General features: G+C 64.3%; 62 protein-coding genes, 3 tRNA genes and 2 pseudogenes (2 of these 67 only partly in view). 34 read left to right on the plus strand and 33 right to left on the minus strand.

From position 1 onward, the window contains the following. Positions 1–308 carry the 3' end of a Vms1/Ankzf1 family peptidyl-tRNA hydrolase gene (locus LIW51_RS13135; protein WP_227374566.1) on the plus strand. It extends 580 nt beyond the left edge of the window, so the window shows 308 of its 888 coding nt (coding positions 581–888); the start codon falls outside the window, past its left edge; its stop codon occupies positions 306–308. Between the two features lie 26 nt (positions 309–334). On the opposite strand, the gene LIW51_RS13140 is transcribed toward LIW51_RS13135, so the two are convergent. Then, positions 335–544: a hypothetical protein gene (locus LIW51_RS13140; protein ID WP_227374567.1), complete on the minus strand. Its 210-nt coding sequence runs from the start codon at positions 542–544 to the stop codon at positions 335–337. 45 nt (positions 545–589) lie between these two features. After that, on the minus strand, positions 590–1468 hold the full coding sequence (locus LIW51_RS13145) for a homoserine kinase (protein ID WP_227374568.1): 879 nt from the start codon (positions 1466–1468) through the stop codon (positions 590–592). Between the two features lie 178 nt (positions 1469–1646). Between LIW51_RS13145 and LIW51_RS13150 the strand changes: the two genes are divergently transcribed. The 3 genes from LIW51_RS13150 to LIW51_RS13160 all read left to right on the plus strand — a co-directional run bounded on the left by LIW51_RS13150 (position 1647) and on the right by LIW51_RS13160 (position 4125). Further along, positions 1647–2147, plus strand: coding sequence for a CBS domain-containing protein (locus tag LIW51_RS13150; RefSeq protein ID WP_227374569.1), 501 nt, complete (start codon positions 1647–1649; stop codon positions 2145–2147). A gap of 241 nt (positions 2148–2388) precedes the next feature. Beyond that, positions 2389–3135 (plus strand): M23 family metallopeptidase, encoded by a 747-nt coding sequence (locus tag LIW51_RS13155; RefSeq protein WP_303659911.1) that lies wholly within the window; start codon positions 2389–2391, stop codon positions 3133–3135. A 60-nt stretch (positions 3136–3195) separates the two neighbouring features. Then, a complete protein-coding gene (locus tag LIW51_RS13160) occupies positions 3196–4125 on the plus strand; it encodes a DMT family transporter (RefSeq protein ID WP_227374570.1) in 930 nt (309 codons plus the stop codon). Positions 4126–4134: 9 nt separating this feature from the next. Here LIW51_RS13160 and purQ read toward each other — a convergent pair whose 3' ends face one another. Both purQ and purS read right to left on the minus strand, forming a co-directional pair. Then, complete coding sequence (gene purQ / locus LIW51_RS13165; protein WP_227374571.1) at positions 4135–4809, minus strand: phosphoribosylformylglycinamidine synthase I; 675 nt, start codon at positions 4807–4809, stop codon at positions 4135–4137. After that, complete coding sequence (gene purS, locus LIW51_RS13170) at positions 4806–5057, minus strand: phosphoribosylformylglycinamidine synthase subunit PurS (RefSeq protein WP_227376808.1); 252 nt, start codon at positions 5055–5057, stop codon at positions 4806–4808. Before purS ends, purQ begins: the two co-directional genes overlap by 4 nt. Before the next feature lie 306 nt (positions 5058–5363). On the opposite strand from purS, the gene LIW51_RS13175 reads away from it, so the two are divergent. Beyond that, complete coding sequence (locus LIW51_RS13175) at positions 5364–6311, plus strand: formyltetrahydrofolate deformylase (protein WP_227374572.1); 948 nt, start codon at positions 5364–5366, stop codon at positions 6309–6311. A gap of 41 nt (positions 6312–6352) precedes the next feature. Here the strand turns inward: LIW51_RS13175 and LIW51_RS13180 are convergent, their stop codons facing one another. After that, positions 6353–7309, minus strand: a complete 957-nt coding sequence (locus LIW51_RS13180) for a diacylglycerol/lipid kinase family protein (protein ID WP_227374573.1) — start codon at positions 7307–7309, stop codon at positions 6353–6355. A gap of 54 nt (positions 7310–7363) precedes the next feature. On the opposite strand from LIW51_RS13180, the gene LIW51_RS13185 reads away from it, so the two are divergent. After that, positions 7364–8068 (plus strand): PHP-associated domain-containing protein, encoded by a 705-nt coding sequence (locus LIW51_RS13185; protein WP_227374574.1) that lies wholly within the window; start codon positions 7364–7366, stop codon positions 8066–8068. On the opposite strand, the gene LIW51_RS13190 is transcribed toward LIW51_RS13185, so the two are convergent. Next, positions 8065–8478 (minus strand): Lrp/AsnC family transcriptional regulator, encoded by a 414-nt coding sequence (locus tag LIW51_RS13190; protein WP_227374575.1) that lies wholly within the window; start codon positions 8476–8478, stop codon positions 8065–8067. The two genes, LIW51_RS13185 and LIW51_RS13190, sit on opposite strands and share 4 nt — an antisense overlap. Positions 8479–8580: 102 nt before the next feature. On the opposite strand from LIW51_RS13190, the gene carA reads away from it, so the two are divergent. Next, entirely contained in the window at positions 8581–9645 is a 1065-nt protein-coding gene (gene carA / locus LIW51_RS13195; RefSeq protein ID WP_227374576.1) for a glutamine-hydrolyzing carbamoyl-phosphate synthase small subunit, read from the plus strand. Between the two features lie 33 nt (positions 9646–9678). Here carA and LIW51_RS13200 read toward each other — a convergent pair whose 3' ends face one another. Next, entirely contained in the window at positions 9679–10407 is a 729-nt protein-coding gene (locus tag LIW51_RS13200; protein WP_227374577.1) for an SDR family oxidoreductase, read from the minus strand. Positions 10408–10632: 225 nt separating this feature from the next. Here LIW51_RS13200 and LIW51_RS13205 point away from each other — a divergent pair, with 225 nt between their 5' ends. Beyond that, positions 10633–10905: a hypothetical protein gene (locus tag LIW51_RS13205; RefSeq protein WP_227374578.1), complete on the plus strand. Its 273-nt coding sequence runs from the start codon at positions 10633–10635 to the stop codon at positions 10903–10905. A 389-nt stretch (positions 10906–11294) separates the two neighbouring features. On the opposite strand, the gene carB is transcribed toward LIW51_RS13205, so the two are convergent. Next, positions 11295–14477 carry a carbamoyl-phosphate synthase large subunit gene (carB, locus tag LIW51_RS13210; protein WP_227374579.1) on the minus strand — a complete coding sequence of 1061 codons (3183 nt, stop codon included), beginning with the start codon at positions 14475–14477 and terminating at the stop codon, positions 11295–11297. A 221-nt stretch (positions 14478–14698) separates the two neighbouring features. Here carB and LIW51_RS13215 point away from each other — a divergent pair, with 221 nt between their 5' ends. Then, positions 14699–15250 carry an FxsA family protein gene (locus tag LIW51_RS13215; RefSeq protein ID WP_227374580.1) on the plus strand — a complete coding sequence of 184 codons (552 nt, stop codon included), beginning with the start codon at positions 14699–14701 and terminating at the stop codon, positions 15248–15250. A 35-nt stretch (positions 15251–15285) separates the two neighbouring features. Next, a tRNA-Ile gene (locus LIW51_RS13220) sits at positions 15286–15359 on the plus strand. A gap of 193 nt (positions 15360–15552) precedes the next feature. On the opposite strand, the gene LIW51_RS13225 is transcribed toward LIW51_RS13220, so the two are convergent. Continuing rightward, positions 15553–15816 (minus strand): hypothetical protein, encoded by a 264-nt coding sequence (locus LIW51_RS13225; protein ID WP_227374581.1) that lies wholly within the window; start codon positions 15814–15816, stop codon positions 15553–15555. A gap of 289 nt (positions 15817–16105) precedes the next feature. Between LIW51_RS13225 and LIW51_RS13230 the strand changes: the two genes are divergently transcribed. After that, positions 16106–17425, plus strand: coding sequence for a cytochrome P450 (locus tag LIW51_RS13230; RefSeq protein ID WP_227374582.1), 1320 nt, complete (start codon positions 16106–16108; stop codon positions 17423–17425). Here the strand turns inward: LIW51_RS13230 and LIW51_RS40425 are convergent. Continuing rightward, positions 17422–17592, minus strand: a complete 171-nt coding sequence (locus LIW51_RS40425; protein WP_497007393.1) for a DUF8060 family membrane protein — start codon at positions 17590–17592, stop codon at positions 17422–17424. The genes LIW51_RS13230 and LIW51_RS40425 overlap by 4 nt on opposite strands. 3 nt (positions 17593–17595) lie before the next feature. Then, a pseudogene (locus LIW51_RS13235) lies at positions 17596–18008 on the minus strand (DUF7490 domain-containing protein). Positions 18009–18284: 276 nt separating this feature from the next. Here LIW51_RS13235 and LIW51_RS13240 point away from each other — a divergent pair. The 5 genes from LIW51_RS13240 to LIW51_RS13260 all read left to right on the plus strand — a co-directional run bounded on the left by LIW51_RS13240 (position 18285) and on the right by LIW51_RS13260 (position 22000). Then, on the plus strand, positions 18285–18497 hold the full coding sequence (locus LIW51_RS13240) for a DUF7996 family protein (RefSeq protein WP_227374584.1): 213 nt from the start codon (positions 18285–18287) through the stop codon (positions 18495–18497). 41 nt (positions 18498–18538) lie between these two features. Beyond that, positions 18539–18799: a DUF8006 family protein gene (locus LIW51_RS13245; protein WP_227374585.1), complete on the plus strand. Its 261-nt coding sequence runs from the start codon at positions 18539–18541 to the stop codon at positions 18797–18799. A 40-nt stretch (positions 18800–18839) separates the two neighbouring features. Continuing rightward, positions 18840–19358, plus strand: a complete 519-nt coding sequence (locus LIW51_RS13250; RefSeq protein WP_227374586.1) for a peptidylprolyl isomerase — start codon at positions 18840–18842, stop codon at positions 19356–19358. Between the two features lie 110 nt (positions 19359–19468). Continuing rightward, a complete protein-coding gene (locus tag LIW51_RS13255) occupies positions 19469–21103 on the plus strand; it encodes a DUF255 domain-containing protein (protein WP_227374587.1) in 1635 nt (544 codons plus the stop codon). A 90-nt stretch (positions 21104–21193) separates the two neighbouring features. Continuing rightward, entirely contained in the window at positions 21194–22000 is an 807-nt protein-coding gene (locus LIW51_RS13260; RefSeq protein ID WP_227374588.1) for a TrmB family transcriptional regulator, read from the plus strand. 16 nt (positions 22001–22016) lie between these two features. Here the strand turns inward: LIW51_RS13260 and LIW51_RS13265 are convergent, their stop codons facing one another. Beyond that, on the minus strand, positions 22017–22628 hold the full coding sequence (locus tag LIW51_RS13265; RefSeq protein WP_227374589.1) for a MogA/MoaB family molybdenum cofactor biosynthesis protein: 612 nt from the start codon (positions 22626–22628) through the stop codon (positions 22017–22019). An 85-nt stretch (positions 22629–22713) separates the two neighbouring features. On the opposite strand from LIW51_RS13265, the gene LIW51_RS13270 reads away from it, so the two are divergent. From LIW51_RS13270 to LIW51_RS13290, 5 genes and pseudogenes are all read left to right on the plus strand, one after another. Then, positions 22714–23754, plus strand: a complete 1041-nt coding sequence (locus LIW51_RS13270; protein ID WP_227374590.1) for a zinc-binding dehydrogenase — start codon at positions 22714–22716, stop codon at positions 23752–23754. Beyond that, the gene (locus LIW51_RS13275) at positions 23754–23951 is read left to right on the plus strand and encodes a DUF7977 family protein (protein WP_227374591.1); all 198 of its coding nucleotides are present in this window, start codon (positions 23754–23756) and stop codon (positions 23949–23951) included. The genes LIW51_RS13270 and LIW51_RS13275 overlap by 1 nt, the downstream gene beginning before the upstream one ends. A gap of 46 nt (positions 23952–23997) precedes the next feature. Further along, positions 23998–24723 (plus strand): helix-turn-helix domain-containing protein, encoded by a 726-nt coding sequence (locus tag LIW51_RS13280; RefSeq protein WP_227374592.1) that lies wholly within the window; start codon positions 23998–24000, stop codon positions 24721–24723. Positions 24724–24814: 91 nt separating this feature from the next. Beyond that, a complete protein-coding gene (locus LIW51_RS13285) occupies positions 24815–26827 on the plus strand; it encodes a S9 family peptidase (protein ID WP_227374593.1) in 2013 nt (670 codons plus the stop codon). 20 nt (positions 26828–26847) lie between these two features. Next, positions 26848–27665 (plus strand): annotated as a pseudogene (locus LIW51_RS13290) (M55 family metallopeptidase). A gap of 200 nt (positions 27666–27865) precedes the next feature. Here the strand turns inward: LIW51_RS13290 and dacB are convergent. The 8 genes from dacB to lysA all read right to left on the minus strand — a co-directional run bounded on the left by dacB (position 27866) and on the right by lysA (position 37007). Beyond that, the gene (dacB, locus tag LIW51_RS13295; RefSeq protein WP_227374594.1) at positions 27866–29104 is read right to left on the minus strand and encodes a D-alanyl-D-alanine carboxypeptidase/D-alanyl-D-alanine endopeptidase; all 1239 of its coding nucleotides are present in this window, start codon (positions 29102–29104) and stop codon (positions 27866–27868) included. Continuing rightward, positions 29098–30381 carry an ABC transporter ATP-binding protein gene (locus LIW51_RS13300; RefSeq protein WP_227374595.1) on the minus strand — a complete coding sequence of 428 codons (1284 nt, stop codon included), beginning with the start codon at positions 30379–30381 and terminating at the stop codon, positions 29098–29100. The genes dacB and LIW51_RS13300 overlap by 7 nt, the downstream gene beginning before the upstream one ends. Further along, entirely contained in the window at positions 30378–31388 is a 1011-nt protein-coding gene (locus LIW51_RS13305; protein ID WP_227374596.1) for an ABC transporter ATP-binding protein, read from the minus strand. The genes LIW51_RS13300 and LIW51_RS13305 overlap by 4 nt, the downstream gene beginning before the upstream one ends. Then, the gene (locus tag LIW51_RS13310; protein ID WP_227374597.1) at positions 31385–32449 is read right to left on the minus strand and encodes an ABC transporter permease; all 1065 of its coding nucleotides are present in this window, start codon (positions 32447–32449) and stop codon (positions 31385–31387) included. Before LIW51_RS13310 ends, LIW51_RS13305 begins: the two co-directional genes overlap by 4 nt. A 1-nt stretch (position 32450) precedes the next feature. After that, the gene (locus LIW51_RS13315) at positions 32451–33401 is read right to left on the minus strand and encodes an ABC transporter permease (RefSeq protein WP_227374598.1); all 951 of its coding nucleotides are present in this window, start codon (positions 33399–33401) and stop codon (positions 32451–32453) included. 39 nt (positions 33402–33440) lie between these two features. Continuing rightward, positions 33441–35138: an ABC transporter substrate-binding protein gene (locus LIW51_RS13320; RefSeq protein ID WP_227374599.1), complete on the minus strand. Its 1698-nt coding sequence runs from the start codon at positions 35136–35138 to the stop codon at positions 33441–33443. Between the two features lie 81 nt (positions 35139–35219). Continuing rightward, positions 35220–35708, minus strand: coding sequence for a DUF7974 family protein (locus LIW51_RS13325; protein ID WP_227374600.1), 489 nt, complete (start codon positions 35706–35708; stop codon positions 35220–35222). A gap of 36 nt (positions 35709–35744) precedes the next feature. Further along, entirely contained in the window at positions 35745–37007 is a 1263-nt protein-coding gene (gene lysA / locus LIW51_RS13330; protein ID WP_227374601.1) for a diaminopimelate decarboxylase, read from the minus strand. Between the two features lie 42 nt (positions 37008–37049). Between lysA and LIW51_RS13335 the strand changes: the two genes are divergently transcribed. The 3 genes from LIW51_RS13335 (at position 37050) to LIW51_RS13345 (ending at position 38467) form a co-directional block, all read left to right on the plus strand. Further along, on the plus strand, positions 37050–37982 hold the full coding sequence (locus LIW51_RS13335) for a DMT family transporter (RefSeq protein WP_227374602.1): 933 nt from the start codon (positions 37050–37052) through the stop codon (positions 37980–37982). A gap of 89 nt (positions 37983–38071) precedes the next feature. Continuing rightward, positions 38072–38197, plus strand: a complete 126-nt coding sequence (locus LIW51_RS13340; protein WP_227374603.1) for a VOC family protein — start codon at positions 38072–38074, stop codon at positions 38195–38197. A gap of 111 nt (positions 38198–38308) precedes the next feature. Continuing rightward, positions 38309–38467, plus strand: coding sequence for a VOC family protein (locus LIW51_RS13345; RefSeq protein ID WP_227374604.1), 159 nt, complete (start codon positions 38309–38311; stop codon positions 38465–38467). Positions 38468–38488: 21 nt separating this feature from the next. Here LIW51_RS13345 and LIW51_RS13350 read toward each other — a convergent pair whose 3' ends face one another. The 5 genes from LIW51_RS13350 to LIW51_RS13370 all read right to left on the minus strand — a co-directional run bounded on the left by LIW51_RS13350 (position 38489) and on the right by LIW51_RS13370 (position 42406). Continuing rightward, entirely contained in the window at positions 38489–38971 is a 483-nt protein-coding gene (locus LIW51_RS13350; protein ID WP_227374605.1) for a hypothetical protein, read from the minus strand. Next, positions 38961–40640: a sodium/proline symporter gene (locus LIW51_RS13355; RefSeq protein WP_227374606.1), complete on the minus strand. Its 1680-nt coding sequence runs from the start codon at positions 40638–40640 to the stop codon at positions 38961–38963. The genes LIW51_RS13350 and LIW51_RS13355 overlap by 11 nt, the downstream gene beginning before the upstream one ends. Then, entirely contained in the window at positions 40633–40776 is a 144-nt protein-coding gene (locus LIW51_RS13360; RefSeq protein WP_227353525.1) for a hypothetical protein, read from the minus strand. The genes LIW51_RS13355 and LIW51_RS13360 overlap by 8 nt, the downstream gene beginning before the upstream one ends. A 154-nt stretch (positions 40777–40930) precedes the next feature. Beyond that, the gene (locus LIW51_RS13365) at positions 40931–41917 is read right to left on the minus strand and encodes a C40 family peptidase (protein ID WP_227374607.1); all 987 of its coding nucleotides are present in this window, start codon (positions 41915–41917) and stop codon (positions 40931–40933) included. Between the two features lie 60 nt (positions 41918–41977). Next, positions 41978–42406: a desampylase gene (locus tag LIW51_RS13370; protein WP_368411794.1), complete on the minus strand. Its 429-nt coding sequence runs from the start codon at positions 42404–42406 to the stop codon at positions 41978–41980. 82 nt (positions 42407–42488) lie between these two features. On the opposite strand from LIW51_RS13370, the gene LIW51_RS13375 reads away from it, so the two are divergent. The 5 genes from LIW51_RS13375 to LIW51_RS13395 all read left to right on the plus strand — a co-directional run bounded on the left by LIW51_RS13375 (position 42489) and on the right by LIW51_RS13395 (position 46476). Further along, positions 42489–42573 (plus strand) — tRNA-Leu (locus LIW51_RS13375). A 355-nt stretch (positions 42574–42928) separates the two neighbouring features. Continuing rightward, positions 42929–43852 carry a DUF7504 family protein gene (locus tag LIW51_RS13380; protein ID WP_227374609.1) on the plus strand — a complete coding sequence of 308 codons (924 nt, stop codon included), beginning with the start codon at positions 42929–42931 and terminating at the stop codon, positions 43850–43852. A 71-nt stretch (positions 43853–43923) separates the two neighbouring features. Beyond that, positions 43924–45849 (plus strand): hypothetical protein, encoded by a 1926-nt coding sequence (locus LIW51_RS13385; RefSeq protein ID WP_227374610.1) that lies wholly within the window; start codon positions 43924–43926, stop codon positions 45847–45849. Beyond that, the gene (locus tag LIW51_RS13390) at positions 45803–45976 is read left to right on the plus strand and encodes a hypothetical protein (RefSeq protein ID WP_227374611.1); all 174 of its coding nucleotides are present in this window, start codon (positions 45803–45805) and stop codon (positions 45974–45976) included. Before LIW51_RS13385 ends, LIW51_RS13390 begins: the two co-directional genes overlap by 47 nt. 32 nt (positions 45977–46008) lie before the next feature. Beyond that, a complete protein-coding gene (locus tag LIW51_RS13395) occupies positions 46009–46476 on the plus strand; it encodes a DUF5813 family protein (RefSeq protein ID WP_227374612.1) in 468 nt (155 codons plus the stop codon). A 38-nt stretch (positions 46477–46514) separates the two neighbouring features. Here the strand turns inward: LIW51_RS13395 and LIW51_RS13400 are convergent, their stop codons facing one another. Both LIW51_RS13400 and LIW51_RS13405 read right to left on the minus strand, forming a co-directional pair. Then, a complete protein-coding gene (locus LIW51_RS13400) occupies positions 46515–46745 on the minus strand; it encodes an Lrp/AsnC family transcriptional regulator (RefSeq protein ID WP_227374613.1) in 231 nt (76 codons plus the stop codon). 1 nt (position 46746) lies between these two features. Next, positions 46747–47436, minus strand: a complete 690-nt coding sequence (locus LIW51_RS13405) for a potassium channel family protein (RefSeq protein ID WP_227374614.1) — start codon at positions 47434–47436, stop codon at positions 46747–46749. A 552-nt stretch (positions 47437–47988) separates the two neighbouring features. Here LIW51_RS13405 and LIW51_RS13410 point away from each other — a divergent pair. The 3 genes from LIW51_RS13410 to LIW51_RS13420 are packed head-to-tail and all read left to right on the plus strand — an operon-like array spanning position 47989 to position 49083. After that, positions 47989–48708, plus strand: coding sequence for a hypothetical protein (locus tag LIW51_RS13410; RefSeq protein ID WP_227374615.1), 720 nt, complete (start codon positions 47989–47991; stop codon positions 48706–48708). After that, a complete protein-coding gene (locus LIW51_RS13415; protein ID WP_227374616.1) occupies positions 48705–48899 on the plus strand; it encodes a hypothetical protein in 195 nt (64 codons plus the stop codon). Before LIW51_RS13410 ends, LIW51_RS13415 begins: the two co-directional genes overlap by 4 nt. Positions 48900–48933: 34 nt before the next feature. Continuing rightward, positions 48934–49083: a hypothetical protein gene (locus LIW51_RS13420; RefSeq protein ID WP_227374617.1), complete on the plus strand. Its 150-nt coding sequence runs from the start codon at positions 48934–48936 to the stop codon at positions 49081–49083. 127 nt (positions 49084–49210) lie between these two features. On the opposite strand, the gene LIW51_RS38560 is transcribed toward LIW51_RS13420, so the two are convergent. Next, positions 49211–49339 (minus strand): hypothetical protein, encoded by a 129-nt coding sequence (locus LIW51_RS38560; RefSeq protein ID WP_255766680.1) that lies wholly within the window; start codon positions 49337–49339, stop codon positions 49211–49213. A gap of 20 nt (positions 49340–49359) precedes the next feature. On the opposite strand from LIW51_RS38560, the gene LIW51_RS13425 reads away from it, so the two are divergent. Beyond that, on the plus strand, positions 49360–49593 hold the full coding sequence (locus tag LIW51_RS13425; RefSeq protein ID WP_227374618.1) for a hypothetical protein: 234 nt from the start codon (positions 49360–49362) through the stop codon (positions 49591–49593). Positions 49594–49743: 150 nt separating this feature from the next. Beyond that, positions 49744–49974, plus strand: coding sequence for an Lrp/AsnC ligand binding domain-containing protein (locus LIW51_RS13430; RefSeq protein ID WP_227374619.1), 231 nt, complete (start codon positions 49744–49746; stop codon positions 49972–49974). 27 nt (positions 49975–50001) lie between these two features. Here LIW51_RS13430 and LIW51_RS13435 read toward each other — a convergent pair whose 3' ends face one another. The 5 genes from LIW51_RS13435 to LIW51_RS13455 all read right to left on the minus strand — a co-directional run. Then, entirely contained in the window at positions 50002–51048 is a 1047-nt protein-coding gene (locus LIW51_RS13435) for a thiamine pyrophosphate-dependent dehydrogenase E1 component subunit alpha (RefSeq protein WP_227374620.1), read from the minus strand. Positions 51049–51532: 484 nt separating this feature from the next. Continuing rightward, positions 51533–52192 carry a potassium channel family protein gene (locus LIW51_RS13440; RefSeq protein WP_227374621.1) on the minus strand — a complete coding sequence of 220 codons (660 nt, stop codon included), beginning with the start codon at positions 52190–52192 and terminating at the stop codon, positions 51533–51535. Between the two features lie 172 nt (positions 52193–52364). Continuing rightward, positions 52365–52745, minus strand: coding sequence for a hypothetical protein (locus LIW51_RS13445; RefSeq protein ID WP_227374622.1), 381 nt, complete (start codon positions 52743–52745; stop codon positions 52365–52367). A gap of 41 nt (positions 52746–52786) precedes the next feature. Next, positions 52787–52858 (minus strand) — tRNA-Thr (locus LIW51_RS13450). 50 nt (positions 52859–52908) lie between these two features. After that, positions 52909–53357 carry the 3' portion of a DUF7114 family protein gene (locus tag LIW51_RS13455; protein ID WP_227374623.1) on the minus strand. Its footprint extends 193 nt past the window's final position, so the window shows 449 of its 642 coding nt (coding positions 194–642); its start codon lies beyond the right edge, outside the window — the gene reads right to left on this strand; the stop codon is at positions 52909–52911.

Here is a 53357-nt window from a genome sequence, read left to right on the forward strand (position 1 = left end):
GGAGCGAACGGCGATCATTCTCGGGATTCGAGAGCGACGTGAAAGGCGACCACTCGAAAGGCGGCTTCTCGCAGGGTCGATTCGAGCGCAGGCGGGACGCCCAGATAGACGAACACGTAGAACGCTGTCGGGACGAGATAGAAGGACGCGACGCGGAACGACTGTACGTCGTCGGCCAGCGGACGCTCCTCTCCGACTTTCGGGGGGTCGCCGACCGGACGAAACCGGTGGACGCCACGGGCAACCCTGAGGCAGCGCTGGACGACGCGTTCTACGAGTTCTGGGCGACGCGCCTGTACCGGATCTAAAATCCGCGAGATCGAGCGTCGAGACACTACTCGTCCAGTTCCGCGTAGAACGATAAGCGTCCGCACTCGGGACACATGCGGGCCTGAACTTCCCTCTTTTCGCTCATCCCGAGCGACCCGAGGAGTCCCTCTCGGCGCTCGCTCGTCTTCACGTGCGGACTCCACGCGTCGTTCATGCCGAATTTGACCGTTTCGAGCGTGACGCCACAGTCCGAACAGCGTTTCGGGTCAGCCATGCGTCCTGATTCGGAACGTAGAAGCGTGATAGTTGTGCATCTCTCTCACCGTACCACCGTCGCCCCGCCGCCAATAGCGGTCTGGTAGGCTCGCGCGTCCACGCCTTCGTCGAGAAAAGCGTCGAGCATCGCGCTCGCGACCGACCCTCGCGTCGCGTCGTGGCAGATGGCGAGGATGCTCGGCCCGGCCCCGCTCACGGCGACGCCGGTCGCACCCGCGTCGAGGGCGGCCCGACGGACGGAGTCGAAGCCGTCGATGAGCGCCGCCCGCGAACTCGTGGCCGAACTATCCCGAAGACCCCGACCGACGAGTTCGGGGTCGTTGCGGAACATCCCCGCCGTGAGCGTCGCGGCGTCGCCGACGGTTTCGACGAGTTCCCCGATATCGACGGAGTGTGGGACGACCTGCCGCGCGTCGCGGGTCGAGATGACGAGTTCTGGCAGGCAGGCGACGACCGGAATCGCGGCGTCCACCTGCGTGATGTCGTCTTCCGTGACGACGGTGAACCCCCCGAGGATGGCCGGCGCGACGTTGTCCGCGTGGGCCTCGCCCGAGACGGCGGCCTCGCCCTCGGCGGCGACCCGGACGAGTTCGCGGGGCGTGAGTCCGCAGTCGTGGAGTTCGTTCAGCGCGACCGCGGCGGCGGCGGCGCTGGCGGCGGACGACCCGAGTCCGGAGGACGGGCGGACGCCTTTGTCGATGCGGATGTGAGCGGGCGCGTCGAGCGCCTCGGCGACGACGCCCGCGGTGTTCTTCGCCGGGTCTTCCGGAACGTACTGGCGTCCGACCCCCGTGACCTCTATCGTCGTCTCGGACGCGCGTTCGACCCGCACGACGTCTTCGGGATGCTCCAGCGCCAATCCGAACACGTCGAACCCGCTCCCGAGGTTGGCGCTCGTGGCGGGCGCCCGCACTGTGACCATGGGAAAGGTATCGAAAGCACGGGCAAAAACCTTCGCTTCGACCGGGAAACGCGTCGAGGGAAAGAGCGGTCGTACGATGGTTCGTGTCTCTGAACCGCGACGAGCCGGGGGTTGCGAGGGTTGCGAGTTCGCAACTCTCGCAACAAGGCTTACACTGTACCCCTCCCTCCTCTCACGTATGACAATTACGGCCCGCGATCTGATGACGACCGACGTGGAGACCGTCTCGCCGGACGACGAAATCGGCGAAGTGCTGACCCGCCTCGCGCGCGAAAAGTTCAACGGATACCCCGTCGTCGAGAACGGACGACTCGTCGGTATCGTCACCCAACACGACCTCGTCCACATATTCCAGCCGAGCGACAGGACGCTGTGGATTCCGGTCGGGTTCCCGCCGTTCCTCGAAAGCCTCGAATACGCCATCGACCTCTCGTGGGACGAACTCGACGCCGGTATCGACCTCGCTAAGAGCGCGAGAAAACCGGTGAGCGAGATCATGACCGAGGACGTGGTGACGGTCGGGCCGAACGACGACCTCGACCGAATCCTCGACCTGCTGGCCGACGCCGAAAACGACATCAACCGTCTCCCGGTGCTCGAAGGCGGCGCGCTCGTCGGTATCATCGCGCGACAGGACGTTCTTCGAGCGGTTCGTGACGAGCGACGCTCGCGGAGATAACGTCGAAGCAACGTCGAGCGATCGTTCTCGAAAGCAGTGATTGCGGGATGCCAGCCCGATTTCACCCATGAACCACCGTTTTTCGACGGAGGTTCGTCCCTCCCAACCCTCTCGATAAATATAATTTATCCGATAATTATAACATCCGTAAATCTATCTCTCTAATCGTATTTTCTCCCACACATGTAAAAAAATAGCGTCGATAATTAATCCTAGTATGATAGGGTACGATATCGATTCGGTGCGTTCACACGAAACGCTCGGACGACGAACGTTCATGACCGTCGCAGCGAGCGCCGCAGCCGGTGTCAGTGCCTTCTCCGGAACCGCGAGCACGGCCAGAGTCAACACCTACAGCTCCGTCTACACGACGAGCGACCTCAGCGTCCGAACCGGCCCGGGAACCGGCTACTCGCGAAAAGCAGTCGCGGATCAATACACGGGCGGCTACGTCGTGGGCGGGCCGCAGAACGCCGACGGCTACACGTGGTGGAAAGTTCGGTACAACGAGGACGACACCAGCGGCGCGGTCGTCGGCTGGTCTGCGGACGACTGGCTCGTTCACGCCGACTTCTCGTACCCCGCGACGGGCACCGTCACCGCGACCTTCTACGACAGTCGGAGCTTCGGCTATCACAGTGCGGTCGATATCGCCAACGACAGGGGAACCAATATCCTCGCAACCCGTGGCGGCACCGTGAACACCGTCGGCTGGGACGGTGACGGGTACAGAAACTATATCATCATCGACCACGGAAGCGGCCTTCAGACGCTGTACGGTCACCTGTACGACGTGTTCCTCTCGGAAGGCGAGAGCGTCTACTGGGATCAACACATCGGCGACATGGGTAGTACGGGCAACTCGACCGGGTCGCATGTTCACTACGAAATTCGGAGTGGTGGCTCCCGGCAGTACGTCCCACCGAACGAGAACTCGGGAGGGAATTACTACTACGCTCGCTCTGGCGTTCCGAAGGAGTATCTCTGAATCCGGCATTCGAGGGGGGATTTCGAAAGGTACTCCCTTGCCCGACGTGGATTTCACACAGTGACGGGCTCTCGAAACGCACTTCTGTTCGTTCTACTCGCCGCGGCGTGGGGTTCCGCGTTCATGGCCATCAAGGCCGGTCTCCAGTACTTCCCACCCGTGTTGTTCGCGGCCATCCGGTACGACGTGGCGGGCGTGCTGATGCTTGTCTACGCGGTCTACGTCACCGACCGCTGGCGACCGCGAACCGGCGGCGAGTGGCAACTCGTCCTCGTCGGAAGCGCATTGATGATCGCCGGCTACCACGCCTTTCTCTTCGTCGGCGAGAAGGAAACGACGAGCGCCGTCGCTGCCATCATCGTGAGTTTCAGCCCGGTTCTCACCACCGGATTCGCGCGCGTTCTACTCCCCAGCGAACGCCTCGAACCCGCCGGAATCGCGGGGCTACTTCTCGGACTCGTGGGCGTCGCGGTGTTGAGCCAACCCGACCCGAACAACCTGTTTGCCGCGGACTTCGTCGGGAAACTGCTCGTGCTTGCCGCCGCGCTCTCGTTCGCCCTTGGGAGCGTGCTCACCCGACGAATCGACGCCGAACTCCCCATCGAGACGATGGAGGCGTGGTCGATGCTGCTCGGCGCGCTCATGATGCACATCATCAGTATCGCCCGCCCTAGCGAATCGTTCGCCGCCATCCAATGGACGCCCGAAGCACTCGCGGCGCTCGCCTACCTCTCACTCGTCGCCAGCGCGCTCGGTTTCCTCGTCTACTTCGACCTGTTGGAGCGACTGGGTCCGATAGAGATCAACCTCGTCTCCTACGTCGCCCCCATCTTCGCCGCGATCTCCGGCTGGTACTTCCTCGAAGAACCCGTGACGCCGCTCACCGTCGGCGGTTTCCTCGTCATCTTCGTGGGGTTCTGTCTGCTGAAGCGACGCGCCATCTCGCACGAACTCCCTCGACTCCGCGCCGTCTTCTCGTCCGGTCGGTGAAAAAAGGATTCAGGCGAACCCGCACAGAACGCCGTCGCCATCGGTGCCGCCGACGTCCGGTAGGGTCGCGCGCTCGGGGTGGGGCATCATGACCGCGACGGTGTCCGACTCGCCGAGGATGCCGGCGACGTTTCCTTTCGACCCATTCGGGTTCGCGTCCTCGGTGACGTTCCCCGCCGCGTCGCAGTAGCGGAACAGGACGCGCTCCGCGGAGTCGAGTTCGTCGTAGTCCCCGTCCGATATCTCGAATCGACCTTCGCCGTGGGCGATGGGAACCTCGATGACCTCGCCCTTGTCGTAGGCGGCGGTCCACGGCGTGTCGGCATTCTCGACGCGCAGATGGACGCCTTCGCATTGGAACCGCGCGCTCCGGTTGGTCGTGAACGCGCCGGGAATCAGGCCCGATTCGCAGCCGATCTGCGCGCCGTTGCAGACGCCGAGGACTGGAATGCCGGACTCGGCGGCCTCGCGCACCTCGTCCACGACCGGGGAGTTGGCGGCGATGGCCCCCGCTCGGAGGTAGTCGCCGTAAGAGAATCCGCCGGGGAGCATCACACCCGTGGCGTCCGCCGGCAGGCCGTCTTCGTGCCAGACGAGTTCGGCGTCGATGCCCAGGTGCGAGAGGGCGCGCTCCGCGTCGCGGTCGCAGTTGCTCCCGCCGAACTGAACGATAGCGACCGTCATCGTTCCTCGATAGCCACCGTGTAATCGTGAATCGTCGGATTGGCGAGCAGGCGCTCCGCCATCTCTCCGGCGCGGTCTTCGGCGTTCGCCGGAGAGTCGGCGTCGAGGTCGATCTCGAACTCGTCCGCCGAACGGAGCGATTCCAGTTCGAAGCCGAGTCGTTCCAGCGCCCGTCGCGTCGTCTCGGCTTCGGGGTCGAGGACGCCCTGCTTCAGCCGAACCGTCACCGTCGCGGTGTAGGCAGTCATCACCTGTTCCTGCGCGTCCGTGCTCAAAAGCTCTTTTGGAATGATGGCGTTATACACGTTCGTGTGGTCCTGGCGGCGCGTCTCCGCCGCATCTCACTACCGTCACGTCGCGTCACGTCACAGGGTCGGCGGGACAGGCTCGGCGTGAGAACGGTAAAAGCGACGTATGCGACACCGGATTTCGTTTAGGCACCGCTTGAACGCCGCAGGCAGCGATGGAAGAATTGCGCCGGAGCAAACGCTTTTGTTCTTCCGGGTCGCACGCAGATTTCCGATGCTGGTTCCCCGAACGCGACAGGTGAGACGATGAATCCACACGAACTGACCGAGATAACCGTCGTCGGCGACGACGACACCGGACTCGTCGCTCGCGTCACGACCCTCCTCTTCGAACGCGACGTCAACATCGAGGACGTCGACCAAGCGGTTCGAGACAGAATCTTCCGGATGACGATGCACGTCGACACGAGCGAGATGGCGGTGAGCGAACACCGCCTTCGGCGCGACCTCACCGCCCTCGGCGACGACCTCGACCTCGACGTGCAAGTCCGGTTTCCGGCGGAGCGCGACACCCGACAGCTGGCCGTCCTCGTCACGAAGGAGTCGCACTGTCTCCGCCAGCTCCTCGACGCGCGCGGCGACCTCGGAGCCGAGATCGGCGTCGTCATCGGCAACCACGACGACCTCCGACCGGTCGCGGAGCGCCACGGCATCCCCTTCCACGACGTGGGCGACGAGAAAGGCGTCCACGACGAAGACCGCCTGCTCGAACTGCTGGACGACTACGACGTCGACCTCGTCGTCCTCGCTCGATTCATGCGCATCCTCAGTCCGAAGGTCGTCTTCCGCTACGAGGGGCGCATCGTCAACGTCCATCCGAGCCTCCTTCCGGCGTTTCCCGGTGCGAAAGCCTACCGACAGGCGAAGGAGGCGGGCGTCCGCGTCGCGGGCGTCACCGCCCACTATGTGACGACCGACCTCGACCAAGGGCCGATCCTCACCCAACGCGTCTTCAACGTCCCCGACGACGCGAGCGTCGAGGAGTTGCGCGAGCGCGGCCAACCACTCGAAGCGAGCGCGCTGCTCGAAGCCGTCCGCCTGCACTTGAATGACAACGTGGCGATTCGCCGCGGTCGAACCAAACTCCGCGAGCACGGCGAGAACTATCGCCTCGGGATGCCGCCCGAACTCGACGAGGTGACGCCCGACGACCCCACCGACGAATCGCTCGCGGTCGGCGAATCCGACGATTAGGGTGTCAACGCTCACGAAGCAGGCATCCCCGCCCGGTTCGTCTACTCGTCGGGACGTGGTTCATACTCCGGCCCGGCGCAGAGTTCCAGCGCGCGCGGTATCACGCCGAGGCTCAGCTCCATCCACTCGCCCATCTCGCCGTCGAGGCTGAACTGCATGGGGTCGTCGCGCTCGACGTCGATGTCGAGCGTCGGGGTCTGCAGTCGCGTCACGTGTTCGGTCTCTTGACCGAACAACCGCTGGACTGCGGCCTCGCCGACGAGGTTCGTGGTAGGCATCTGTTCGATGATGGTCACGTCGAGCAGGCCGTCCTCCATGTTCGCCTGCGTGCGACCGTTCACCGGAAACTGACGCCCATTACCGACGAGCACGAACACGGCCTCGCCGGACCACGACACCTCGCCTTCTGTCGAGGCTTTTACGGAGAGCGGAACGCCCTCGAAATCCGTCATCAGGCGGAGCGTGTTCACGACGTAGGCGAGCATGCCGAGGCGCTTTTTCTGCTCGGAGTCGGTTTCGCCGCTCGCGTCCGCGGTCAACCCGCCGACGCAGGAGTTGACGAACACTCGCCCGTCCGTCGTACCGAGGTCGATCCGCCTGCGCTCGCCGTTTTCGAGCACCTCGAATGCCTGTTCGACGCTCGTCACGCCGACGTTTCCGGCGAAGTTGTTCCCCGTCCCAGTCGGAATCACGCCGAACGTCACGGCGTCCAGTGCGTCCGCCGCGACGAGACCCCGGACGACCTCGTTTATCGTCCCGTCGCCGCCCGCCGCGGCCACCATCGACACGTCGCTCTCGGCGGCGTGCCGAGCGAGGTCGATGACGTGACCCTCCTCGCGCGATTCGAGCACCGTAAAATCGTGTTCGATGGCGAGATTCCGAACCTGCTCACGGTGACTCCCGTCCCCGCTGGTCGGGTTCATGACGACGACGCGGTCGTACTCGATGTCGTCGCTCGCCGCGAGGTCGCCGGCGATACCGGCCTCGTCGGCATCCATAGGGTGTTTTCCCGGCGGAAAAACCAAAGTTCTGTCGGCCTCGTATCTACGGACGTGTTCACACTGGATCTGCACACGCACACGCGATTCTTCCACGGCCACGAACGCGCCGCGGAAGTGTATGACCCGGTCGGCGTCCGCCTCCTCGGGCTGGGCGCTCGCTATCGGGAACTGGACGGAATCGCGCTGACGAACCACGACTACTATCGGTCGCTCTCCGCCGGTACGGTTCGAACGATTCCGGGCATCGAGATCTCCACGACGAAGGGCCACGTCCTCGTCGTCGGCCCGAACCCGCCGACCCGAACCGAACCGGCGACGCTCACGCCTGAGGAGACGGTTAAACTCGCGCACGACCGCGGCTGTGCGGCCATCATCGCCCACCCCTACCGCAACAGCACGGTGCGCGAAGTGGACGCGAACTTCGACGCCATCGAGGTGAACGGCAAGCACCCCCGAACCGAGTCGTGGGTGCAGGCGCTCGCGGAGCGACACGACCTGCCGATGGTCGGAGGGAGCGACGCCCACTACCCGGTCGAAGTCGGTCGCGCGTTCACGCGAGTGGACGCGAACGTGCTCACGCCCGAGAGCGTCGTCGCCGCGATTCGGGAGGGACGGGTCGAACCGCGGGTTCGGCGCGGGACGTTCGACCAGAGCGTCCGCCGACTCTACCGGCGCATCCACGAGGGAAAGGAGCAACTGCACCGTCCGGAAGAAGAGTCGCCGGGCGTCGGGGAACCGCCGCAACCCGAGGATTAGCCGAGTCGTTCGTCCAAAATCAGTCGAGTCTTCGTGCTCACGACTTCCTCTAACTCCCGCGCACGAGTGATGAGTTGATTGACGCCCTGCGTGTCGGCGGCGTCCACGACGAGGACGATGTCGTCTTCGCCGCTGACCTGCCAGACGAAGTCGACCTGTTCCCACTCCGCGAGCGTGTCCGACATCCGCGTCGTATCGACGGCCACGTCCACGCCGATCTCTATCATCGCCTTGACGTTCCCCGTGTGGGTCGCCACCGTGAACCGTTCGATGACCCCATCCTCGGTCATCCGTTCGACCCGGTTTCGAACCGTCCCTTCGGACGTGCCGACTCTGTCCGCGATCTCCGTGTACGGTGTGCGGGCGTCTCGTCGCAGGAGATTCAGTATCTGTCGGTCGAGTGCGTCCATGGAGATATGCACCTACAGTCGCCCGCTACTTGACGATTGCGAATTTCGTAACAATGCTACGAAAGCAAGGTTTATAGTGCCGGGTTCCATATGAATCTCGTAATGCCGGGTGCCTACGTCGCGCTGGAGGGTGGCCATGTGGTCGAAGCACGTGGTCGCGCTCCGGGAACGTCATGCGGGGAACTGGTCTTTACGACAGCGTACACCGGATACGAAGAGAGCCTCACCGACCCGTCCTACGAGGAACAGGTGCTCACCTTCTCGTATCCGCTCATCGGAAACTACGGCGTCAGGGAAGAGCGATTCGAGAGCGACCGAGTCCACCCGCGCGCCGTCGTCGCGCGCGAACTGACCGACGACGTCGCCGAGTGGCTCGAATCGGAAGGCGTTCCCGCGGTCGACCACCTCGACACGCGCGACCTCGTCGGCGGGATTCGAGAGGAGGGCGCGATGAAGTGCGGTATCGCGGTCGGCGACGACGTGACGCCGGAAGACGCACTCGCCGAACTGGAACGCTGTCCGGGCATGAGCGACCACCGCGACATCGGCGCGCAGGTCACCGTCCGCGAGCGAGAGATCCACCTCGGCGAAGATGACGGGCCGACCGTCGCGCTCGTCGACTGCGGCGCGAAAGGGAGCATCATCGACTCGCTGGTCGAGCGCGGGGCGGAGGTTCACGTCCTTCCCTACGACGCGACGCCCAACGACGTAGACCGCGTCGACCCCGACGTGCTCTTCGTTTCAAACGGACCGGGCGACCCTGCGAACTTCGAAGCGGCCCAGCGACTCGTCGAAACCTACGCCGGAGAACTCCCGCTCGCGGGCATCTGTCTCGGCCAGCAGATCGTCGCCCGCGCACTCGGCGGCACGACCGAAAAAATGGACTTCGGTCACCGCGGCGTCAACCAACCGGTTCGTGACCTCGAATCGGGCAAGGTCGTCATGACCACCCAAAATCACGGCTACACCGTCGCCGAACCCGGCGACCTTGAAGTCACGCAGGTCAACGTCAACGACGATACGCCGGAAGGACTCGAAAGCGACGAACTGAACGTCATCACCCGCCAGTACCACCCCGAAGCCAACCCCGGCCCGCACGACACCCTCGGCTTCTTCGACGACGTGCTTTCGATGGCACCCCGAAAGCGACTCGTCGCGGCCGACTGACGTCGCGCTCGATTCCGGCCACCAGCAGCGACCTTATTCTTCGATTTCTATCGCTTCCTCGCCCGGAACCCGCCAATCGATTTCGACCACTCCCCGAGCGGTTCCGCGCAAACCGTCCCGACTGACGACCTCGAAGGTTCGGTTTTCCGCCTCGGGCGTGAACGGAGCGGCGACCATCAGGCGAGCGACGTCGGCGCGCGGGACTCGGCCCGAGACGGTCGCACCGCCTTCGCCGACCAGCACGTCGCCGGTCGCGGGCGCGTTCGTCAGCATCCCAGGACGGAGGATGGTATGCGTCAACCCGGACGTTCGGAGCATCGCCTCGGCGTGATTCTTCGCGTTGAGGGTGCGCCAGATGGGCACGCGAAACGGTGCTGGCATCTTCTCGCGGGAGTCGCCGACGCCGATGGCGCTCTCGAAGACGAACCGTTCGACGTCGGCGGCGACCGCCGCGTTGACGAGGTTTTCGACGCCCGTCCCGTCCACGAAGTCGCCGCCGAGGACGACGCGCAATCCGGGTTTCGTCCCGACGGCACAGAGGACTGCGTCACAGTCGGCGACCGTTCGGGCGGCGTCGGCCGGGTCAAGGAGGTTGACGACGACCACCTCGTCCGCCCCGCGCGAGGACAGCTCACGCTCTTTCTCGGGCGACCGCGTCGTCGCCCTGACGCGGAGGTCGGTGTCGCGCAGTTGCGCCAGTATCTCCTTTCCCGTCCCGCCGCTCGCCCCCGCGACGAGAAGTCGGTCGATGTCGGTCGCCATGGGAGGCAACATCGCTCGGAGCGAGCAAAGTTCTCGCGGCCGGGGTCGTTCGGGGGAGCGACGAAAACGCTGGTAGCCAGTTTTGGGAGCGGCGACGGCGCGACGACCGCTTCCGCACCCTCGACGCGCGATAGCCCGGATGGTACGAGGCTCCAACACCCGCGAGCAGTTAGGTTTCGGTCTGTTACCCGTAACAAAAAAGAACCCGCACCTCACTCTTCGAACATGAGCAAATCAGTCGTCGGGAGCGAAAACAGCGTCACGTACACTGAGGTTCACGCCGGAGTTCTCGGTGCCGTCGTCGGCGTCCTCGCGGGCTACGCGAGCAGACACGGGTTTCAGAGCGTCTCCGTCGCGCTGGGCGTCGCCTTCGTCGCCATCGCGCTCGGAGTCAGCGTTCGCGGGGACGTACCGGTGGCACAGCGAACGCTCCGGCGCGAACCGTGGTACGCGCTTTCGGCGTTTCTTCTTGGGGGTGCTGTCGGGACACTAGTCTGATGGTGACGGTGGTGTCCTGGCTTTCTTACGCGCTAACTCTGGCAACTTAGTGATAGAGTCCCAGAAAGCCCTCGGACGTTACGCTCCAGCCCAGACGACGTTTCCGCGAGTGAACGAACGTGAGCGAGTGGGAAGTAGCGAGAACGCAGCGAGTTCGGCTCGGCGGGCGAGCACCGGGAGACGCACGTCTCCTGAACACACGGCGCAGAGCACCGTGAGCGCCCGAGGGGCTTTCGAGGATACGGTTACGTCGTTACTTCAAAAGTCACCGTACTGAGAGCGCCCGAGAACTTTCCGACAACACTCTTATTGAAACGGTCTCTTGCAGAAAGAACGCACGTACAACCGCCCGAAAATAGAGCCCTGACGGCCTTCATTCCGATTTCCCGCTATCCCCACTTCGCCTCGCGTTTCGGCCTATCGCCGACGGACTGCACGCACATCGGTTCGTCGCGCGCGGCGAGGGCTTCGACCGCCGCCTTCGCGCTCGCCGCGGTCGTGAAGTACGGCACCTCTTCTTCGACCGCCATCTCCAGCGCCTCGCGGTCGTCGGTGACGAGGAAGTCGACTTCACCCGCGCGAATCGCGTTGGCGGTGTCCTCGAACTCGGCGAGGTCGTAGTAGTCGCCGAACCCGTCGACCGGGAGCTCCACGACCGCGATTCCCTCGTCCGGAAGGTCGTTGTAGGCGGCGGCCTGCGCCTTCTCGTAGGCTTTGCCGAACGAGTCGGCGGTTCCCATCACCTCGCCCGTCGATTTCATCTCGGGGCCGAGGCGCGGGTCGGAACCCGGCAGGCGGTCGAAGGGGAGCACGACCTCCTTGACACTCGTCTGCTCGGGAATCTGCTCGCGGGCGTCGAGTTCGTCCAACGTGTGCCCGGCCATCACCTGCGCGGCGAGTTTGGCGATGGGGACGTCCGTCGCCTTCGAGACGAACGGAACCGTGCGCGAGGAACGAGGGTTCGCTTCGAGGACGTACACTTCGCTCGCGGTTTCACCGCTCGCATCCGAGGCGCTTTGCGCCTCGCTTTCCCCGTCACGCACCGCCAGTTGGACGTTCATCAGTCCGACCGTGTCGAGGGCGCGGGCGATGTCCTCGGTCACCTCGCGCACCCTCGCCAGCGTCTCGTCGGAGAGCGACCTGGGCGGGATCATGCAGGACGAATCGCCAGAGTGGACGCCCGCCGATTCGACGTGTTCCATCACGCCGCCGATGACGATGCGCTCGCCGTCCGAGACGGCGTCCACGTCCAACTCGATCGCGTCGGCGAGGAACTCGTCCACGAGGATGGGTTTGTCCGGCGAGACGCGCACGGCCTCCTCGATGTACTCTTTCAGTTCGTCGTCGTCGTACACGATGTCCATCGCGCGGCCACCGAGGACGTAGGAGGGACGCACGAGCACCGGGTAGCCGATGTCGTGCGCGAGTTCGAGGGCCTCCTCCTCGCTCGTCGCGCTTCCGCCGGTCGGCTGCGCGATGCCGAGGTCGTCCATCAAGCGGTTGAAGCGGTCGCGGTCTTCCGCGAGATCCATCGCGTCCACGGTCGTCCCGAGAACCTCGCAGTCGAGGCTGCGGCGCTCGATCTCCTCTTCGAGCGGGTGGCCGATGTCCACCGAGGTCTGACCGCCGAACTGCACCATCACGCCGTCGGCGCTCGTCGCCTCGATAACGTCCGCGACCTCCTCCGCGGTGATGGGTTCGAAGAAGAGACCGTCGGAAGTGTCGTAGTCGGTCGAGACGGTCTCGGGGTTGTTGTTCACGACGTGGGCTTCGATGCCCAGTTCGCGCAGGGCGCGCACCGCGTGCACCGAGCAGTAGTCGAATTCAACGCCCTGCCCGATTCGGATGGGGCCGCCGCCGACCACGACGACGCTCTCTACGTCGTGGTTCACTTGGAGTTCGTCGCGCCCCGAGAAGTTCGTCTCGCGGGCCGTGCGGGCGGAGTAGTAGTAGGGCGTCGAGGCAGCGAACTCGCCCGCGCAGGTGTCGACCTGCTTGAACGCGCGGTTCGGCGCGCTGGTTTCGACCGCACCCACCTCCGCGCCGGCCATCGCCGCGACCTCCCGATTCGTGAACCCTTTCTCGGCGGCGGGGGCGAAGTCACCCGTTTCGGCGGCCTCGACCGCGTCCGCGATGCGCTCGTAGCGCTCGACGTACCAGTCTTCGATGCCCGTCATGGCCGCAACCTGCTCGGCGGTGTAGCCCCGGTCGAACGCCTCGAACATGGCGTAGGGGCGGTCCGGCGTCGGTGTTTCGAGGAACTCGGTCTCGAGTTCCAAGTCGCTCACGTCGGCCCATTCCACGTCGGGGTCGTACTCCGAACTACGGAGGGCCTTCAGTAGGCTCTCTTCGAAGGTTCGGCCTATCGCCATCGCTTCGCCCGTCGATTTCATCGCGGTGCCGAGTTCGAACTCCACGTCGGAGAACTTGTCCTTGGGCCAGCGCGGCACCTTCGTCACCACGTAGTCGATGGCTGGTTCGAACGCGGCGGTCGTCTCGCCGGTGATCTCGTTCTCGATCTCGTGAAGGCGCTTGCCGAGCGCGACCTTGGCCGTGACGCGGGCGATGGGGTAGCCGGTCGCTTTCGACGCGAGCGCCGAGGAACGGGAGACGCGGGGGTTCACTTCCACCACGCGGTACTCGCCGCCGGGGGTGCCGTCATCGCGCCACGCGAACTGGATGTTACAGCCGCCCTGGATACCTAAATCGCGGATGACTTCGAGGGCGGCGTCGCGCATCTCCTGATGGCCGTCGTCGGGGATGACCTGCGAGGGCGTGACGACGGTCGACTCCCCGGTGTGGATGCCCATCGGGTCGAGGTTCTCCATGTTGCAGATGATGATACACGAGTCGTCGGCGTCGCGCATCACCTCGTACTCCAACTCGACCCATCCCGCGATGGACTCCGTGACGAGCACTTCGTGGTTCCGGGAGAGCCGCAGACCCTTGCGGACGCGGGCAACGAGTTCGTCCATCTCGTGGACGACGCCCGACCCCGACCCTCCGAGGGTGTAGGTCGTGCGGGCGATGACGGGCAGACCGCCGACCGCCTCGACGGCGTCTTCAACTCGGTCGCGGAGGGCGGCTTCGTCCAACTCGGCGACCGACTCGCCGTCGTCGAGGGTGATGGTCGTCGAGCGCGGCACGGGTTGCTCGAGGTCGCGCATCCGCTGTCGGAACAGGTCGCGATCTTCGGTGGCGTAGATGGTGTCGAGGGGCGTTCCCATGATTTCGACGCCGTACTCCTCCAGCACGCCCTCCTCGGACAGCTCCGCGGTGACGTTCAGTCCCGTCTGCCCTCCGAGTCCGGCGATGACCCCGTCTGGACGCTCCTTCCGGATTATCTCGGCGATGGCGTCGGTGGTGATGGGTTCGATGTACACCTCGTCGGCCATCTCCGGGTCGGTCATGATGGTCGCCGGATTGGAGTTGACGAGGACGACTCGCACCCCCTCCTCCTGTAGCGCGCGGCAGGCCTGTGCGCCGGAGTAGTCGAACTCCGCAGCTTGCCCGATCTGGATGGGACCGCTTCCGATGAGCAAAATCGTCCTGTCCTCGGCTTCCTCACTCATTGGTTATCGTGCCTAAGTTCGTACATCGTAATAAGCGCCACGAAAGATTACGAGGTGCGAAATCGGATTTCGAATTTCGGAAAGTCGCCAGGGAGGACGAAGGTGATAGTACGATATCACGATCGTAGGTTACCGACCGCGCTGACGAGGTTCGAGGTCGAGTTTCCCGTCGACCCGCTAGTAGGTAAAGCGTTTTACAGTCAGGCCCACTACGTCCGAACATGTGGAAACGGCTGCTGGTGCTGTTGCTGTTGGTTCCGTTGGCCGACGGGTTGTTTCTCGTCTTCGTGGCCGGGCAGATCGGCTGGCAACTCACGGTCGCGCTCGTCGTGCTGACCGCGCTCCTCGGGATGTTGCTCGTCCGCGCAGAGGGGCGACACACCCTCCGGAAGATCCAAACCGACCTCACGCACGGCGACATCCCCACCGACCGCATCATCGACGGCGGCTTCCTGCTCGTCGCGGGGGCGTTCCTGCTCACGCCCGGGCTGATAACCGACACGCTCGGATTCCTGCTCGCCTTCCCCGTAACGCGAGCCGTATTCCGGAAAGCCGCGAAGCGGTGGGTCATCACGCCCTACGTCGACAAGCAGACCGGCGGGCTCGCCTCGGGGAACGTCTACACGTTCGGGTTCCCCAACCCCGGCGATATTGGCGGCGGTAGTTCCGCCAGCCCCGGCGACTCCGGCGGAACCGGCGATACTTACAGGATGGATTCGGACGCCTACGACATCGACTTCGACGACGAAAGCGACGAGAAAGGAAACCCTTAAAACTCACAACGGGCAACGGGTAAATGCGCTCAATTGGGCCAATAGCTCAGTTAGGTTGAGCGCTCGGCTGATAACCGGGAGGTCCGCGGTTCAAATCCGCGTTGGCCCACCTATCGACGGGGGCCGAGGACAACTCCCCAGCCACCTAATCTTGTGATTCGTTACGCCTCCGAAGTGATGCTCTTCTTCTAGCGGATGTTATAAGTAGCTCGGATGCTCTCCGCTTCAGCGCCGAGAACGGCGAACAACGAAGTCGTCCTCACTGAGGAAGCGACGTTGGGTTCGCAACACGACCGCCGGTTTTACGCGTTGACGTTTTCGACGAAACCGTTCGCCGGTAGCAATCCGAACGCCGTCTCTCCATCGTGGACGTCGGTCGCCGTTTTCGAAGTCGCGTTGTGACAGTGCGGTACGTTCGAAACGCCGACTGTCGGTCTACCGTCCCGGTGAACTTCGGTGCTCTCTTTCGCATCGGTCACGGAGAGAATCGCTCCCGCACCACCTAACACCATCAACAGGACGAGAAGTATCGCCAGTATCCGTTTGTTCCGTAATTTATCGTTCATTGGTTCCCCACGTGTAACGTGGCAACAGCGCAACGGATATACGTCGGTGGCCACCTTAGAAGTGTCGTGTATTCTGAACTTTCTCGCGCCGTTTCGATCCATCCCCCTTCGGAGCGTTCGCCGCGGAGTTTTCGCAGCGATCGGATGAACGTGAGAGCCTCGGTACCATCGGAACGCGTTTTAGCAGTTCGTCGAGGGTGCGACAATGAAATTTCATCACCGAAAACATATGAAAGCGAGGTCACTCTCCGAGCGAGGGGTACTTACTTCGTGCGGTCTACTCTCACCCATGGCGAACCGCGTGCCATCGGGGCCGGAGGGAGTACCGTTTCTGGGTTCGAGCCTCCAGTACGCCGACGACCCGCTGGGGTTCATGGAGCGCGTCGCCCGCGAGTACGGCGACGTGGCGCGAATCGACGTGTACGGACAGGAGGTGTATCAGGTCACCGACCCAGAGGCGATTCGCCGCGTCCTCGTGACGAACGCCGTGAACTACCGCAAGCCGAGTCTGGGCGGCGACGAGGGACTGGGGGGACTGCTTGGCGACGGCCTTCTGACGAGCGACGGAGAACAATGGCAGCGCCAGCGTCGGGCGATGCAACCGTCGTTCTACGGCGACAAACTGAACGAGTACGCCAAGATCATCGTCCGCGACACTGAGGAGGTGGCCGACTCGTGGCGCGACGGCGAGCACGTCGATATCCACCGCGAGATGTCCGAACTCACGCTTCGAATCGTCGTCGAGAGCCTGCTGGGGGCGCGACTCGACGGGATGGAGCGCGTCACCCGCGAAGCCCTGCTCGACGTCGGCGAGCGATTCCGGCCCGGCCCGCAGGGGTTCGTCCCCGAGGAGGTGCCGACGCCTAGAAATCTACGCTACCGACGCTCGGTGGAGAAGCTGGAGCGAATCCTGCGCGACATCCGGCGACAGCGCGAACGTCGCGGAAGCGAGGACGACCTGCTGGGAACGCTCCTCCGACTGCGCGACGACGACGCGCTGGACGACGAGCAGGTTCGAAACGAGATGATGACGATGCTGCTGGCGGGCCACGACACCACCGCCCTGACGCTCACCTACTCGTGGTACTTCCTCTCGAAACACCCCGAGAAAGAACGCCGGTTCCACGACGAACTCGACTCGGCGCTCGACAGTTCCACGACGGTCGCCGACCTCGCGGAACTCGACTACCTCGAAGCGGTCGTGATGGAGTCGATGCGCCTCTATCCCCCGGCCTACGTCGTCTATCGACAAGCAGAGGAGAGCGACACGCTCGCGGGCTTTCACGTTCCCGCCGAGACGGTCGTCGCCACGCCGCAGTGGGTCGTCCACCACGACGACCGCTTCTTCGACGACCCGTGGGAGTTCCGTCCGGAGCGGTGGACGAACGAGTTTCGCCGCGAACTCCCCGACTTCGCCTACTTCCCGTTCGGCGGCGGGTCGCGCAAGTGCATCGGCGACGGGTTCGCCATGCGCGAGGCGAAACTCGTGCTGGCGATGCTCGGACGCCGGTTCGAGTTCGACCTTGTCTCGGACGCGCCGCTCGAACTCGTTCCGCTGGTTACCGTCCATCCGAAAAACCCGGTCGAGATGACCGTTCGAACACGTTAATCCAGCTTCCGGACGACGTAGGAGATGCCGATTCCGGTCGCCAGGAGGACGGCGAGGTTGAACGCCGCATTGAACAGCGGTCGGTACTGGTCGGCGACGAAGGTTCGAGTTGGCCTGTCGGCCCGTGAACACGACGCGAACGTTCTCCGACGGTGCGTCGTCCTGATTCGTCAGATCGTCGAAACGTCGAGCGTCGTCCGGTTGTTCGTCACGTCGGCGATGGCGTACTCGATGGACGGGAACTCGCTCCCCTCGCCCTGCCAGTGGAAGGCGACGTCGGTTCGCGCGTAGGCCGGTCGGAGGGTGCCGACGCCGCGAACTTCCTTACCGCCCTCCGCGACTCGTTCGCCGTCGCGGAAGACGATGGTCTCGATGCGGTAGCCGCCCCGTCGTTCGACGGAGACGTTCTGCGTGACGCTCGTCTCTTGCTCGCCTTCGATGGTCGGCATGCGCGTTTCGGTCGTCGTCTCGACCAACCCGGAGTCCAAGTGGACGGCCCGTACGAGCACCGTGACGTTGCTCGCGGGCCGCCTCGGTGAGCGAGTCGGGTGTCGACGGTCAATGTCGCGGTGCCGCCGGACACCTCGCCGGGCGAGATGGTCACCTCTTCGAGTCGGAGGTGACTGGCGCGGAAGTCGTCGGGTGACGACTCCGCGATCGCACCGGGAACCACGGCGGCGGCGAGCAGGGCCGCCGTCACGATGACGATGACACCGCCCGCCAGTACTTTCTCGCGACTCATGTTCGATTTGTGGAACGTTCGGACAAGTACTATGTAGTCTGATAGTTCGAAGGATCGTCGGCGGAAGCTGCGAGAGCGAACCGAGCGATTGACCCCGGTGGAGTGCGTAGCCGGAGTATGAGCACGCAGAACGCCGCCGGGAAGATTCGTTTCGGGTTGGCGCTGGCGCTCGGCGTCGTCGTCCCCGGGATGGCGAAGTACGTGTTGACCGAGATGGGATACGGTTCCGTCGGCACCGCCGTCTTCTACACGGGCTATCTCACGGCCGCCGTCCTCATCTGGTACATCTGGGTCAGACCGCTGGAACTGACGGGGTCGAGCGGGGCATAGCGGAAGTTTAAAGGAGAACTCACCCCGATTTCTAGGCAGGAATGTTCGAGTTCGTCCCTCTCCCACTCATCGACGACTTCCTCATCAAATACAACGTGGGACACGCGGTCTTCGTCCTGTTCGTGCTCTCACTGCTGGGCGCGATTCCGTTGAAATCTCGGAAGGTGCTGTCGCTGAACGCCATCATGTTCGGCGTTCTGTTCATGCTCGTCGTATCGATGGGTGCGCCACCCCACTTCGCCTATCTCGGCGTCGCGCTGCTGGTCATCGCACCGCTTCTGTACACGACCGCGAGCAGATAGGATAGAACCGCTTTTTTCCTTGGAGTCCGACGGTTCGGCTATGGCAGACGACCTGACGGCCACGCTTCACACGAATCACGGCGACATCGAGGTTCGACTGTTCGACGAGCGCGCACCCCGCACCGTCCAGAACTTCGTCGGACTGGCGACGGGCGACCGAGAGTGGACCGACCCGCAGTCGGGCGAGCGGAAGACGGACGAACCGCTCTACGACGACGTGCTCTTCCACCGCGTCATCGAGGGCTTCATGATCCAGGGCGGCGACCCAACCGGAACCGGCCGCGGCGGCCCCGGCTACCAGTTCGACGACGAGTTCCACCCCGAACTCACCCACGACAGCGAGGGCATCCTCTCGATGGCGAACTCCGGCCCGAACACCAACGGCTCGCAGTTCTTCATCACGCTCGACGCCACGCCGCACCTCGACAACAAACACTCCGTCTTCGGCGAAGTCATCGACGGCATGGACGTCGTTCGGGAGATTGGCTCCGTGGACACCAACCAGCAGGACAAACCGCTAAACGACGTGGTGCTGGAGTCCGTCGACGTTCGCGAGTAAGCGACGAGTCGGGAGTAGCGGAATTCTTCGTTTTATCACGACGGCCCAGAAATCCCACCTCGAACACGCGATTCCGAAACCACTTCCCCGTTCATCGCCAACCCCCGCGCATGGACGAGTTCGCGGAACGAACGAAGATCGAGTGGCGCGAGTGGGGTGAGGAAGCCTTCTCCGAGGCCCGGGACGCCGGAAAGCCCATCCTGCTCTCGCTCTCGGCGCGGTGGTGTTCGTGGTGTCACGAGATGGACGAGACGACCTACGCGGTGCCGACGCTGGCGGCGAACGTCAACGATTCGTTCGTTCCGGTGCGGGCGGATATCGACCGCCACCCTCGCGTTCGGGAGCGATACAACATGGGCGGCTTTCCGTCGACCGTCTTCCTCACGCCCGAGGGCGAACACCTGACCGGAGCGACGTTCCTTGACCCGGACACGATGCGACAGGTCGTCGGACAGGTGCGCGACCTCTGGACGCACAAGGGCAGGGACGCGGCGCAGGTGCCGCGAAACGTCCGCGACCAGAACCCGCCCGCCGACGAGGTGACCGAGGAGATAGAGCGCCTGCTGGTCGGGCAGGTCGAAGACCGGTTCGACCAGACGCACGGCGGGTGGGGCGACGACGCGAAGTTCCCCCTGCCCCGCACCGTCGAGTTCGCGCTGAAACGCGACCGGGAGCGCGCGCTGGCCACACTCTCGGCCGTCACCCAGAACCTCTTCGACGACTACGAGGGTGGCTTCTTCCGCTACGCCAGCACCCGCGACTGGCGCGACGTCCACCACGAGAAGATGCTCGACTCGAACGCCGCGCTCGTCCGCGCCTACGCGAACGCCTACCTCTACACGGGTGAGGACCGCTACCGCGACCCTGCTGAGAAAACGATAGAGTACCTGACGACGACGATCTGGCGGGACGATGCCTTCGGCGGGAGCCAGCAACCGGGCGAGGAATATTACGAGGGCGACGCGAGCAACCGCGAGAGCGAAGACGCACCCCCAGTCGACCCCACCGCCTTCGCGGACTGGAACGCGCTCGCCGCGGACGCCCTGCTCACGTTCGCCGCCTACACCGACGACGAACGCGCCCGCCGGTACGGGGAGCGCACCGTGGACTTTCTCGCGTCACTCGTCGAAGACGGCGGGGTCGTCCACTACCGCGACGGTGACGGGGCGGGTAGCGAACGCGGCTTACTCGTCGACCACGCCTACGTCACGCGGGCCTTCGTCACCGCCGCGCAGGTGCTCGGCGACGAGTACCTAGCCACCGCCAGAACCGTCGCCGACCACGCCATCGAGACGCTCCAGCGGAAGGACGGTGCGTTCGTGGACGGGCCGGCCGACGGGCCGGGACTGCTCGACCGACCGCTACGCCCTATCGACGGGAATGCCGCGCTCGCCGACGCGCTGGTCGACCTGTCCATCCTGACCGGGGCGTCGTCCTACGAGGAAACCGCGCGCGATGCCGTCGGTGCGTTCGCGGGTGCGGCGGACAGAATCGGCGTGCAGGTAGCCGGCTACGCCACCGCCGCGTCTCGACTCACTCGCCCACCGCTGCGAATCGCCGTCGCCGCGCCGCCGGGATCCGACCTCCACCGGGCCGCGCTTCGCGTCGCAGATCACGAGAAGGTCGTCGTTCCGAACGCGGACGAGTACGAACGCGGTACCGCCCGACTCGTCGCCGACGGCACCGTCTCCGACCCGGCGAGCACGCCCGCGGAGCTAAGCGAATTCGCCGAGATTTTCTTCTGACGATTGGGAATCTGATAAAATCAGACGCGTTTTTGCAACTACCGACAATGCACGTAGCGTTTTTATACAGTCGGCGTAATGTCAACAGACATGGCAAGTCTCCGCGACCTCGGTCTCTCCGAGTACGAGGCACGGGCGTATCGGGCGCTCTTGAACATCGGCCCAACGACGGCCAAAGACCTCTCGCGCGCGAGCGAGGTGCCGATGGGGCGGATCTACGACGTGCTCAACAGTTTGGAGACGCACAATCTCGTCAGGAGCCAGAGCGCGAGTCGCCCGAAGAAGTACATCGCCGTCGAGCCGGGAACCGCGCTCGACCGCCTGCTGGACGACAAGCTCGAAGAGCTGAATGCGAAAGCCGAGCAGTACGAGGACATCGTCGACGACCTGAGCACCGAACTCGACACCGCCGAACCGCCCATCGAAGAGGGGTTCTGGACGGCGGCGGTCGGGCCGGACGAGTCGCTCGAACTGCTGGTCGAACGCCTGGACGCCGCGGAAGAGCGCATCGTCATGGTCGCAGGGCGGGTGTCACCGACGTTCGACATCGGCAGCGTGGGCGAGACGGTGAGCAAACACCTCGAAGCGGCGCTCGACCGCGGCGTGGAAGTGTCGGTGCTCATGTCGCCGGAACTCGTCCGGACGCTCCCGCCGAGCGTCGGCGACCGCTACGCCACGACGCTCTCCGACCATCCGCAGTTTTCGGTGCGAACGACGCCGAACCTCGAAGGAACGTTCAACCTCATCGACGACGTGGAGGTGTGCATCGAGGTGGCGAACCCCCTTTCGCCCGGTGAGGCGTTTGCCCTCATCGACCTCAAAGATCCCGAGTTCGCCACGAACGTCAACGGTCAGTTCAGTTCGCGGTGGGAGACGGCGGAACCGCTCCGCCTCTGAGTTCGCCGAGTTCTCGCTAATCGCGTCCGCAGAGGCCGACGAGGTGGCTCGCTTCTCGGAGGAGGATGTCGCCCGTTCCGAGCCGAACCGCGTTTTCGCTTCCGGGGAGACAGAAGACGACGACGCCGTCGACGACGCCCGCTGTCGCGCGCGTCCCGACGACCCTCGTTCCGATCTCGTCGTAGGAGAGGGTGCGGAACAGTTCGCCGAATCCCGGTAGCTCCTTCTCAAGCAGCGGTCGCACCGCCTCGATGGTCACGTCGTCGGGGGTGACGCCCGTGCCGCCCGTCGTCACGACCACGTCCACGTCCTTTCGGCTGACGAGGTTGTCCACGGTCTTCTGGACGGTGTCGTAGTCGTCCGAGATGAGTTCCCGCGTCACCATGTTGTGCCCGTCGTCTTCGACCAGTTCGCCGATGGCGTCGCCCGCGGGGTCGTCGTCCAGCGAGCGCGAGGAGGAGACGGTGACGACGCCGAAACCGAGTTCGTCGACGTCGTGGGCGTGGTGATCCGGATGGTCGCGTTCGTCGGGGCGGTTGGAGTGGTCGTGCCGGTCGGAGCGGTCGTGCAAGCGGTGCTCGTCGTGCGAACAACGGTCGTCCCCGTCGTCGTGAGCGTGGCCGGTCATGGGTCAACCTTCGGGTTGCTCTCCCAAAAGTCCACGCGAACCCGAGGTGAACACAGTTTTACTCCCTCCCCCGCAACGAACTCGCATGCAAGCCGTCCAGTTCGAATCCCACGGCGGAACCGAGGTCATCGACTACGGAGAGTTCCCCGACCCGGAGCCTGACCGCGACGAGGTTCTGATCGACGTGAAGGCGGGCGCGCTGAACCACCTCGACGTGTGGACGCGGAGAGGGCTCCCCGGCCTCTCGCTCGACATGCCGCACGTCCCCGGTAGCGACGGGGCGGGCGAAGTGCTCGAAGTCGGCGAGGACGTGACGCGCTTCGAACCCGGCGACCGCGTCGCTCTCTCGGCGGGCGTCAGTTGCGGGAAGTGCGAGTTCTGCCGCCACGGCCAGCACTCGATGTGCGTGAACTACTACGTCATCGGCGAGCACGCGCCTGGAATCCACAGCGAACTCGCGGCGATGCCGGCGGACAACCTCCTCCCGGTTCCCGAGGATGTCTCGTGGGAGACCGCGGCGGCGGCCCCGCTGGTCTTCCAGACCGCGTGGCGGATGCTCCTCACGCGCGGCGACGTGACCCCCGGCGAGCATGTCCTCGTCCTCGGCGCGTCCGGGGGCGTCGGTCACGCCGCCGTCCAGATCGCCGACTACGCCGGAGCCACGGTGTACGCCACGGGAAGCAGCGAGGAGAAACTCGAACACGCTCGCGAACTCGAGGCCGACCACGTCATCGACTACGACGACGAGGATTTCGTCCAGCGGATTCGGGAACTGACGGGCAAGCGCGGCGTCGACGTCGTCGTCGACCACGTCGGCGCGGCGACGTGGCGGGAGTCCCTGAAGAGCCTCGCCAAGGGCGGCCGAGTGCTCACCTGCGGGGCGACGACGGGCGGAAATCCGGAGACGGACATCAACCGCATCTTCTGGAATCAGCTGTCGGTCATCGGTTCCACGATGGCGAGCCACGGCGAAGCGGACGACGCGATGGAACTGGTTTGGGACGGCACCTTCGAACCGGCCATCCGCGAGGTATTTCCCATGAGCGAGACGGCACGCGCACACGAGATGCTGGAGAACCGCGAGGGCTTCGGTAAGGTCGTCGTGAAACCCGACAGCGAGCTGTGATGACCGACGAGAGAGAGTTCGGTCGGAGCGGATGGCTTCTGGTCGGCGCGATGGTGCTGGCGTTCGTCGTCGCGCCGTTGCTCATCTACCTCCGACCGCCTGCACTTCCGTTCAAGTTCTCGTACCTCGTGCTCCCGCTCGTTCCGGCGCTCCTTCTCGGCGCGACGGCGGTGTGGTCGGCCCAGAAGAAAATGTAATCCAAATACTATACAAATTCTTTACTGTGCGGTCGCATCACGTACTATGAGCGTCATCCACGTCAGGGACCAACAGGAAGGGACGAGACACCGGCAGGTAGAACTCAAACTGAGGCATCCCGGCTGTTGGACGCTCGAAATGACCGACGAGTACGAAAAAACGCACATCATCGAGAAATCGCTGTACCCGACCGACGAGACGGTCAAGGGCGATTTCATCCTCGTTTCCGAAGGCGACCGCGATATCGAGGCGTTCGTCGAGGCCATCGACGCACACCGCGTCGTCGAGAGCACGGCTATCCTGAAAGACGGCGGCAACCGCGCCCGCGTCGTCGTCACCTACGACCGCTCGTCAAGCATCGTCCCCGAGATCGTAAACTCGGAGTTCATGCCCATCGAACCGGTTCACATCACCGGCGGATACGAGTACTGGACGGTGCTCGTGCGCTCCGACCGGCTCGAATCGGTGTTCACGGAACTGGAAGAGGAGTACGACGTGGAACTGGAGGCCATCCACGAGGTCGACCCCAACGACAACGTAGAGTTTGCCGACACCAGCGACAGGATATACGACTCACTGTCGGTTCGTCAGACCGAATGTCTCTTCGAGGCGCACGAGGCGGGCTACTACAACTGGCCCCGCGAGGTGGCCGCGAGCGACATCGCCGACGACCTCGGCATCAGCGGGCCGACCTTCCTCGAACACCTCCGAAAAGGCGAACAGAAGGTTCTCGACGCCTTCCTCACGAAACTCGCCAGACGAAATTACTGAACGGAGAGCGACCGGCCGCGGAAGACGGGTCGCCGGGCGAACGACTAGCCGCATTGCGAATCACTTTGAGGCTGTAATCGAATGTGACGGTATGTCACGCATCCCGACTCTTTCTGACGTGCTGGACGTGGAGTATCCCGGCCCGCCGTCGTGGTCGCCGAACGGCGATTTTCTCGCCGCGACGCTGTACGAGGACGACGGCAACGTCCTACTCGTCTTCGCTTTCGACACCCACCTCGACGTGACCGATGCCGACACGGACGCACGACCCCACACCGAACCGACGTGGCGATTCGCACCGGAGGAGGGCCACGTCAGCGAGTTCGCGTGGTCGACGACGACGGCCGAACTGCTCGTCGCCACCGACGCGGGCGACCTGTTGCTCGCCGACCCCGAAGCGCGAACGACCAGACGACTGCTCTCCGGCCTGGAGGACCGGGAAGCGTACACGTGGTCGAACGACGGAACTCGATTCGCGTTCTACCGCGACGGACGCCCCGTCGTCCGCGACGTGGCGACCGGCGACGAACGCGCGTACGACGTGCCGGAGCGCGGACCCTTCCTCGGCGAATCGCGGATGTTCGCGTGGGCCGACGATGACGCCCTCCTCGCGTACCGATTCGTCGACGACGACGCGACGCAGGTCGGTGTCGTCGACGTCGAGTCCGGCGAACTGGTGTGGCGCACGCGGAGCGAGATGGCGAGTCACAGCCCCACGTGGCTGGCCGACGGTCGCGTCGTCGTCGACCAGCGGGGAGAGGGTGGCGAAGTTCGGCGAATCGTCGCAGCCGACCCGGAGGAGGACGACGAAACTATCCTCGTTCGAGAGGTCGACCGCGAACGCGGCGTTGTCTCGCAGGGCGCTCCTGAGGTGTCGCCGGACGGAAGTCGCATCGCCCTCGCCCTCTCGCTCGACGGTTGGGAGCACGTCCACGTCGTCGACGCCGAAACCGGCGAGTGCACGCAACTGACCGAAGGGACGTTCGAGGACAAAGGCGTCGCCGACGCGACACCCCGATGGTCGGACGACGAGACGCTCGTCTTCTCCTCGAACCGCCGTGACCCCGGCCAGCGCCAGCTCTTTTCAGTCGCGCTCGACGGAGACGTCGCACCCCTCGTGGAAGCGCCGGGAACGAACGTCCACCCCCGACCGTCGCCCGACGGCGACCCGCTGGCGTACCTCCACGCCGACCGCGAACGGTCGCCGGAGCTCCGCGTCGACGCGGACGGCAATACTCGCCGACTCACGCTCTCGGCGGTCGAGGAGTGGGCTACCTCACCCGTCGAACCGGAGCGAATCGAGTTCGAGAGCACGGGACGGTGCATCGAGGGCTACCTGCTCGACCCGCGCGAGTCGGACACTATCGATGCGACCGCGTCCGACCTCCCCGCCGTCGTCTGCGTACACGGCGGACCAATGCGCCAGATGCGCGACGGCTGGCATCCATCGCGGTCGTACGGCCTCTTCTACACGTTCCACCAGTACCTCGCCACGAAGGGGTACGTCGCGCTGTTCGTCAACTATCGCGGCGGAATCGGCTACGGTCGGGAGTTCCGACAGGCCATCGCGGGCGCTCGAGGAAAAGACGAGATAGCGGACGTGGCGCAGGCGGGGGAGTATCTGAAAGACCTCGACTACGTCGACCGCGAATCGGTCGCCGTTTGGGGGCTTTCCTACGGCGGCTACGCCACGCTCCAAGTACTCGGCACGCACCTCGACGCGTTCTCGCTCGGCATCAATCTCGCGGGGCTCGCTGATCTCGAACTGTACCGAGACTGGGCCGAGGAAACGAAATACCCGCCCGCCGCCTCCGCGGAGGTGCTCCGGATGGGAGGCGAACCGTGGGAGGTGCCCGAGCGATGGGCCGAGGCGTCGCCCGTGACCCACATGGACGCCTACGAGGTTCCGCTGTACAACTTTCACGGAACCGGCGACCGATACGTCAACTTCGAGCAACTCGACCTCGTCGTCGAGACGCTCACCGACCTCGGTAAGGAGTTCGACGCCGACCACTACCCCGACGAGAACCACGTATTCTCGAAGCGAGCGACGTGGAAGCGAACCCTGCGGAAGGTAGAGCGGGCGCTGGAGGTGGAACGGTGAAGGTGTTCGTCTCCGCTGACATGGAGGGAATCACCGGCGTCGCCGACCCGCGCGACGTGGTGAAGGGAGAGGCCGACTACACCGCCGGACGGGAACTGATGGTCGGCGACGTGAACGCGGCCATCGAAGGCGCGCTCTCCGGCGGTCCGACGACGTGCTCGTCAACGACTCGCACTCCTCGATGACAAACCTCCCGCGCGACGCGCTCCACGAGTCGGCCCGCCTCATCCGCGGCGGCACGAAACCGCGGTCGATGATGCAGGGGCTTGCGGACGACCACGACCTCGCCGTCTTCGTCGGCTACCACGCGAGAGCCGGAACGCCGCGGGCCGTCCTGAACCATACGTTCTACCCCCACGAACTCGTCTCGCTTCGCGCGAACGACACCGAGGTCGGCGAACTCGGCTGGAACGCCGGACTCGCCGCGTCGCTGGGCGTTCCGGTCGGACTCGTCACGGGAGACGACGCGACGGCGGCGGAGGCTCGCGACGAACTTGGCGACGCGGAGACCGCCGTGGTCAAGGACGGCATCAACCAATTCACGGCGGACTGTCTTCCGCCCGAGGATTCCCGTGCTCGGATTCGAGGCGCGGCGGAGCGGGCGGTTCGTCGCGCCGCGAGCGAGGAGTTCGACCAGCCGGTGCCGGACGAACCGGTCGCTATCGAAGCCGATTGGGCGACGACGAATCAGGCCGCCCGCGCGGCGGAAACTCAGTCGGTCGAGCGCGTCGTTGGTCGAACGACCCGCGTCGAAGCCGATTCCTACGTCGCAGCCTTCGAGGCGTCGGTGGCGATGTTGCGCGCGGGTGGCGCGGGGCGAAACGAGTGGTACGGGTAGGCGGTGGCGGTCCGGAGTCGACGATTCGCGGTTCCGTACGGCCCCCTCGTCGTTCGTCGCTACGAACCGTCACGCCGATGAAACGCGCACCGCTATCGCCGTGAATCTCCGGCGGTTCGAACAGCATCGAGACGACAAGTTCGAGCAAGCGGCGCATCGCCTCGCACTGGTTCCGTCTTCTCGTAAAAAGGTTCATGCGGTCAGTCGGCCAACTCGCGCACGAACTCGTCTATCATCTCGCGCGCGTTCTCCTCGTCCTCCCCGGTCAACCCGCCCAGCAGGACGGAGAACGCCACGTCCCGCTTTTCATCCCGGCGGAGGATTCCCGAGAGCGTCCGACTCCCGGTGAGCGTCCCCGTTTTCGCGCGAACCTCGCAGTCGAGGGCGAGCAATCGGTCTTCGAGCGTTCCCTCGCCGGGTGCGGGCAGCGAGTCGAAGAAGGTCGTAGACCACGGCTGTTCCGCGACCCAGTCGAGCACCCCGACCAGCCCCCGCGACGAGATGAGGTTGTAGCGCGACAGGCCGGAGCCGTCTCGGATGCGGAAGCCGCCCGCCTCGCGTTCCGCGAGGAAGTCGCCGACGACTTCCTCCCACGCCTCCCACGACCCCTCGCCGCGCACCTCGCGGGCGACGGTTCGGGCGAACTGTTCCGCGAGAAAGTTGTCGGACGGAACGTTCATCTCGCGGACGAGTTTCGAGACGGGCAGCGACTTCGCCGTCGCTATCGTCTCGCCGGCGGTGTCGCTCGTTTCGGCGTCGTCCGCGATTCGGAGGTCGCCGGAAACGGTCACGTCCGCGTCCGCGAGCGCGTCGCGGAACGCGAGTAGGCAGTGGCGAACCGGGTCGGCGACGGGAACGGCGTCGGTCTGCGGTTCGTCGGGTGGTCGCCCTTCGACGCGAATCGTCCCTTCGGGGGAGTCCCGGTACACCCGCAAATCGTCCTCCGACTGGTCGAAATCCGCGACGAGTTCGACCGCGTCCGTCTTGGGGGTCACCTCGATGTCGGTGCCGGACACCGTCACCGAGACGGTGTTTCCGGCGAGCGTGAGCGCCGTGCTCTCCGCGCCGTAACCGTACTTTCCGTCCTCCCACGTCCACCCCGGCCCGCGGGACGGCCCGGTGAACCAGCCCGCGTCTGCGACGAGAGTAGTCACGGCGTCGATGCCGGCGTTTCCAACGCCCTCGGCGAGCACCGACAGGTGGTCGGGCGAGAGCGACGGATTTCCTCGTCCGGCGAGCACGAAGGAATCGTCCGCTCGGGAGACGCTCGTTTTGAAGCGATAGTCCGACCCGAGGTGGTGGAACGCGAGCGCGGCGGTGAGCAGTTTCGTGTTCGACGCCGGCGGAAGCGGAACGTCCGGGTCGCGGGCCGCGAGTTCGACGCCGCCGAGTTCGCGCGCCGACGCGCTCGCGCCGACGGAGTCCGGAAACGTCACCACGAAAACGCTTCGCGCTCCTCGGCGTCGAGGTGGCAGGCCAATAGATGCCCGTCGGCGACCGACTGCAGTTCGGGCACCTCCGCCTCGCACGGCGACCGGTACTCCGCGAGCGCGGCGCGAGCGTCGTCCCAATCACCGTCCGCCGCGTGCGAGACGGCCGATTCGATGGTTCTCTCGACGTCGGGCGGGAGGTCGCCCCCGAAGTAGTGGGCGCGAACCGCCGCGGGTTCGACATCGGTCTGCAGATTCTCGTCCTGCACGTCGCTTCGGAACGCCATGTACTCATGGTACTCTTCGCGGGTGAATGGGTCGGGGACGATGAGTTCCGGACAGCGCGTGTGGAACTTACAGCCCGACGGCGGGTCGCTCGGACTCGGCACGTCACCGACGAGTCTCGGTTCGACGCCGCGCACGTCCGGGTCGGGGTTCGGCACTGCTTCGAGGAGCGCGCAGGTGTAGGGGTGGTGCGGTTCGGTGAATAGTCGCTCGACCGGCCCGGTTTCGACGAAGTCACCGAGATACATCACCGCCACGCGGTCGGCGACGTTCCTGATGACGCTCAGGTCGTGCGTGATGAACAGGTAGGTCAGACCGTACTCGTCCTGCAAGTCCTGCATCAGCGAGAGAATCTGAGCCTGCACGCTCATGTCGAGACCGCTCACGGGTTCGTCGGCGATGACGAGGTCGGGGTTGATGGAGAGCGCCCGCGCGAGGTTGATTCGCTGGCGCTGGCCGCCCGAGAACTCGTGGGGGTAGCGCCCGTAGTGTTCCTCTTTCAGGCCGACCTGCCCGAGCAGTTCGAGGACGCGCTCTCTGCGTTCTTCTTCGCTCCACCCCGCCGCTTCCAGCGGGTCGGCTATTATGTTTCCGGCCTTCCGGCGCGGGTTGAGACTCGATTGCGGGTCTTGAAACACGATCTGGGCGTTCCGTCGGAACTCGCGTTTTTCGTCGCTGCCGAACGTCGTCGTCCGCATGCCGCGGAACTTGACCGCGCCGTCGGTCGGGTCGGTCAGGCCGAGCAGGGTTCGGGCAAGGGTCGATTTTCCGCAGCCTGATTCGCCGACGACGCCGAGCGTCTCGCCCGGGTAGAGATCGAAGCTCACGCCGTCGACCGCCCTGACGCTTTTGTCGTCCAGTCCAAGCGGGAATCCGCCGCTGGAGTTCCACCGGAGCGAACTGATGAATCCCGTATTGACCGGGAAGTGTTTCGTCAGGTTCTCGACCCTGAGAAGCGGTTCGTCGGTTTCGTTCTGTGGGCGTCGTACGCTTCGGCTCATGGGCGACCTCGTTCGTGGAGCGCCGGTTCGTCATGTCCGTACTCATCCTCGTAGAGGATGCACGCCGCGTCGTGGTCCGAACCGACGTCGACGCGCGGCGGTTCGACCCGGGCGCAGTCGTCGATGGCGACCGGACAGCGCGTCCGGAATCGACAGCCCGACGGCGGGTCGATGGCGCTCGGCATCGTCCCGTCGATGGGGTTCAGGTCGTCTGCCCGCTCGTCGGGTCGGACGACCGACCGCAACAGCGACTGGGTGTAGGGGTGTTTCGGATTCCGGTACAGTTCGTCGTACGGGGCGTGCTCGACCACCTTGCCGAGGTACATCACGGCCACGCGGTCACACACCTCGCGGACGACGCCAAGGTCGTGCGTAACGTAGACGACGCTCGTGTCGTACTTCTCCTGGATCTCGTCGAATAGGTCTAAGATCTGGGCCTGAATCGTCACGTCAAGCGCCGTTGTCGGCTCGTCCGCGATGATGAGCTTCGGATTGCACGACAGCGCCATGGCGATGAGCGCGCGCTGGCGCATCCCGCCGGAGAACTCGTGCGGGTACTGGTCGGCGCGCTGTTCCGGGTCGGGGATGCCCACGTCGTCCAGCAGTTCGACGGCTCGGTCGCGGGCCTCCGCTTCGGTTCGGTCGGTGTGGTACTCCACGATTTCAGCGATCTGGTTCCCCACCGTGAAGACGGGGTTCAGCGCCGACATCGGGTCCTGAAAGACGAACGAAATCTCGCTCCCCCGCACCTCCCGCCGCAGTTCGTGCTCCGAGCAGGCGGTCAGGTCGCGCCCGTCGAACCGAACCGTCCCGTCGACCACCTTGCCGGGCGGGTTGATGAGACCGAGCAGGCTCTTTACGGTCACGCTCTTTCCGGCCCCGCTCTCGCCGACCAGTCCGAGCGTCTCGCCGCGGTCGAGTTCGAAGCTCACGCCGTCGACCGCCTGCACGATGCCCTCCTCGGTGTAGAAGTACGTCCGCAGGTCTTCGACTTCGAGGAGGCTCATTCGTCGCGCCCCCGTTCGGTCGCGTTTCCTCCGTCACGCTCGACTCCGCCGTCCGTCGCCGGACTGTCGGCGACCGGGTCGGGGTCGTCGCGCGACGCGCCCTCCGAGGGGAGGAGGTCGTCTCCCAGTTCGTCCCAGTCGGCCTTCCAGAGCGTCGTCCGCGGGTCCATCGCGTCCCGCAGGCCGTCGCCGAGCATGTTGAACCCCATCACTGTGAAGAATATCATCAGGCCGGGGAAGACCGCGACCCACGGCGCGATGAGCATGGCTTCCTGTGCCCCGTTCAGCATCCGTCCCCACGACGCCGTGGGCGGTTGGACGCCGAAGGTAAGGAACGACAGCGCCGCCGCGCCGATGATGACGCCGCCCATCGAGAGCGTCCCCTGCACGACGACCGCGGCCAGTCCGTTCGGCACGATTTCGCGGAAGAGGATGATGCGGTTCGGCAGGCCCGCCGCGCGCGCCGCCTCAACGTACTCCTCCTCACGGAGGGAGAGCACTTCCGAACGCATCACCCGCGCGTAGGCCGGGATGCCGATGACGCCGTAGGCGATAAAGAGGTTGTAGACGCTCGGCCCCATGATGGCCATCAGCGTCATGGCGAGGATGAGCCCCGGAATCGAGTACAGCACCTCCAGCGCGCGCATGATGGCGTCGTCCACGTAGCCGCCGAAGTACGCCGCCGTCGCGCCGAATGCGATGCCGCCGAGGAAGCTGATTCCCACGGCGATGATGCCGATGGCGAGCGCGATCCGACTGCCGTAGATGACGCGGGCCAGTACGTCCCGACCGAAATTATCCGTTCCCATCGGGTGTTCCAGCGAGGGTGCCGAGTAGGTCTCGGTCGGGTTCATCGCGTGCGGGTCGACGTGGATGGCGGTGATGAGCGCCTTGTCGAACAACACGACGTCGACGGTCGAGAACACCGCCAGCACGACGAGCGTTCCGACGATGAGCGCGCCGGCGATGGCTGTCGGGCTGTAGCGAAGCTCCCGAATCGTCCCCTTCAGTCGGCTCTCGGTGTCGATTCCCGTCTCCGAAAGTGGTTGGTTCGTACTCATATCAGTCGTACCTGATCCGCGGGTCGATGTAGGCGTAGGCGAGGTCGGTCAGCAGGACGCCCACGAGGAACAACACGGCGAAAGACAGCGTCAGCCCCATGATGACGCCGTAGTCATTCTTCATCATGCCCGTGAAGAACAGCCGACCCATGCCGGGGATGGCGAAAATCTTCTCGACGATGACGCTCCCGTCCAACAGGAACGATAGTTGGAGGCCGATGATGGTCACCAGCGGCAACAGCGCGTTGCGGAAGGCGTGTTTGAGCAGGATGCGTCGTTCCGGAAGGCCGTAGGCGCGGGCCGTCTGGACGTAGTCCTGCGATAGTTCCTCGACCATGCTGGAGCGCGTCATCCGCATCAGCGTCGCCGTCTGCGCGGTCGTCAGCGTGACGACGGGCATGACGAGTCGCTTCGCGGACTCCACCGGATCCTGCGCGAACGGCACGTAGCCCGACGCCGGGAGCCAGCCCAACTCGTAGGCGAACAGGAGGATGAGCATCAGCCCGAGCCAGAAGTTCGGCGTCGAGAGTCCCGCCAGCCCCAAGAACCGCGAGACGTGGTCGCCGAGTTCGTTGTGCCGCGAGGCGGCGTAGACGCCGAGCAGGAGCGAGATGGGAAGTGCGATGGCGTACGACAGTCCCATCAGCGTGAGCGTGGGGCCGAGTCGCTCCAGCATGAGGTCGGTCACCGGTCGCTTTCGCATGAACGATTCGCCGAGGTTCCCGTGGAGGAGTCGCCCGAGGTAGTCCAGATACTGCTGCCACAGCGGTCGGTCGAAGCCGTACTGGTGGATGAGTTGATCCGCGAGCGCCTGACTCGGATTCAGCCCGAGGTAGATCCGCACCGGGTTGCCCGGGAGCGCGTGCATCATCACGAACGTGAGGGTGAAAACGCCCAGCAGGACTGGCACTATCTGCAGGAGTCGCCGGGCGGTGTAACGGTACATGCTCATAATTTCGTGTACTGAAATTTCGTCTGGAAAGGTCGAACGTTAGTTCTTGAGCGACGCGTTCGACCACTGGTTACACAGCGGTTGCGCCGCGAACGCGGTGGGCTCGTATCCCTTGACCTTGGTGCTCCACGCGGTGGCGGACTGCTCGGAGTACACCGGGATGTGCGGATACTCCGACTGGAACGCTTCCGCGGCCTGGATATACAGTTTCCGTCGCTCGTCCCTGCTTTGGAGTTTTCGCGCCTTCCGGATGTCCTCGTCCGCCTTCTTGAGTTTCTCGCTGTTCGGATATGCTTCGTGGAGCATTCCGGCGGAGGCGTTGCCGACATAGTTGTCGGGCAGTGGACTGTCGTCGTTGCGAAGGTTGCGGAACAGGTAGTAGTAGAACCCGTCGGGGTCTTGGCCGCCCGACCAGCCGTAGAAGGTGACGTCGTACTCCCCGGTGTCAAGTTGGTTCAACCACTGGCCGATGGTAACTTCCTGCACCTCGGCGTTGATGCCCACCTTGTCCATTTCGTTCTGGAGGATGATGGCCATGTTTTTGAACTTTCCAGAGCTGTGCGTGGACATCTTCACGTTGAAGCCGTCGCCGTAGCCCGCTTCCTCCAGCAGTTGTTTTGCTTTATCGTGGTCTTTGTCGGGGTAGTACTTCTCCTTCCACTCCTGCCACGGGAGGTCCCACGCCTTGTTCACTTCGAGGGGCATGAAACCGTAGGAGCGCTTGCCGAGTTTCCCCTTCGTCGCCTGCAGCATCTGGTCGTAGTCGACGAGATACTGCATCGCCTCGCGTACCTTTCGGTTGCCGAACGGTTCGTGGAGCGAGTTGAAGATGAGACCGTTGTAGTCGAACTGCGAGATGCGTTTCATCTTCAAATTCTTCCGGTTCTGTGCCTTGGTGAGCAGCGTCTTCGGCACGGACGCCTGATGGACGTTCCCGGTGGCGAGTTCGACGAACTGCACCTCCGCCTCGGGGATGACTCGGTATTTAATCTGCTTCAGGTTCGGCGATTTGAGGAAATAGTCTCCGAACTGTTCGAGCGTGAGGTGGGAACCGGATTTCCAATCCTTGAGTTGGAACGGCCCGCTTCCGACCGGTTTCTGGGCAAATTTCTTCTGGCCCTTCTTTTCCGCGTCTTTCTTCGGGACGATGGCCGCGTTCATCCCCGCGAGCGTCAACTCGAACAGCGCATAGGGATGTTTCAGGTTGAAGGTGACTTCGTAATCGCCTGAGGCTTTCACGCTCTCGACGAACGAGAGGTTCTCCTGATTCGTGGATTTATTCTTCGGATCGAGCACCCAACTGAACGAGTAGGCCACGTCCTCGGCGGTCAACTCGTTCCCGTTGTGGAACTTCACGCCTTGCCTGAGGGGGATGGTGTACGTCGTCTCGTCTTGCTTTTTCGGCTTCTCCTTGGCGAGGTGCGGGACGATGTCACTCCCGTCGGGTTTGACGGCGAGGAGCGTGTCGAAGAGGTAGTGCATCATCCCGTTGACCCACGCGAGTTCGTTCATACGCGGGTCGAGGGTCGTCGCGTCCTCCGCCGTGGTGTTGATGAACGTGCCGCCTTTCGCGCCGCCGTTGCCGTCGGTATTTCCGGGGTCGACCGTGCCGGTACCGCCCGGTCCGTCGGGATTCGTCGTCTGTCCGCCGCACCCGGCGAGTGCGGTGGCTCCGCCGAGCGCGCTCACCGTCAGGAATCGTCGTCGATCCAAGTAGGAATCGTTGTTGCCTGTCATGTTTTTATTGTCACGGGAAACGTCCGTTTCGTGATACCTAATAGCAAAGAAGGCGGTGGCATATAAGGCCGCCCTTTCATACTAGGGTCGACCGGTCGTCACCGAGATTTGTACGCTATCGCTCAGTTTCCCCGGTGCGTCTCCGGTTGCGAGGTAAGCGGTGAGGGTGTTTTCTCCCGGTTCGGGTCGCCACACGTCACCGTCGCGTCCGGCGCGGCGAACCTGTCCGTCCCACGTCCCTTCGAACTGCCGGACGCCGCGCCTGCGGAACGCCACTCGACGCGGCGTCTCCGGGGGGTCGAAGCCCCGATCGTCCGCCTCCGGAATCCCGTCCACCGCCCAACCCCACAGCCGACTCGTCGGCAGGCGCACGCTCACGGGGAGCGGCGCGCGATTGCGAACCCGAAACAGAAATCTCGCGGGTTCCCCGACGACAATCTCCTTCGGCGCGCGAAGTTCGACCGAGAGACACCGAAGCGCGACAGCGTTCGGGACGAGCCCTGCGAACCAACCGCCCGCGTCGTCGGTACCGCCCGCCGGGTCGGGGGCGAGCGCGTCAGCCGGTTTCATGAATCGGTCACGGCGTGCCTGCATCAAAGGTCTTTCTCACAGTCCGTCGGGAATTCGGTCGCGTCCGAGCACGTCTTTGCACGTTTCGCGCGCACGCAGGTTATCGTAACTCCCGTCGCCTCGCACCAGCACGACCGGCGGTTTCGGTTCGGCGTTGGTGTGACTCGCGCTTCCGAGCGAGTACGCGCCGATTCTATCGACGGCGACGAGGTCGCCGGGACCGAGTTCGGGGAGCGCGACGTCCTCGCTTATCACGTCGCCCGAGTAGCAGAGCGGCCCGGCGACGTGGTACTCTCGCTTCGGTCGTCCGTCCTTCAGCGCGTAGACCGGGTAGGGCCAGTACGAGGAGACGGCGTTCGTTCCGCCGTCTAACACCGCAAAGTCGGCGTAGGGCGTCTCCTTCACGACGCCGACCGTGGCGAGGAAGGTGCCGGCGTTCCCGACGAGTCTGCGCCCCGGTTCGACGAACAGCTGCGGTTCCGCGAGGTTGAGGTCGACGCAGGTGACCCGAACCGTCTCGGCCATGTGCGAGACTATCTCTTCGGTGCCCGGCACGTCGTCGTCGTACGAAACCGGAAAACCGCCGCCGAGGTCGAGGATTTCGATCTCGACGTCGAGTTCGTCGCGTATCTCGCCCGCGAAGCCGAGCATCTCGCGGGCCGCAACGCCGTAGGGTTCGACGCCGCGAATCTGACTTCCGACGTGCAACTGGACGCCCGCGAGGGTGACAGCGTCGGACTCCGCGGCCCGCCGGGCCACCGCCATCGCTCGTCCACTCTCGATGTCGAGGCCGAACTTGCTCTCGCGGGTCGCCGTCGCCACCTCGGGGTGGGTCGGCACGTCCATCGCGGGATTGCCGCGAATCAGCACGTCGGGGGTCGTACCAGTCGCTTCCGCCGCCACGACGACCTTCTCCAACTCCGCCGCGTTGTCCACAAGTAGGTGATAGACGCCCCAGTCCAGCGCGCGTTCGACGTCCTCCGGCGCGCGGTTCATCCCGGTCAAGAGCACGTCTTCCGCGGCGAACCCGGCCCGCCGCGTGGCGGTCAGTTCGCACCGGGCGTAGGCTTCCGCCTTGCACCCGGCGTCCCGAAGCACCGAGAGGATTCCGAGGTTGTAGTTCGCTTTCACTGCGAAGTGAACCTTGGAGTCGGGGTAGTGGTCGTCCAGCGCGCTTCGGAGCGTCTCGTAGTTCGCACGCAGGTCATCTTCGAAGAAGGCGTACAGCGGCGACCCGAACTCGGAGACGAATTCGTCGGCGTGGCCGCGCAGTCGCTCACGCCGGGCTGCGATGTCCATACTTGCACGTCCCATAAGCGGCCGATAATGGTTGGCCCTCGCATGATAGGGACAGCAATTTACGACGAGAACGACATCTCCCCGACGATGGCACGCGTTGATTCGCTCGCACCGCTCTCCGCCTCGACGCTCTGGGGCGGGATGTACATCGTGAGTAAGTGGGGATTCGCCGCGATTCCGCCGGTGACGCTGGCGTTTCTGCGCGTCGTCCTCGGCGGGACGACGCTCCTCCTCGTCGTTCGGCTGACCGCGCCGAAGCGCTCGTTCTCGCGCTCGGAGCGGCAACGGTTCGGCGTCCTCGGCGGGTGGGTCGCGCTCACGCTCGTCACGCAGTTCGTCGGCACCGACCTGACGAACGCCAGTCAGGGGTCGCTGTTGACGGTGCTCACGCCGGTCTTCACGCTCCTGCTAGGCGTCGTCGTCCTCGACGAATCGCTCTCGGGGCGGAAGGTCGGCGGGATGGCGCTAGCAGTCGTCGGCACGCTGGTCGTCCTCTCCGGACAGTACGACTTCGCCGCCGTCGGACGGGGGAACCTGCTTGGCGTCCTCGCGCTGTTCGCCGCGAGTTTCGGGTGGGCGGGTTACACGGTCTGGGGCAAACCGCTCGTGCGAACCTACTCCGCGCTCGAAACGGCGACCTACTCGACGCTCGCGTCGATTCCGCTCGTCGGCGTCCTCGTACCCATCGAACTCGCCTCCGCGTCGTCCCCAGTCACCGCCGCGTCGGTCACCCCCCCGGTCGTCGGCGCGGTGCTGTACCTCGGCGTCCTCAGCACCGCGGCGGCGTGGTTCCTCTGGTATCGCGGACTGGAAGCGTTGGACGCGGGCGTCGTTGCCGTCTTCTTCTTCGCCCAGCCGGTCGTCGGCGCGGCACTCGGCGCGCTCTTCCTCTCGGAGTCCCTCGGTCCTGGATTCGTCGCGGGCGGCGTCGTGATGGGCGTCGGCGTCTGGGTGGTCAGCACCGCGCGGGCGTAGTCGAGCGACAAGCGAATCGCCAGCCACCTTCGCCGACCACTTTCGGGATGCGGTGGAGGGTTATCCCGTCCGTGCTCGAATCCCGACCGATGATAACGGAACTGACGCACGCCACCGTGCTGGTCGAAGACACCGACGAGGCGCTCTCGTGGTACACCGAAAAAATGGGCTTCGAGACGCGAAGCGACGAGGAGTTCGCGCCGGGGATGCGGTAGGTCACGGTCGCGCCGCCGGACGGCGAGACAGAGATCGTTCTCCAAGAGCCGACCGAGGAGTTCTTCGGCGAGGAAGCGGCGACGCTCCGTTCCCGAATTGGCGAGGGGACGGTGTGGGTGCTCGAAACGGACGACTGCCGGGGAACCGTCGCCGACTTGAAAGCGCGCGGCGTGACCGTCACGAGCGCCCCCGAAGAGGTTCCGTGGGGCGTCTCCGCGATGGTCGAAGATCTATACGGAAATCCGTACAACCTCGTCGAATCGCGCTGAAAACGACGGAGTCGTCCTCGATCAGTCTCGCAAGGGGTCTTCGATTCCTTGCAGGCTGTCCACGATGACGTCGCCGTCCGGACGCTCGACAAGCCAGAACAGTTTGTACGCGTCCGCCTCCCGCACAAACTCGATGTCGGGCGCGTCGTTCAGCGAGTAGCGCCGGAGCGTCCATTTGAACACCGACTCCCGCGCTTTCGTCCGGGACTGCTCGTCCGACAGTTCCGCGGGGAGCACCAGCACGTCCTCTATCTCCCGCGTCTCCGCGTCGGGAAACGTGTCCGCCCGAACCACCAATCGCCGGGAGCGGTCGACAGTGGCGACGAACCGGTCAGTGCGATCGCCGAGGAACGGACGAGTCATCGTCACCTCGGCCTCGTACACCCGGTAGGGGTACGCGACCACGCCGACTCGCCCCTCGCCGACCTCCTCGCGCGAAATCGCCGGCGGGATGACCGCGAGTTTCGCGGACTCGCGCCGCTCACCGACGAGCTTACTCGTCATTCCAGTAGCCGGAGGCTCCGACGTGAGCGCGGATGTTGTCCGCCTCGGTCACGGCTTTCGGCGAGACGTCGCGCCCGCCGTCCGTCACGTAGCTCGGGGTTCCGCTACCGGTTCCGCTCGTCACCTGCGACAGCGGTTTGTCGAACACGTCGAAGTGCTCGTCGACGCCGGACGGCGGTTTCGTCACGAGCGAGACGGAGACGAGCGTGAGCACCGACAGGATGAACGCCGGGAATAGACCGTAGACGCCGACGAGGTTGTAGAGGAACGGTGACGCTTCCTGCGTTGGCATGATTCCGAACGTCTCGAGGATGGTGCCGAGTTGAGTCCAGACGATCATCGTCGTCGCGCCGACTATCATGCTCGCCACGGAGCCTTTCGCCGTGACGCGCTTCCACCACAACGCCGCGATGAGCGTCGGCCCGATGGACGCCCCCAGACCGCCCCACGCGTAGTCGAGGACGAGGGTGTAGATGGGCGTCCCTTTCGCACCGTAGGCGAAGAGGATGCTCGCGCCGCCGAGCGCGAGGGTGACGACCCGCGAGTAGAGCACGAGTTGCGCCTCGGTCGCCTGTTGGTTGAAGAAGCCGTGGTACACGTCCTCCACCACCGCGCTGGTGGCGACGAGCAGTTGCGAATCGGCACTCGACATCATCGCCGCTAGCGCCGCCGCGAGGACGACGCCGGCGACGGCACCCGGTAAGAGGGTGAGCGTCAGCCGCGGCATGGCGTTGTCGGCCTGCGCGAGGTCGCCCTGTCCGAAGACGACGATGGCGTACAGCCCGACGAGGGCCGCGCCGATGTACGCGACGAACATGAACAACTGCGCGACTAGCGCCGCGAGTCGAACGTTCTTCACTCGGTCGATGCCCATGAACCGCACCATGATGTGCGGGTTGCCGGGGACGCCGAGTCCGATGGCGGCGTAGCTGATGATGCCGAAGATGGCGGCCCAGCCGGTCAGTCCCGCGGTGATGCTCGTCAGCGACCCGCCGCCGACGTTCGCTAGCTCTCCGAACGGTATCCCGTAGTTCGAGAACGCGATGATGGGGAGGATGATGAACGCGACGAGGATGATAGCACCCTGGAAGTAGTCCGACCACGCGACGGCGAAGTAGCCCCCGAGCAGCGTGTAGCCGACCACGATAACACCGCCGACGACGATGCCAACGACCGGTTCGACGCCCGTGAGAACCTGCAATAGCGTCCCGGCGGCGACGATCTGCGCGCCGACGTACCCGCCCTCGAACAGCATCAGCACGACCGCCGAGGTGCCTTTCACCATCCCGGTACCGTCCTGCAAGCGCGTCTCGAAGAATGTCGGCAGGGTCACCGACCGCACGATTTCGGTATATTTCCGGAGACGTTTGGCGATTCCGGCCCACGCGAGCAAGTCCGCAGGAATCATGCCGAGACCGTTCAGGAACGCCATGATACCGGTTCCGTAGGCGTCCGCCGGCACTCCGAGCGTGAGCCACCCGCTCATCTCGGACGCGCGCTCGGAGAAGCCGGTGACGACCGGCCCGATCTGCCGACCGCCGATGACGTAGTCGCCGACCGAATCCATCATCCTCGAAGCCCACAGGCCGATGCCGATGAGGACGAGGAGGTACGCGGCGAACGTCCCTAACACCCAGACGCCCGCGCCGCCCGCAAGTCCCTCAGGCATAGCTATCCTCCTCGTACTCCTCCCGGAGGCGCTCTTCGCGCCTGCCTTCGAGTACGTAGTAGGCGATCAACATCACGAAAAACACGACGTAGGGGACGACCAGTCCCAACCAGTCGAGCGTGCTCATACCTGGCATACCTGTTAGAGAATAGCAAACGAGAATAAACGTTTCGGAGATTCACATCGTCCGGTGCGAAATTATTTGTAGAAGGACGATACGAGCGTACCGACGCGTGAACGTCACCGGCGGTTCGGTGCCGAATCACGATCCGCTTTTCGAACGTTCGACGTCAGACGAGTCGGCGCGCGAGTTCGAACGTCTCGTCCAAGTCGGCGAGATAATCGTCGCTCTCGGCGTCGAAGCTGTTGACCACGACAGCATCGTCGCCGCCGTAGGCGTGAACGTACTCGTCGCCGCCGAGGCTGACGGCGACGTGACCAGGGAAGAAGAGCAGGTCGCCCGGCAGAAGTTCGTCCCGGGAGACCGTCTCGCCCATCGCTCGCTGCTGGTCGGCGTCGCGCGGCAGGCTGATTCCGTTCGCCTGGTACGCCACCCACGCCAGCCCGGAGCAGTCGATGCCCTCGGTCGTCATCCCGCCCCAGAGGTACTCCGTACCGAGGAACCGCCGGGCGACCGCGACGACGGCTTCGCCGGTCGGGTCTTCGGGGAATCGGTGAACCGCAGATGCGGGGAGCACGGCGCGCTCCCCGGTTCGGAAGACGACGGTCGTCGCGTCGTTCGTATCAACGTTCGCGTCGTCGTGCTCACCTTCGATTCGGCACGCGGTTCCGGCGTACACCGGACGGTTCGCTTCGCCGAGCGTCACCTCGCGGGTTACGACCGCGTTCGGCTCCACTGTCTGCGGGGTCGTGAGCGTGTTCTCCTCGACCCAGCCGAGATAGCCGCCGGGCGTGAGCACCCGTGTCCACTCTCCCTCGCGGTCGAGCGCGGCGACCGCCGCGCCGTAGAGTACTTGTGTCACCTGCTCGGCGTCGTCGTCGGGGTCGTCGCGGACGGGCGTGATCGGCGCGGTCACGGTTCGTTCGCTTCTCGTTTCGGCGAGGACGGACACGTCGCTCGTCACCCTCCGCCCGGTGGCGCGTTCGACCGCGGCGCGAGCCTCGCATTCGAGTTCGGGCGTCGAGACCCGACCGCGGAGGACGAGTCCCTCCGCGGTCGAATCGGGAGTCATCTCGAAGACGGCGACCCGCGAGTCGGGTGCGTATCTCGTTCGACAGCGTTGGAGCGCCAGCCGTGCGCGGTGAGCGTCGTCCATGCGCCCCTGTGCTCGGAGCGCCCCCAAAATCCTATCGTCTGTTCGGGCGGCGACCGGTGGCTATTCGAGCCGGATGATCTCAGGATCGAACGCCTCGCCAGTCCAGCACCACGACCCGACGAAAGGGTACGACCCGTTCAGCGAGACGATGACGTAGGAGTAGCCGTCCCACGTCGCGTCCGCCGCGTCGGTCTCGCTCGGAGCGTCCGGCCCCGTGGGATGGGAGTGGTAGAAGCCGACCACGTCCTGTCTGCGCGATTCGATCTCCTCCATGAGCGCCAGTTGCTCTTCGGGGTCGATCTCGTAGTTCGTCCGCGGGGTCTCCGCGACGTTCTCCGCGCGGAGGATGTCCTCGACTTGAGCGTCGTTTCGAGCATCGCCGCGAGCGTCACGCCGGGTTCCCGCGAGGAGGCCACAGACTTCGGCTGGGCGACCCCGGCGCGCGTGACTGACAAGCGTGTCGTACACTTCGCGGGAGAGGGCGAGCATGGCGGAGGGTTCGGCGCGAATCGGTATAAGCGAGGAGGCCAACCGAAACCCACTTGCGATGGAAGGGACAATCGACTGACGGGCGAGGGTTGCCAAGCCAGGCCAACGGCGGCGGGCTTAAGACCCGCTCTCGTAGGAGTCCATGGGTTCAAATCCCATCCCTCGCATTCTCCGTAACCTACCTCGGTGCAGTAGCCACCGATCGATACCGACTTTAGAACTGGCGCTGGCGCTGCGTAGACGACACGTGAAAGACAGATGCAAATTTCCCTCTGCCAAAAATTCCATCAAAAATTATTAACTGAGAGGCTATCAGTAGACGATCGAAATGATCTTCAGAACACGGGTGAAACGAGTAATCAGTGCGCTCACGACGAGAGATGCACGATAACTCGTGGTGGTTTACATCGAAATATATCGATTTCGGCATAGATTTCTTGATATCTTTCCTAACCCCCTTCGAGAGCGTCAATTAAATGACGATGGGTTTTTGAACATTGGTTGCAGAGAGTTAGGAAGCGTATGGACGATGACGGTTCCCCTAACGAGCGCGGCGTCCACCGCGTGCAACACGACCTGTCGAGCGACCGGTCGCTCAGTACGACGGTGACGGTGGCGGTCGCGGACATGGCGGGCGTCGAACCGTCGGATATCCCCGAACAACTGTACGACGTGATCGACCCGGAAGCACTCGACAGGCTGTTCGAGTCCCGCGACGACGGGTCGCCGCGTCGGGGCGGTCGACTGTCGTTCACCCTCCACGGCCACCACGTGACCGTCCGCGGCGACGGCGAGGTCGCGGTTCAACCGGGCCTCGCCCGCATCAAACAGCTTGGCGGCAATCTCCTCGTCGTCGGGTCGGTTCCCGACACGGTCGTCGACGCGGCGAGCACGCCGCTCCTCGGCGAAACGACTCGAAACAGGACGCGCGTTTTCGCCCTCCACGACCGGAGCGTTGCGACGGCTCGAAGCCGCCTGTCGATGGCCGGTACCGTCGGCGAGGACGCCCACATCATCGACTACCACGCCGATTCGCGGTCGGCGAACGCGGAATCGACGGTGCAGGTCGGCCCGACCGTCGAACGCGTCGACGGCGACATCGACGACTTCCGAGACGAGATACGCGCGGTGATTCGACGACTCGACGCCGAGCGCGGGGGCTTCGACCCGGCGGAGCTCCGATTCTGCTTCGACACGCTTCTCCCGCTGGTCGAGGCGCACGACGAGGCGATGGTCGATGCATTTCTCGGCCCTATCTGCGAGGCGGTCAAAGATGTGTCGGGGATGGCCCACTACGTCCTCCCTATCGAGCGTGACGCGCCGCAAGTGCAGGCCATCGCCTCGAAGTTCGACGCCGTGGTCGAACTCCAGGCAGGGGACACCGGGCCGGAACAGCGGTGGCACCTCCGCGAGACGGACTTCACGACTGAGTGGTTCGACCTCTGAACTTAACGATGAGCAATGTATCCAACGTAACGGGTGAAAGCGTAACACCGCGGTTCCGATCCCGGGACAACTTGCCCGGTCTCACGGTGCTCGACCCGCTCGAACGGAGCCGGTACACGGTCGAAACCTCGCGTCCCGTCGAACCGCGTCGCGTTCCGGTTTCGGAGTTTGCGGCACCGGTCGGAGCCGTGACCAGTCTCACGACGAGTCGACTCCGGTTTCAGATCATGGTCGCGGCGTACGTTCGAAACGCCGACGGTGACTTGATACTCGCCGCCGACCCCGATACGGCGACGACGCTCCCCGCCGACGAGTACTACATCGAACTGTCGACGCCCGTGAAGACGTATCTCCACTTCCACTCCGGCGTCGAAATCGACGCGTCGAACGAGCGACTCGCGCTAACCTTCGACGGTGAGACGACGGTGGAGTTCGGTGCGCGGTCGCGTCACACCCGCCCGGCGGGGACGGTGACGACGACGGCCGACCCGGAGGACGTGATGGCGGCGATATCGACGTTCGGGTCGGCGTTGAAGACGACCAGCCCCGAGCGGTCGTTCACCACCCTTCGCGGCCACCCGCCGGCGGTCGAACTCGGTGATACCCTCCACGTGCCGGACGACGTACGGCCACCCCAGACGGGGATTAGAATCGAAGTCCCTCCCGACTACGAGTCTATCTTTCCCGTCGCATCGCTGGCCTACTACCTCGGCGCGAAACTGGTGCCTGGACGAGTCCCGCGAATCGTAACGGACGGGACGATTCACTCGCTCGACCACCCGGAACGCGGCTTCGAGGGCGAGGTCGAACGCGTGCTGAAACAGACGTTCCTCTTCGACTGCGTGACTCGCACAGAAGGGCTGTATCGGGTCGACCTGCACGAACGCCAACGGGTCGAGTCGTCGGTCGACCGACGACTCGACTTCGTGGCGCTCTACGACGCGCCGATAGCCGAGCGACTTGAAACGTACCTCGACGTGCCGTTCTCGACGCTGGCCGACGCGGTTCCGACGTGGCGGCTCGCGGTACACGTCACGAACGAGTTCGAAAACGTGACGCGTCTCCCGTACGTGCTTCGGAACCTACCGGTGATTCGGACGGCGGGCGAGACCCGAGCGGCAGAGGATGCGATGGCGACGGTCACCGACATCCGGGCGTTCGCGCGGGCCGCGGAGTCGGACGCGAACCGACCGGCGGAGCGCGTTCCAGAGGAGGACTACGTCACGGTACCAGACATCGACACGCTCGAACGCGCGTGGCTCGGAAAGGGAGCGCCGGTCGGTGGTAACAAGCTCCTACGGTCTGGATTCGAGAACCGTCTGGCCCGCGAGCAGACGACCGCCGACATCGAGATAACCATCGTCTGTAACGACTCGAAAATGCAGGCCGAGTGGGAGACCGCGCTGTACGGAAACCGCGACGACCTTCCGTTCGACGTGACCGCTCGTCGGGACTGTTCGACGGCGGAACTCCGGGAACTCTTGCACAGACGGACGGACTTCTTCCACTACATCGGTCACGTCGAGGACGGCTCGTTCGTCTGTCCCGACGGCGCACTCGATCCGACCGACGTGGACAGTACGGGTGCGAACATGTTCCTCCTGAACGCGTGTCGGTCGTACGCCCCCGGAAAACACCTCGTCGAGGCGGGGAGCATCGGGGGGTATCGTCACCTACAGCGAGATCGGAAACGCCGGTGCGACGGTGATCGGACGAACCATCGCTCGACTTCTCAACGCCGGATTTCCGCTTCGCGCGGCGCTCTCGGTGGCTCGAAGTCGACGGCTTGTCGGCAATCAGTACGCGGTCGTCGGCGACGGGAGCGTCGCGGTCGCCCAGTCGGAGAGTGGTATCCCCAACGTCATGTTCGTCGAACCGTTCGGCGACGGAGAGTACGCACTCCGAGCGCGGTTGTATCCGACGAACGGACACTCGATGGGTTCGACCGCCATGCCCTTCATCGACGGCGTCCAGACGCAGTTTCTCGCGGGCGGTGACCTCCCGACGTTCACGGTTTCGGAAGCGGAGCTACAACGCTACTTCGAACTGGAGGACTTGCCGGTCGTCTACGACGGCGACCTGTTCTGGTCGTCCGAGATAGACGTCTCTCGGGAGTTCTCGTAACGCCCTTCAGTCTCCCCGGTCTACCGACGACAATGACACGAACAGCGCCCATCGAGCGAGCGTTCTCGTTGCACGACGGATTCGAAGGAGACGGTTCCGGCATCTACGTGGCGACGACGACGCCGTTCGAAGGAATCGCCCGAACGGACGACGAACGGGTCGAAGTGACCGTTCGAGCGCCGATGCTGTCGACCGTCGTCGAGGACGAGACCGTCGCCGACGTGGTCGAAACCGGCTGGTTCGAGACGCTCGAACTGCGGTTAGAAGACGCGCACACCGTCGTTTCCGCGGACGAAGCGACCCCGCCGGACATCGAGCGCGTCGGCGACAAAGTGGTGCTCTCGCTTTCGTTTTCGGGGTATCCGGATAAAGCCGCGGACAACGCGATGGCCGTCGTCGATTACGTCGAGGGGACGTGGATACAGGGAATCGTTCCGGGATACGAGTACGGCGAACCGGCGGCGGAGTTGTTGACGCGGGCGCGCGAGAGCTACGACTGACCGTCGGAGACGACGGCTAGTCCGGCACGGTGTCGCAACTAATCCATCGAAATGTACGTCTGCGTGTCCTCGACGCCCTGAATTCCTTGAATACCGTCGGCGGCGATGGTCTTCACTTCGGCGGGGTTCTCGACTCGTACTTTCACGATGAGGTCAACGTCTCCGGCGACGATGTGGGCGTCCTGCACGCCCTCGATGTCGAGGACGGTGTTCTTCAACCGATCCGCTTCCCCCGTGTTCGCTTTGACCATGACGTACGCGGCGACCATTTCAGGCACCTCCCGCTTCCGCGGTCGCTCGACTCCGGTCGCCGACGAGAATTCTCCGCACGTCCTCCAACACCTCGAAGTCGGCGAGAACGGCGACTCGGTCGCCGACCTGGAGGGAGTCGTCGGGGAGCGGGATGCCCATCGGTTCGTCGCGCTTGCCGAACGCGAGGATGCGCGAGTTGGCAGGGAGTTCCAGTTCGCTGACGGAGTAGCCCTTCATCGGGGAATCCTCGGTGATGGTGAGTTCGACCACCTGTAGGTTCTGGGCGATATCGGCGATGGCGCGGATGTTCCCGCCGAGGAGGGCGTTCTTCGCGCCGATAGCGCCGAGGCGCTCAGGGTAAACAACCTCGTCTACGTCGCTAGCAAACTTCCGGTAGATGTCCTCGCGGTAGTCCTCGTCGATGCGCAGGATGGTGCGACAGCCGTGGTGTTTACCGACCATGCAGGCGGCGAAGTTGACGTTCAGGTCGCCGGTCAGCCCACCGATAGCGTCCGCGGTGCCGAGACCCGCCTGTTCGAGAACTTCTTCGCGCGACCCGTCCCCCTCGATGACCTCGAAGTCGTCGTTTCGTGCGCGTTTCGCTTTCTGTAAGTCACGCTCCACGAGCACCACGTCGTGGCCTTCCTCCCGGAGGACGCGGGCGGTTCGCAAACCGACCCTGCCGGCACCAATGATAACGAATCGCATGCTACACCGTACGATGGAGAGGTTGAATAACCTTTCTCCGGTGCGACCGTCACCCTGATTCGGCCACCACCGGGGGTGAAGGGTGAGTCGTGACGTGGCGTGTGCGATTTCATTTTTATCATCGATATCGAGACGATCCGTTCGACCGGGCGTGCCGATAGCGCGTGTTACTCCCGGTACCGCCCGCTTTCTCGGCGCGAGTGAACGAGAGAATCGCTCATCACGTCCAACGAGGATTTCGTTCAGAAGCGAGGGTCGAGGGTTCGAATCAGTCCGTAGCGGCGTCGACCCTTGATAAGAGCCGAATCCTCCGACCGACGAGAGCGTACGACAAAACCGGCGGGGACGAACCATCCAGATATCCGACCAGTCGCCGGAATTTTTAGCGCGTCAGCACGAATCGTAAAACGAGCGCCCGGCCCGGACGACGCGCTTCAGCGTGCGGATGAACTCTCGGTCTCACAGTTACTTCGCTGACTCTCCGTCGAGGGACAATAGCGCGGGATTCGACGTCTTCCCGTCGATTGCACGGCGAGCGACGTCCGTGAAGAGATGTCCTCGCGTCGAAGGCGATATCTGATTCTTGGCGGAACGCCGGTCACGATGCGTCGGACACGGCGGTGCTCACCCGCGGCTGACGGAGAACGTTCGCGTCGAAAGCTGAGCTTTGGGCTGGCGCTGTCGAGCATCGCACCGGGGTTGTCCGTCATCCCATCCACCGACGTACCGTACGAAGAACGCGAACCGAGCTTCGAACCAAAGTTTCCGACGACTATGACCATCGACATCATCGAAAAGGGTGCCGACCCGACCTGCGACGAACCGATCGACGACGTGCTCGACGACGTGATGAGCGACGGTGCGACCGTCGAGTTCCCGCCGGGAACCTACCGCGTCGACTGCATCGAAACCGACCACGACGATCTGAAGCTCGTTGGGACGAACGCAACGCTCGTCCCGACGAACCGACAGGAGTGTACGAACGTCATCGACGCGACGGGCAACGGATTCGTCTTCGACGGTTTCGAACTCGACTTCCGCGATGTGGCGTACCCGCCGCGATTTGACGTTCAAGCCGACGACTGGCAATTCTCGAACGTCGTCGTCCGGGTTACTGCGGCACGAACGGCAAGGACATGGACGTTCACGGCGTATCGTTCATGCGGCCGCTCGTCGAGAGCGAGGGCGCGGCCGGCACCATCCGGGACGTCTATCTCCACGAGGGATCCGGCCCGCCCGGCGGTTGCTCCGCTCGCCGGGCGTTCCTCATGAAAAACGACCACTGCGGTCACCTCGTTCTCTACCGCGTGTGGCTCGAACGGTGGGACGAAAACACCTTCTACGGCAACAACGTCCAGGGGAAGACGACGATTAAGAACAGTTTCTTCCCGGAACACGAACGTCAGCCTGCGCGTCGGCGGCGACACCGACATCGAAAACTGCGCGTTCGTCAAGGACGGTAAGGTTCCCAAACAGGGCTGGTCGGGGTCGATGCTGATGCGGGGTATCCACGTCGAGGGCGACGACGAGGACGCCTACCCCGGCTGCGTCACCGTCGACAACTGCGACTTTACGTTTACCCACCGCCACGAGAGCACCGACGCCCCGGTCGTCTCTCACCCCGACCCAGGAGATTCGCGTCTCTAACTGCCGAATCCGGTACGACGGCAATCGGAGCAGCCCCGTCGAGATTCACTGTTACGAACAGCTCGAGAAGCTGACGCTGGAGAACGTCCACGTCGAGAACAACAGCGAGGATCATCCCGGGGTCAGACTATACGAGAAGCCGAAGCAGTTCGGAACCGTCAGCGGCGTCATCGGCGGGGAGAACGCGAAGAAACGCGACGGCCTCGTTTACGAGAACCTCGAACTGGAACGCCGAACACACCGAAATCCGAGCCACCGCTTCCGAAGCCGCCGAAGGTGGGCACGACGCCGAACGGTCGCGGCGTCGTGCTATCCGAGCGCGAGGCCGCGAAAAAACGGAGCGGCAAAAAGCGAACCGACGGGCAACAACGGACGACGAAGCGCGGCGAGAAGAACCGGCGGACAAAAGACGGGTCGGGCGACGGGTTACCGTTCATCGACGACGCGTTGGCAGTCGTTGAGGACGCCGCCAGACGGATTCGGAGCGCGGTTCGTTCGGTGTTCGGGTGAGCCGCGAGCGGCGTTGCGACTCGGACTGCGCGACGGGCGGCGTTACCGATTTTCCGCGTTTATTCTCGTCGTCGCCGACTTCGAGCATCTCGGCCGAGACGACGCGCCGGGGGAAGGTTTTTCTAGCATGATAGAGTATCACACACCACTATGGTGCATGCGTTTATCATGGTGAACACCACCGCGGGAAAATCACAGGGTCTGCTCGAATCGGTTCGCGGACTCGGAAGCGTGCAGGAAGCGCACATCGTCGCCGGGGACTACGACATCGTGGTCGAGGTCGACGCGGGTGAGGTGTACGACATCCTCCAGACCGCCTCTGGGGACGTTCAGGGACTCGAAGGCGTGGTGGATACGAAGACGTACATCGCCATCGATTAGCGGTCGAATTCTTCGAAATCGTACCCCTCAGTGGTCGAGTTCGTACACGTCGTTGGTTTCGAGGAATGAGTCCAGCCACGCCTGCTGGTTGCGCAGTCTGGGCGGCGCGTCGGCGTACACCCGGTCGAACACGTCGTGGGGATCGGGGTCTTCAATCGATTCGGCCGCTTCGACCGCTTCTTCCAACAGTTCGTCCGCTTCGTCGTGCGCCCGTTCGACGAACTCGTCGTCGACGACCCCCTGTTCTCGAAGCCACGACTCGTATCGGTCGAGAGGGTCGGCCTTCCGCCACCCCGGCAGGTCGCGCTCCATGTCTTCATACTTGCTCGGGTCGTCGCTCGTGGTGTGGGCACCCTGCCGGTAGGTGAGGCTCTCGACGAGGACGGGGTGGCCCCGTCGCGCGGAGTCGAGCGCCTCTCCCACCGTCTCTCGAATCGCGAGCGGGTCGTTGCCGTCCACCTGCACGCCCTCGAACCCGTACGCCCCGGCTTTGACGGCGATGCTCTCGCTCGCAGTCTGCTTGTGTTGCGGGAGGCTGATGGCCCAGTTGTTGTTCTCGCAGAAGAAGACGACTGGCGCGTCGAAGACGCCCGCGAAGTTCATCCCCTCGTGGAAATCGCCTTCGCTCGTCGCCCCGTCGCCGAAGTAACAGAGGGCGGCGTTCTCATCGCCTCGGTAGTGCATCCCCATGCCCGCGCCCGTCGCGTGGGGAATCTGGGTGGCGATGGGCACAGCCTGCGGGAAGTTAGGCACGTCGTGGTCGGAGTGGAACTCGGGTCGCCCGCGACGGAAGAGAAGCACGTCGCTGATGGGGACGCCGCGCGCGACCTGCATCGCGTTCGAGCGATAGGTCGGAAAGAGCCAGTCGTCCTCGGCCAACGCCAGCGCCGCACCGACCTGCGAGGCCTCCTGTCCGCGGTACGGCGGCCAACTGCTCATCCAGCCCCGCCGCTGGAGCGCGATGGCGCGCTCGTCGAATCGCCGGGCGAGAACCATCTTTCGGAGAGTCTCGCGGGCGTCTTCGGCGGAGAACGGCGTCTCGGCCAGTTTGCGTTCCCCGATGATTCGGTTCATGCCTGCGGGGATGTAGGCTAGTTTCAAAGACGTTCCGAAACCGGCGACGCCAATTCGAGGGTCGGCGAGAAGTTGGACGAAAATCCAACCCACCCTTCACTCGTCATCTCGTCCGCCTTTCGTTCACCGGCTCGTTCGTCTATCCTCCAATTGCTATCTCGTCCCCTTCACGCTGGATTCTCGTCGTGCCACGGCACTCGTTTTACACAGGAAGTCCCTGCTCCGACTTAGTCGTATCCTGCGGCGTGCAATCGACACCTATCGCCCCGTCAAACGGAACATAACAAAGGGGAGTCCGCTCTTTCGTAGAGTTGCGCCCGACGGCTCGGGCGCGAAGCGTGTCGCAGTCTCGCGGTGGGTGTCCGGCGGTGCCGGGGGCTCTGGCGGCGGGTTGGCTTCCCGTTACAGTGTCACCAATCCTCCCACGAAAGTTCTCGTCCCGGGCGACCTTAGAACCCCGCGCTGCCCAATCGTTTTTCCTTTCCTATGCGGCTCCTCGAAGTCGTTCTCGTACCGCCGGGAGCGCGTCCTGCGCGGCGATGAGCGCGACGCGGTCGCCCGCCTCGATCTCGGTTCCGGGGAGCGGTATCGTCAACCGGTCGCGCGAGCGTCCGTGGGCGTAAATGCGAGCGTCGGTCGGCAGTTCGATCGCCGCGACGTGCGTGCCGATCAACGGCGAGTCGTCCGGAATCCGCATTGTGGTCAGCTGTAACTGCTCGGTGAGATCCGCGATGACGTCGAAATCACCGCCGAGTAGTGCGGTCTTCGCTCCCGCCGCGCCGAGGCGCTCGGGGTAGATGACCTCGTCCACGTCGTCGGCGAACTTGTGGTAGATGTCCTCGCGGTAGTCCTCGTCGATGCGCATGACGGTTCGGCAGCCGTGGTGTTTGCCGACCATGCAGGCGGCGAAGTTGACGTTCAGGTCGCCGGTCAGCCCCCCGATAGCGTCGGCCGATTCGAGGTCGGCGTCGGTCAGCACGGTCTCATCCGCGCCGTCGCCTTCGATGACCTCGAACCCTTCCTGGCGGGCTCGCTCGGCTTTCTCGCGGTCGTTCTCCACGATGACCACGTCGTGGCCCTCCTCGCCGAGCACTCGCGCGGTTCGCATCCCCACTCGACCGGAACCGACGATAACAAATCGCATGGTTGTCCAATGGCGCAGGTGGGACAAAAGCGTTGGTGACGTGCGTCAGTTCGCCGAGATGACGACGCTGGCTGTGTCGGTGTCGCCATCGGGGTCGGTGATGCGCAGTGTCACCTCTACCGATTCGCAGTCCGGGACAGTTACTTCCACCAAGTGTCCGGTTTCGTCGTACTCACCGTCGTCGTCGGTGTCCCAGTCGTTGCGGTCGGGATTCGTGAGGTAGTACGCTAACCCGAGGTCGTCGCCGTGGTCGAGGGTCTACGTCGTGGAGATCAATTCCTGTCCCCTGACCGTCGTGGCCAGCGTCACTGGTTTCGGCTGTGGTCTCGGTCTCCGACGCTTGCGAAGCCGACTGCCCCTGGGATGAATCCTCAAACGTTCCGTCGTCGTCTTGCTCCGAGTCGTCCAGATGCAACTTCGTGAAATGGTAGTCACAAAGTGCCCCGGGGCCGACGGAATGGACGGCCGCCTGCAGGCAGCGGACATCGAACAGCCGCGACCCGCTGAACTGTCGCGGCTCATACAATCTCCCCCAGATGGCCAGTATTGCCACTATGAGCCTTTATATACGCAGAATTTGACCAGAATACAGCAAGCCTAGGCCGGGATTTGAACCCGGGCTCTCGTCCTTACCAAGGACGCGCTTTACCGCTAAGCTACCCAGGCGCGGCATTCATTTCTACACGCGGAACCAACTTTAGGCGTTTCGATTCGCATCAAGGGTCGGTGGCGGACGATGGGGCCTCGTCCGGCCAGTTCGTTTGTCTGCCCGACAGCTTCACCAACGTGTCGATCGCGTCGTCGGAGAGCAACTCCGCCGATTCGTGTTCGGTGGTCGACGCGGTGAGCCGCTCCGCGTACCGCCGAGTTCCGGCTGGTACGTCACCGCCGCCAACCGTCGTTCCGGCGACGATGGCGAGTTCGAATACGTCGATTTCGAGTGCGCGGTCGGCGTGCAGTTCGGTCTGGTCTCGACCGAACGACTTGACGGTCTGAACCGCTGTATCGGCGGCCTCCGTGCGAGCGAGGAGGGAGAAACCGCGAGAGACCATCACGTCCGCCGCCAGAATGGCGAGGTTACTTTCGGTATGCTGTGGTTCCGTCTCCCACGGTTCGTCGAGCGCGAGCCGTCGGGTGAGTTGCAGTCCCTCGTAGATAAGTTGGA

It is taken from the genome of Haladaptatus halobius (assembly GCF_020618475.1).
In the GTDB taxonomy this organism is placed as follows: domain Archaea; phylum Halobacteriota; class Halobacteria; order Halobacteriales; family Haladaptataceae; genus Haladaptatus; species Haladaptatus halobius.

Excerpts from the sequence above, each read along its gene's own strand:
- LIW51_RS13140 (WP_227374567.1), bottom strand. The coding sequence starts at position 544 with ATGGCTGACCCGAAACGCTGTTCGGACTGTGGCGTCACGCTCGAAACG.
- LIW51_RS13145 (WP_227374568.1), bottom strand. The coding sequence starts at position 1,468 with ATGGTCACAGTGCGGGCGCCCGCCACGAGCGCCAACCTCGGGAGCGGG.
- LIW51_RS13150 (WP_227374569.1), top strand. The coding sequence starts at position 1,647 with ATGACAATTACGGCCCGCGATCTGATGACGACCGACGTGGAGACCGTC.
- purQ (WP_227374571.1), bottom strand. The coding sequence starts at position 4,809 with ATGACGGTCGCTATCGTTCAGTTCGGCGGGAGCAACTGCGACCGCGAC.
- purS (WP_227376808.1), bottom strand. The coding sequence starts at position 5,057 with ATGACTGCCTACACCGCGACGGTGACGGTTCGGCTGAAGCAGGGCGTC.
- LIW51_RS13175 (WP_227374572.1), top strand. The coding sequence starts at position 5,364 with ATGAATCCACACGAACTGACCGAGATAACCGTCGTCGGCGACGACGAC.
- LIW51_RS13180 (WP_227374573.1), bottom strand. The coding sequence starts at position 7,309 with ATGGATGCCGACGAGGCCGGTATCGCCGGCGACCTCGCGGCGAGCGAC.
- LIW51_RS13190 (WP_227374575.1), bottom strand. The coding sequence starts at position 8,478 with ATGGACGCACTCGACCGACAGATACTGAATCTCCTGCGACGAGACGCC.
- carA (WP_227374576.1), top strand. The coding sequence starts at position 8,581 with ATGCCGGGTGCCTACGTCGCGCTGGAGGGTGGCCATGTGGTCGAAGCA.
- LIW51_RS13200 (WP_227374577.1), bottom strand. The coding sequence starts at position 10,407 with ATGGCGACCGACATCGACCGACTTCTCGTCGCGGGGGCGAGCGGCGGG.
- LIW51_RS13205 (WP_227374578.1), top strand. The coding sequence starts at position 10,633 with ATGAGCAAATCAGTCGTCGGGAGCGAAAACAGCGTCACGTACACTGAG.
- carB (WP_227374579.1), bottom strand. The coding sequence starts at position 14,477 with ATGAGTGAGGAAGCCGAGGACAGGACGATTTTGCTCATCGGAAGCGGT.
- LIW51_RS13215 (WP_227374580.1), top strand. The coding sequence starts at position 14,699 with ATGTGGAAACGGCTGCTGGTGCTGTTGCTGTTGGTTCCGTTGGCCGAC.
- LIW51_RS13225 (WP_227374581.1), bottom strand. The coding sequence starts at position 15,816 with ATGAACGATAAATTACGGAACAAACGGATACTGGCGATACTTCTCGTC.
- LIW51_RS13230 (WP_227374582.1), top strand. The coding sequence starts at position 16,106 with ATGGCGAACCGCGTGCCATCGGGGCCGGAGGGAGTACCGTTTCTGGGT.
- LIW51_RS13240 (WP_227374584.1), top strand. The coding sequence starts at position 18,285 with ATGAGCACGCAGAACGCCGCCGGGAAGATTCGTTTCGGGTTGGCGCTG.
- LIW51_RS13245 (WP_227374585.1), top strand. The coding sequence starts at position 18,539 with ATGTTCGAGTTCGTCCCTCTCCCACTCATCGACGACTTCCTCATCAAA.
- LIW51_RS13250 (WP_227374586.1), top strand. The coding sequence starts at position 18,840 with ATGGCAGACGACCTGACGGCCACGCTTCACACGAATCACGGCGACATC.
- LIW51_RS13255 (WP_227374587.1), top strand. The coding sequence starts at position 19,469 with ATGGACGAGTTCGCGGAACGAACGAAGATCGAGTGGCGCGAGTGGGGT.
- LIW51_RS13260 (WP_227374588.1), top strand. The coding sequence starts at position 21,194 with ATGGCAAGTCTCCGCGACCTCGGTCTCTCCGAGTACGAGGCACGGGCG.
- LIW51_RS13265 (WP_227374589.1), bottom strand. The coding sequence starts at position 22,628 with ATGACCGGCCACGCTCACGACGACGGGGACGACCGTTGTTCGCACGAC.
- LIW51_RS13270 (WP_227374590.1), top strand. The coding sequence starts at position 22,714 with ATGCAAGCCGTCCAGTTCGAATCCCACGGCGGAACCGAGGTCATCGAC.
- LIW51_RS13275 (WP_227374591.1), top strand. The coding sequence starts at position 23,754 with ATGACCGACGAGAGAGAGTTCGGTCGGAGCGGATGGCTTCTGGTCGGC.
- LIW51_RS13280 (WP_227374592.1), top strand. The coding sequence starts at position 23,998 with ATGAGCGTCATCCACGTCAGGGACCAACAGGAAGGGACGAGACACCGG.
- LIW51_RS13285 (WP_227374593.1), top strand. The coding sequence starts at position 24,815 with ATGTCACGCATCCCGACTCTTTCTGACGTGCTGGACGTGGAGTATCCC.
- LIW51_RS13300 (WP_227374595.1), bottom strand. The coding sequence starts at position 30,381 with ATGAGCCGAAGCGTACGACGCCCACAGAACGAAACCGACGAACCGCTT.
- LIW51_RS13305 (WP_227374596.1), bottom strand. The coding sequence starts at position 31,388 with ATGAGCCTCCTCGAAGTCGAAGACCTGCGGACGTACTTCTACACCGAG.
- LIW51_RS13310 (WP_227374597.1), bottom strand. The coding sequence starts at position 32,449 with ATGAGTACGAACCAACCACTTTCGGAGACGGGAATCGACACCGAGAGC.
- LIW51_RS13315 (WP_227374598.1), bottom strand. The coding sequence starts at position 33,401 with ATGAGCATGTACCGTTACACCGCCCGGCGACTCCTGCAGATAGTGCCA.
- LIW51_RS13320 (WP_227374599.1), bottom strand. The coding sequence starts at position 35,138 with ATGACAGGCAACAACGATTCCTACTTGGATCGACGACGATTCCTGACG.
- LIW51_RS13325 (WP_227374600.1), bottom strand. The coding sequence starts at position 35,708 with ATGAAACCGGCTGACGCGCTCGCCCCCGACCCGGCGGGCGGTACCGAC.
- lysA (WP_227374601.1), bottom strand. The coding sequence starts at position 37,007 with ATGGACATCGCAGCCCGGCGTGAGCGACTGCGCGGCCACGCCGACGAA.
- LIW51_RS13335 (WP_227374602.1), top strand. The coding sequence starts at position 37,050 with ATGATAGGGACAGCAATTTACGACGAGAACGACATCTCCCCGACGATG.
- LIW51_RS13340 (WP_227374603.1), top strand. The coding sequence starts at position 38,072 with ATGATAACGGAACTGACGCACGCCACCGTGCTGGTCGAAGACACCGAC.
- LIW51_RS13350 (WP_227374605.1), bottom strand. The coding sequence starts at position 38,971 with ATGACGAGTAAGCTCGTCGGTGAGCGGCGCGAGTCCGCGAAACTCGCG.
- LIW51_RS13355 (WP_227374606.1), bottom strand. The coding sequence starts at position 40,640 with ATGCCTGAGGGACTTGCGGGCGGCGCGGGCGTCTGGGTGTTAGGGACG.
- LIW51_RS13360 (WP_227353525.1), bottom strand. The coding sequence starts at position 40,776 with ATGCCAGGTATGAGCACGCTCGACTGGTTGGGACTGGTCGTCCCCTAC.
- LIW51_RS13365 (WP_227374607.1), bottom strand. The coding sequence starts at position 41,917 with ATGGACGACGCTCACCGCGCACGGCTGGCGCTCCAACGCTGTCGAACG.
- LIW51_RS13370 (WP_368411794.1), bottom strand. The coding sequence starts at position 42,406 with ATGCTCGCCCTCTCCCGCGAAGTGTACGACACGCTTGTCAGTCACGCG.
- LIW51_RS13380 (WP_227374609.1), top strand. The coding sequence starts at position 42,929 with ATGGACGATGACGGTTCCCCTAACGAGCGCGGCGTCCACCGCGTGCAA.
- LIW51_RS13390 (WP_227374611.1), top strand. The coding sequence starts at position 45,803 with ATGCCCTTCATCGACGGCGTCCAGACGCAGTTTCTCGCGGGCGGTGAC.
- LIW51_RS13395 (WP_227374612.1), top strand. The coding sequence starts at position 46,009 with ATGACACGAACAGCGCCCATCGAGCGAGCGTTCTCGTTGCACGACGGA.
- LIW51_RS13400 (WP_227374613.1), bottom strand. The coding sequence starts at position 46,745 with ATGGTCGCCGCGTACGTCATGGTCAAAGCGAACACGGGGGAAGCGGAT.
- LIW51_RS13405 (WP_227374614.1), bottom strand. The coding sequence starts at position 47,436 with ATGCGATTCGTTATCATTGGTGCCGGCAGGGTCGGTTTGCGAACCGCC.
- LIW51_RS13410 (WP_227374615.1), top strand. The coding sequence starts at position 47,989 with ATGTCCTCGCGTCGAAGGCGATATCTGATTCTTGGCGGAACGCCGGTC.
- LIW51_RS13415 (WP_227374616.1), top strand. The coding sequence starts at position 48,705 with ATGAAAAACGACCACTGCGGTCACCTCGTTCTCTACCGCGTGTGGCTC.
- LIW51_RS13420 (WP_227374617.1), top strand. The coding sequence starts at position 48,934 with ATGCGGGGTATCCACGTCGAGGGCGACGACGAGGACGCCTACCCCGGC.
- LIW51_RS13430 (WP_227374619.1), top strand. The coding sequence starts at position 49,744 with ATGGTGCATGCGTTTATCATGGTGAACACCACCGCGGGAAAATCACAG.
- LIW51_RS13435 (WP_227374620.1), bottom strand. The coding sequence starts at position 51,048 with ATGAACCGAATCATCGGGGAACGCAAACTGGCCGAGACGCCGTTCTCC.
- LIW51_RS13440 (WP_227374621.1), bottom strand. The coding sequence starts at position 52,192 with ATGCGATTTGTTATCGTCGGTTCCGGTCGAGTGGGGATGCGAACCGCG.